Source organism: Panacagrimonas perspica (assembly GCF_004364935.1).
Lineage (GTDB): Bacteria > Pseudomonadota > Gammaproteobacteria > Nevskiales > Nevskiaceae > Panacagrimonas > Panacagrimonas perspica.
Map to the genome: position 1 here is coordinate 115344 of NZ_SOBT01000010.1, position 57157 is coordinate 172500.

A 57157-nucleotide genomic window follows, 5' to 3' on the forward strand; every position below is an offset into this window, starting at 1 on the left:
AGCGCGCTGCGACGACCCGTGCTGCAGTACGAATCGATCCACGGAGTCGGCTGCCTACCTTCACCCCAGGTGACCGGGAAGAAGCTTTCGTCGAGCGTGGGATCGTCGGTGCGTTCATAGCGTCGGTAGATGTAGCCGCCAGGCCGCGACGTGAACTGCGTTTCGATCGGCACGAAGTGCGTTCCGATGGAGCGGCGCATCCGATCCCCCGTTGTATTGGGACCGGAGCCATGCCAGATCTCGCCGGCGTGAAAGACAACCGAGCCGGCGGGAACCTCGATGAACACGGGTTCAGGCGGTTCGATACCTGCAGCGGCGGCCGCAGCCCGCATCTTCGATCGGTAGTCGCCCCCCTCGAAAATGTCCGGCTGCGGCGTTAAGGGCCACAGATGTGATCCGGGGACGTACTCAATGGTGCCGGCGTCGCGGCTGGTATCGTCCAATGTGAGCCAGCAGGTCATGGTCAGCGCCGGATTAAGGAACTCCGAGAAGGAGGAATCCTGGTGAAGCGCGATCGCCTTCGTCTGGGGCGGCTTCCACCAGATCGTGTCCAATCCAAGCTTCGCTCCCGACCAACCTGAAAGTTGGGCGACAGCACGGCCGATGTCGGCCGAGAGCGCGAGGCTGGCGATCGTCAGATCCGCCTTCCATGCGTTGGACATGTGGCGGGTGACATCCGGCAGGCTCATTCCTTCGCGCCAATGCCATTCATCGGGATACACCCCGGTGTCGAATTGCCCGGCGAAGATCTTGGGAAATCGGTCGCGCAGAAGTGCAATCCGATCCTCGCTGAGCACCCGCTCGACGATCAAAAATCCGTCACGGCGGAAGCGCTGTACGTCGACGTCGGTGAGGAGCGAGAGTTTGGGCAGGTCGTAGGGAGTCATACCGATCATTCACTGGACTATTTTCTTTTCAGAGATATTATCGTCGGCATGAAATCTCCTCAAACGAATAATTTACGGTCCAAAGCAGAGGACGCCGATCTGGACCGTACAGACGTCGGCATCCTGGCCATGCTGCAGAACAATGCTCGGCTGTCGGTCAAAGAGATCGCCTCGAGCATCGGGCTCGCGCCGTCGTCGACGCACGACCGCATCCGACGCCTATGGCAAACCGGAGTGCTACGCGGCACTCATGTTGAAGTCGATCCCAAGGCGCTGGGCGTCGGCCTCGAAGCGCTCTTCATGCTCGGACTGGCGAAGCACACGCGTGAAACGGTCGACGAGTTGATGGACGGACTGGTGGAGGTTCCGGAAGTCCGTTCGGCGTTTCTCGTCACCGGTCGCTACGACATGATCGTGCACGTCGTGGTGCGCGGCATTCAGCACCTCAAAGATCTGGCACTGGATCAGTTCACCAACCGTCCTGGGGTGACGCGCATCGAGACGTCGGTCATCTTCGATAGCCGCAGGCGGTATGCGATGCCGGTATTTCGACATATCGATTGATCTTTCTGGGGTGGCCCTCCCATTTGAAGAAATGGCGCGACCGGCCCAGATATGCTGGACGCTCACTCCATCGTTCATCAATACGATCATGACTTCGCCGCTCGGTCAGAAGATGTTGCAAAAGGTTTCCGACCTCAGCAAGAACGCCACGATGCCCGCCCGCGCGATCTTCAAGTCGCAAGTGCGACTGGACGCCGGCACGCAGTGCAGCGCGTTCGTCCGGAAGTTCCCCGCCATGATCGTCGACGAGCCGCCTGAGCTGGGCGGCAACGACGCCGGAGCGAATCCCGTCGAACTGTTGCTGTCGTCGTTGGGGACATGCCAAGCCATCGTCTATTCGCTCTACGCGAACGTGATGGGCATCGAGCTGGAGTCCGTCACGGTCGATGTGAAAGGTCAACTCGATATCCGTGGACTTTTCGGCGTCGATCTTTCGATACCGCCTGGTTTCCAGGACATCTCGTTCGAGACGCGGATCACCAGTAGCGCGGATGCCGCCACCATCCAGGAACTGTCGCGCGTCGTCGAAGCGCGATGCCCGACGCTCGACACCCTCACGCGCAAGGTACCGGTCACCGGTCGGTTGTTCTTGAACGGTGAGGCCGTTTAGCTGTTCAGCGGCTGCGGCCGTGTCCTAAGACGCTCCGCGCTCCTGAAGGACCTGGTTGATGACTCGTGCTGCGCTGATCGCGCCTGGGAAGCCGGCGTAGACCGACAAGTGAGTGACGATCTCGTCGAGTTCAGCTCTTGTGACGCCGTTGTCCAGCGCCCGGCCCAGATACGCTGGAAGAAACTCCAGCTGGTTTAACGCGATCAGCGCCGACAAGGTGACAAGGCTGCGGTCGCGTTTAGACAGGCCGTTGCGCTCCCACAGATCTCCGAAGACAACGGTCTCGGTGAGCTCCGCAAGCTTGGGCGCAACGTCACCAAAGATGGCGCGAAGAGAACTTCGAACGTCGTTGCTGGGCATGTAAGGCTCCTACCAGGGAATGTGTGTAGCGCAGTGAAAGTGGCCCCACTGCGCCTGGAGAGAAAAGCAACCCGCTTCACCCCTCATCCGCCGATCTTCACCACGTAGCGACCCTGCACGCTGCTCGCCATCAGCTCGGCGCAGGCGGCCGGCACTTCGTCGAGCGTGATCGTGCGGCGCACGATGTCGGACAGGTTCTTCGGCCTCCAGTCGCCGGCGAGCTTGTTCCAGACGTCGAGGCGCCACTCGCGCGGCACTTCCACCGAGTTGATGCCCAGCAGCGACACGCCGCGCAGGATGAACGGCATCACCGTGGTCGTCAGCTCATGGCTCTGGGCCAGGCCGATGCTCGCGATGGTTCCCCACTGGCGGATGTTGCGGGTCAGACCGGCCAGCGTCTCGCCACCGAGGTTGTCGAGCGCGCCGCCGAAGCGGGCGGCCTCCAGCGGCTTCTTGCCGAGGTCCAGCGTGGTGCGGTCTTCGATCTGGTCGGCGCCGAGCTTGCGCAGGTAGTCCTCGGCGGCCGCCTTCTTGCCCGTGAGTGCGATGACCTCGAAGCCGCAGCGCTTGAAGATCTGGATCGCGATGGAGCCGACGCCGCCGGTCGGGCCGGTGACGACGATCGGGCCGAGTTCCGGCACCTGGTGATTCTCCAGCATGCGCTTGACTCCCAGGCCCGCGGTGAAGCCGGCGGTGCCCAGCGCCATCGCCTCGTGAAGGCTCAGTCCCTTGGGCAGCGGCACGACGGCGGAGGCCGGCACGCGCGCCATCTCGGCCAGGCCGCCGTCGAGCAGCTCGCCGAGATTGCAGCCGGTGACCAGCACTTCGTCGCCGTTCTTGTAGGCCGGGTCACTGCTGGATTCGACGACGCCCGACAAATCGATGCCGGCGACGCGCGGCATCTGCCGCATGATGCGGCTCTTGCCGGTGACGGCCAGCGCGTCCTTGAAGTTCAGGCAGGAATACGCGACTCGGACGACGACTTCGCCGGGCGTGAGGTCGTCGATCGAGAGGTCCTCGAACTTCGACTGGAAGCTCTTTTCGACCTGGTGGACGCGGATGGCACGGAATGTCGACATTGGTTCAGCCCACTTGTTGAGATGAAGGGTGGAGCGCAGTTTCGATCGGTCTTCGGTCGAGCCGCGTCGTATGACGGTCATGCCAAAACCGGCCAGTGACCCATCTTGTCGACCTTGTCGCGCAGGTAAGCCTCGTTGTGTGAATTGCTGCCCGAGTGCAACGGGATGCGCTCGACGATCTCGATGCCGTCGCGCGTCATAGCATCGATCTTTTTCGGGTTGTTCGTCATGAGTCGGATACGACTCAGGCCCAACGCCCGCAGGAGCTGCCCCGCCACCACGTACTCGCGGGCGTCAGCTGGAAAGCCCAACTGTTGGTTCGCCTCGACCGTGTCGCTGCCTTTGTCCTGCAAGGCGTACGCGCGGATCTTGTTGCCCAGGCCGATGCCGCGACCTTCCTGTCGCAGATAAAGCACCGCGCCTCGTCCGGCGTGGGCGATTGCGCCCAATGCCGCTTGGAGTTGAAAGCCGCAGTCGCAACGCAGCGAGAACAGTGCGTCGCCGGTCAGACACTCCGAATGGATACGGACGAGCGGCGGATCACCGGACAATAGATCGCCAAGGCGGATCACCGCGTGTTCCTTGGCGTCGGACGACTCGAATATCTCAATTCGGAATTCCGCAAAGCGCGTCGGCAGCCGTGCGTCGTCAATGCGCTTCAAGTCGTCATGAACGTGCACGTCGCAGCCCTACTTTTTCGTTGCCCGCAGACAATGCTCGTCGCAAGGACGTTCCTTCGTATCCGGCCGGTCGTCGAGGTAGAAACCCTCGCGATTCGGCATTCTCACGTTGACCACTTGGGCCGCGTCCACCGTGGTACCTGCGGGCACGATGCCGTTGCGAAACAAGACATATCCCACCAGCGCGTAGAGCTCGTCGCTGCTCAAGGTCTGCGGAGATGCGAGCGGCATCGTGCGCCGGATGTAGTCGAACAACGTAGTTGCGTACGGCCAGTAGCTCCCCACCGTCTTCAGCGGCTTCTCGGAGGCAAGCGACCCGACGCCTCCTGCCAGCGCAGGGCCCATTCCGCCTTGCAGATCCAGACCGTGGCATGCCGCGCACTGACGATCGTAGATCGCATGACCTTGCTCAACCGTACCGCGTCCCGGCGGCAGCGCTTTTCCGTCCGGCGCCACGTCGATGTTCCAGGCCGCTATCTGAGCGTCGGTGGGGCGCGTTCCGATTCCGTAGGCACCGGCGTGCGCCGTGACCGTCAGTGTCCAGCACGCAATCGCAACCGCGAGCCTACTCGCGTCCATTGGTCACGTTCCCGTCCGATGCGATCCGCCAGGGCTGGATTGCATTGTTGTGGTAGAACGAGTTCTTGCCGCGCGCGGCCTCGAGTGCTGAAAGGGTCGGCTGCACGTAGCCGGTCTCGTCGATCGCGCGACTCATGATCACGCGCTCTTCGCCGTTCCAAGGGAAAGGAGCGCGAAACGCCGTCAGCGCCTTGGCGTGCACCGTCGACTGCAGCTCCGCCTTGTGCCAAGTGGCGCCGCCGTCCACCGACACGTCCACGCGCTCGACCTTTCCCATCCCGCTCCACGCGATGCCGCGGATCTCGTGCGCGCCGTGGCGCGTCAGCTGATGGCTGCCCGAGGGTTGCGTGATGATCGATTTGCACTCCATCACGAACGAGAATTTTCGCGCCCTTCCGTCCGGCATCAGATCGGTGTACTTCGCCGTTTCCTCGCGCGAGTAGGCGGGCGCGTTGGTGACATGCAAGCGCCGCAGCCACTTGATGTTCATGTTGCCCTCGAAACCTGGCACCACGAGCCGCAGCGGGTAGCCTTGCTCCGGGCGCAGCCGTTCGCCGTTCTGGCTGTAGACGACAAGCGTGTCGTCAAGGCATTTCTCGAGCGGGATGCTGCGCGTCATCGCGGCTGCATCCGCACCTTCGGCGATCACCCACTTCGCGTCCGGGTGGAGCCCGACTTCCTCAAGCAGCGTCCGAAGCGAGACCCCGGTCCACTCGGCGCAACTCACCAAGCCCGCCACCTCCGCTGCCGTCTTTCCCCACGGCGGCAGGAAGGAAGGATTGCCCGCGCACTCGATGAAATGGATCCGCGACACACTCGGAAACTGTCGGATGTCGTCGACCGTCAGCAGGAGCGGCTCCTTCACGAGCCCGTGGATCATCAGGCGATGTTTGCCGGGATCGATCGCCGGCACGCCCGCGTGATGGCGTTCGAAGAAAAGACCGTTCGGCGTAATCCCTCCATCGAGGTCCTGCAGCGGAGACGTGCTGTACGCCGTGATGGGTTGGGTCAGCCCTGGATACAGCCGACGCGTGACCGCCGACTCGTGCGGCGACGGTTGGCCGTAACCCTTGCCAGTGGGAGCCCCGATCTGACGGGTCCATGTAGGCACGGTGGGAAATGCATCGGGATCTGCCGGGGCAAGCGCTCCAGTCTTCGTCGGCTCTCCTGCGGCCTCTCCGACGAGTCCCACCACCAGCGTGCTTCCGGCCGCACCCGCGATCCGCGACAGCATCCGCCGGCGCGAGACGTCCTGAGGTCCGCTTGTCGGTGCGCCCTCGATCGTCTGCTTGGCTCGTTGCACAGGATCTTTCACGGACGTCCACCTTCCGAGGCCGGTAACCCATCTCTCTCAGGGAGTGACGAGCCGCGCAGATCGATCTCGAGACACGGCATCACACGTGCACCGAGACGGTTCTTCGCGCGATTCGGTGGGACGCTCTCGCAGGCACGCTCGTCCGCTCGGTTGCATGAGACGACCACACCAATTGCTCCCGGCATTCGTCGGAGATCAGCCGCATCCGTTCTCCGTCCATCTGGTAGTAGTCGAATCGACTGCAGGATCCGCGGCGATAGAGCAGCGGCATGTCGAACGCCAGTGCCGGCTCCCAGAGATCCTCCCGGGGGAGTTCTCCAAGGTTGAACCAGCGCGCGTCGTCAATCTCCGGCGGGTGCGGTCTCAGGAGCACGCTCTGCGAGACCCGCGCGGCAAAAAAGGCGTGCACCTGGTTGATGTGCGGCACGCTGAGCATGCCGAAGGGGTAGAAGGCCTGGGTATCCAGCTCCAGGCCGGTTTCCTCCTTCAATTCGCGCGCGGCGGCAGCCTCGAGCGATTCGTTGGATTCCACGAAGCCCCCCGGGAACGCCCACTTTCCCTGGTAGGGCTGCTGGCCACGACGGACGAACAGGATGCGGTCTTCGGAAAAGACCGCACACAGCACCAGCAGCGCGGGTCCCTCGTAATGAACCTTGCCGCAACCTCCGCATACCGGTCGCGGAATCTCGGCCGCCGACCCCGGGCTCATCGTCATGGGCTGCCCGCAGTCGGAGCAATGAATGGTCCGTGGCGCGCACCGGTTCATGCGGCCATCACCGCAGCGTCGTGCTCCACCGACGCCCGCCGCGTGAATGACATCACCTGCCCTGCCAGCGCCTGCAGCTGGGTGGTGACGCGACCATCGCTGCATTGACCCGTGTCGTCGAACGTCACCTGCGCGGAGTTGATGGTCACACCCAGCGGCGTAGGCCAACCCCGAAGCGCGTGAACGACCGAGCGCAATGCGGTAAGCGTTGTGCCGGTGGCTTGCCAGCCGTAAGCGCAGACAATGCACCCGACCGGGCGATCCTCCAGGTAGACACGCGCGTCCTTGCTCAGCTCCTCGATGTAGTCGAGGGCGTTCTTGATCATTCCGGACATGGAGCCGTGATAGCCCGGCGACGAGATGATCACGCCGTCGCATCGGCGGTAGAGATCGACCAGTTCCGAGGCGGCGTCGAGCCCGGCCTTGTTGCCGGGGTCGTAGTGAGGAAGGTTGAGTTTCGAACCTGTGAGCATCCTGATCTCCGCACCCGCCCGCTCGGCCGCCGAAAGCGAGATCGACAAGGCGCGTTCGCTCGACGACCCGGTGCGCAGGGTGCCGCCGATGCCGAGAATCAACGGGCGCTTCTGAGTCACGGGGATTTCTCCTGCTGCTGAGCGTTTGCCGCGGCCACGTTCCGTCGGCGAAGCAGCGCTCCTGCTGAAGTGAGACCAACGAGGGGACCGGGCGCCAATGCCAGAAAAAGGTATTCAGTAGGAACTCGGGTGCTGAGATAACCAAGCAGATGGATGCTCACCGCCGTGATCGAAAATCCGATGCAGTTGACGATGGTGAACGCGGTGCCGACATATGCGCGTGGCGCATTGGCGCCGACCAAGCTGGAGAACTGCGGGGAGTCGCCGGCAACCGTCATCCCCCAGAGGCCCAGAAGAGCAAAGAAGACCAGCGGCGGCGCTTCGAAGATGAAGACGGACAGGACGCACAGCAACCCCGAGGTCAGCAATTGCGTGAGCGCCACCCGCGCACTACCGAAGCGCTGGACCAGCTCGCCTCCCAAGATGCAGCCGATCGCGCCGGCCCCAATCATCAGAGAAGAGGCCAGGGCGACATTGAAGCCTGCGAGCCCATTCCTCTCCGCGTAGTGCCGGAAGATGAGCGGCACGAATGCCCACAGGGCGTACAGCTCCCACATGTGCCCGAAGTAACCGAAAGCTGCTGCCCGCAGATCTTTCGAGCGGAAGATTTTCGGCAGGGCCGAAAGGTCGAATGGCGAACGCGCCGGCAAGTAAGGACCGGAAGGCACCCAAAAGTAGATCGCCAAGCCGCCCAGCACCGAGACGATCGAGCAGGTCACGACGACGCTGGCCCATGGCAAGTCCGCGCCCAACCCGCGTATGAAATAGGGAAGCGCGGTGCCCAGGACAAGGGCGCCGACCAGATAACCCAACGCTTTGCCCAACCCACCAGCGCACCAGGACGCTGCGATCTTCATTCCTACGGGGTAGATCCCCGCCAGGAAGAAGCCCGTCAGGAACCGTGCGGCCATCAACGACGCGACGTCATCGCACACCGTCGCAATCGCGAGATTCGACAACGCACCGAGCACGGCGCAGGCGAGAAAGACGGTGGATGCCCGGAAGCGATCGGACAGGGAATACACGGCGAACAGCAGCGTTCCCACGACGAACCCCGCCTGGACGGCGGACAGGATCATGCCGGCCGACGCTGCCGGCAGCTGCCAGAGCATCTGGATGTCCGGCAACACCGCATTGCCGGCGAACCAGAGCGATGTGCACGCGAGCTGCGCCACCACGACGATAGGGATGACCGTCGCGGTCGTCGGGCCCGACAAGCTGATCGAGGTGCGGGGCTGTATCACTCGCGCCCCGCCTCGCAGAGGAACGAACGGGCTAGGTCAGCGCCTGCTCGATGCTCTGGTCCAAATAAGCCGTCACCGCGCTCTGCCGCCTCTTCATCAGCTTCATCTGCGTGATCATCAGCGCGCCGCCGAGCAGGTTGCGCGCACTGTTCATCGCCGAAACTTTGCGAGGCACCGTGCCCTCCTGCTGGCAAATCCTGATCGTCTTCACGAACTGGCCGATCACGAAGGTCTGGAAATCGATGAACAAGTCCCAGAGACCGAACTCGTTGCGGAACCAGGTGGTCCATTCCAGCCAGACCAGCGCGTACGCGCTGTCGGTATCGATCGAGTCCGCGAAGATGAACATGTGATCGCGAACGCGTTGCCTCGGCGGGTGATCCGATCCGTGCGCTCGCAAGGCCATCGCCCGGTAGTATCGATCGACTTCCATGATGACGGCCTTCACCAAGGCTTCCCGATCCTTGAAGTAGAAGAAGGCTGTCGGCGTCGAAACCTTCGCCGCCCGCGCGACATCGGCGTGCACCAGGCGCCCCAGACCCTTTGCCGCCGCGACCTGAAGTGCAGCCAAAACCATCTGCGCGCGGCGCTCTTCCTGCGGCATCCTGGAGCGAGCGCCGACCACGCTTGGAACCGTCGGGGCCAACGTCGCCCGCTTCGCCGCAGCTTTGCCTTTGGCGACGGGGGAACGAGCTCTGACTTCTCGAGGCATTCTTCGCGAAAGCTTGTTGATTTTGCGTCACTTTAGCACCACCCCTACGCATCGGACACCGACAACGGCGGCCGAGATTTTGTCCATCAGAAGTAGGCGTTCGTCGGGAAGTCCTCGCCGTGAATCAAGTGCCTGCCGATGTAGTGCGCCTTGTAGATCGTGGGGTTGTGAAGGGTCAGCGTGCGGATCGCGCGCCAATGCCGATCCAGATTCTTCTTGCGGGACGCCGAAGAAGCGCCGCCGACATCGAAGAGTTGATCCGCCGCCCGCGCCGCGATGCGGTCCACCAGCACCTTGGCTTGCGCGGAACAGAGGGATGCCCGCTGGGAAAGTCGCGGATCCGGGACGCCTTCGCGCACGGAGGCTCGCGCGTCCTCCAGCGCTTCAGCGGCGATCAGGATCGTCGCTTCGGCGGCGAAGGTCGCCGACGCGAGTTCTCCGACCACCTCCTGCAGAAACGGATCGTCCACGGGCCGTGGCGCCAGAGCGTGCGAGAAGGAGCGGTCGCGCGTCTTGAGCACCGTGATGGCGTCACGCACGATGCTGCGCATGACGCCCGCCATCACTGCCTGCAGATACAGCTGCAGGTAGGCGAACTCGAACGTCGGCGGGGAGGGTTTGTCACGGTCGAGTTCCAGCAAGATGTCCCGGGACTCGACTCGCACATTCTTGAAGTTCGTGGTCCCGGAGCCCGTCTTGCGCGCGCCCATGCCGTCCCAGTCGTCGACCATCTCGACGCCCGGCGCATGGGTGGGCACGACCAGCGACACGATGGTGTTGTCGCCGCGCGCAGCAAACACATTGATGTAGTCCGAAAACAGGCTGCCGGTGCAGTAGAACTTCGTCCCATTGAGCCGATAACCGTCCCTATCCGCGACGATGGATGTCTTGAACTGAAGACTTCCGATCGCCGCGCCACCCAGTTCGGTGAGCGCGTTTCCGAACAATTTTCCTGCCGCGATTTCGGCCAACCAACGCGAGCGCGCGGCGATGTCGTTGGAACGCAGACGTTCTTCAGCGAACCAGTAATGGACGCGCAAAATGTGCGCGACGACCGGATCCGCCTCGGCGATGTCGATCACCGTCCCGAAGAGCTGGCGGATCGACATGCCCATTCCGCCTTCTGCCGGCGAAAGTCGCAGGGCACCAAGACGCGCTTCACGAACCAACTTCATCGCATCAAACGGGTTCTCGTCGATGAGATCCCGCTGATTCGCACCACGGGCTATCTCGGCAAGTGCCTCGCTCATACCCTTCGCGTGTGGCATCGCTTCATCCTCCGATGACGACGGTTCTGTCGGAACCCCTTGGCCAAGGTCCAATCACCACGGCCCGGAGCCCATCCTGCTCGAGGCAGCTTCAGTGCTCGCCCGAGACCTGCAGCGTTGCTCTTAGCGCGTACTCACGCCGGGATCGCATGCGCGCCCACCGCGGTGCTGGACTTCGTCGCAAGGACGCCGACCATCCGCACGTCTGGCGGGCTGGCCAGCATCTCCGGGGCGATGGCACGCAAAGCCTTGACGATGCCGCCGTGCAGATGGGCCTGCCGGCCGTTCTCGTGCTCGAAGGTGTCGAAGATTCCGAACTCGAATTCGCCTGCCTGGAAGCCGTACCAGGTCACCGTCCCGGTTTCGCTCATCGCGATGTCGTAGCAGTCGGTGAGCCACTTCCGAAACTCTTCGGCGCGCTCGGGCTTGGCCTTCATGAGTGCGAGCAGCCCGAGCTTGCGTGGCTTGACCTCGAAAGTAACCGCGCTTCCCCCGGTATGTCCGTCCGCCGAATCGCGGTACTGGGAACCGTAGTGATCGTCGGCGAGATGAGCGGATCCGCCGAAACGTTCACGCAGGCTCATCGGCGGCAGCGGCGTCTTCGGGACCAGTCCGCGACGGCGGAGTTCGGGAACCAGGAGGTCCACGAAGTCGGTCATCGTCTCAAAAGCAGTGGCGCGTGCGACGTTGAACCCGTCAACGTCCGCGACCTTCATCCATCGCTCCATCTCGTCGGCGACCTGGGACGGAGTCCCCGATGCCACCGCGCTCATCCCGCCAATGCACAGCCATTCGGCGAGCTTGCGGGGAGTCCACTGCAGTTCGCTGTCGACGCGCGTCAGGATGTCGCTGAACGCTCTCACCCCGTCGCCCTGGAACTGCTCGAGCGGCGCGTCTAGGTCGGCCGTCGAAAGATCCACACCGGTCCATCCGCCAAACAGCGTGAGGGCAGCCTCGACGCTCCCGTGCTTCTTCACCGCCTCGAGCTTTTCCTGCGCCTCCGCCTCGGTCTTTCCCACGAACGTTGTGATCATGAGGAGGATCTTCACGCTGCGCGGGTCGCGGCCGGTCTCGGCGATCTCCATGCGGATCAGGTCGACGATGGGCCGCATGTCTTCCGGATTGGTGCCGATCAGGAAGATGGCCTCCGCGTGACGCGCGGCGAACTTTCGCCCGCGCGCCGATGCGCCCGCCTGAAACAGGAACGGAGTCCGCTGCGGCGAGGGCGAGGCCAGATGCGCACCAGGGACCGAGAAGTACTTTCCCTTGTGTCCGATGTCGCGAATCTTCTTCGGATCGGTGTAGATGCCGCGCTCCACATCGCGAAGGATCGCACCGTCTTCCCACGAATATTCCCAGAGCTTGTAGCAAACCTCCATGAACTCATCCGCCATGTCGTAGCGCTTGTCGTGCGGGATCTGGTCGTTCATGCCCAGGTTCACGGCGGCGCTCTTCTGGTAAGACGTGACGATGTTCCAGGCCATCCGGCCCTTGGTGAGGTGATCCAGAGTCGTCATCTTCCGCGCGAAGGCGTAAGGCAATTCATAGGTTAAAGAACAGGTCGAGCCGAAGCACAGGGTCTTGGTCGCCGCGGCCATCGCGGAGATCGTCATCACCGGATCGCAGACTGGGAACTGCGCCGCATTCTTGATGGCGTAGTCCTTCGAACCGCCGTACACGTCGTACACACCCAGGACGTCGGCGAGGAAGAGACAGTCGAAGCCGCCGCGCTCCAACAACTGTGCGAGTTCGATCCAGTAGTCGAGGTCGGTGTGCCGGTGTGTCTGATCCTTCGGATGCGTCCACATGCCGGGGTTCTGATGGACCACCGTGCTCATGTCGAACGCGCTCAGCAACATCCTGTTCTTGGGTACCGCAGGAGACTTGCTCATGGATTCTTGCTCCGAGACTGTCGCAACAATGGGGATCCGGTGCGGCGCTTTCGCTGCCGCGACCTGTTGATCAGAAGATCGGTCCAACCGGCCGAAATGACTCAGGCGGGTTTGGACGAAAGGATGTCGACCTTGCGAATCTCGGGCGGAGCCGCAAGCAGGTCGGCCTCGACTCCCGCCAGGGCCTTGGCGAACTTCCCCTGCAGGTGTTGCTCGCGTGAGGCGTCGCCGCGGAACGTGTCGTAGATGCCGAACCGATCACCGGTGATCTGGAAGGCGTACCAGGTCTGCGTGCCGCCCTCTTCAGCCACGACGCTCAACCCTTTGTTGAGGAACTCCATCAGCGCCGCCTGCTTGCCAGGCTTGGCTTGCAAGTAGATCAGGAGCCCGGGTTTCTGATTTTTCATCACTGCTTCTCCTCTCGTTGTGTCGAACGTCGCCGAGGTTCTCGAGTGTCCCAACGCGGCGGACACCGATCCCTCGGTCGGCTGGATCTGGTCGAGACGTCGGGACCGCATCGCCGTGCCGGCGTGGGACCTCGACTAGTTTTGATATTTCTATCAATACGGCCGGAGTCTAGGCTCGGGTTTTTTCGATTGCAACGCTGATCGTGCGTGTTGATATAAATGTCAATGCATGCTGCTGATATTTCTGTTAATTGAGTTTTGCCTTTCCGGTTTAGCCCCCTTTGCCAGATTTTTTACTCCGGGGCAGCTGCCACTTCACTGCCATGCACGCTGCCATTCAGCGCCCCTGCCCTTTCGAAGCGATGGTCGTACCAAAGCCCAGCGGGGCGACATCTTCAGATTCAGCCATGCGGTCGCGGTCGCCGACGCCAATCAATTGCCCAACCCTGGCCTCGATGTCGCCCGGCTGACGCCCCGGGTCCGCGTGTCGCACGAGAAATGCGCGACGAGCCCTGCTTCCACATGCCGGCACGGCACGTGCGGGTTCGCGGGGCCCGCTCTGCCCGTCACCACCTAGGTCTACTACGGGGATGCACTGGGTTGTTTACGGGTTACGCCCAACCCTGGAATCTGCGACGGTGTGATCACCTCGAAGGACCCCCCTCGTTGCCATCGCGAGAGAGGGTGTCGTCGGTCCCTTCGTGCCTCTTACGCAGGCGCGATCCAGCGTGGAGAGACTGCGTGAAGGCGAGCGTCAGCGGGGGATGCTCCTGCGGTGCAGTTCGATATTTCTCGCGAGCGCTCACCGAGCAGGTGAGCGTCTGCCACTGCAGAGACTGCCAGGGCACCAGTGGCAGCGCGTTCGCCGTGCGTGCGGGGCTCTACAGTCGTGATCTCGAAGTCCAAGGCGCCGAAGCTATCGCGATGCATGTCAAGCCGGGCGCAAGCGGACGAGCGACCCGCCGATCGTTCTGTTCCCGATGTGGGTCTCAGATCTTCATCTCCTTCGACGCCATCCCGGACCTTATATTCGTCCAGGCGGGCACTCTCGACGACAGCTCCTGGGTCAACCCGAACATCCACCTCTGGTGTGGTGAGAAGCAGCCGTGGGTCGCCGTGCCAGCCGACGCGCTCGCGACGTGAGCCGCTGATGAAAATGCTCTCCTCATCGCCCCTAGGGATGTATTGCGGGTACCGCCTCCGGGAACGTCCGCGCGGCGTGCCAGTCCGGCCCGAGCGAGCCCTTGAGCATCTGCCAATACAACGACGGCAAATAGGATTTCTTCAGCCACCAATAAGCACGCCTGGGGACACGCGGGTCGATTGGGAAGCTGGGCGTCACGACTCCGTCGTACGCAAACTCGGCAAGCATGATGCGGCCCACCGACGTGGTGAGCGGGCACGAGGCGTATCCGTCGTATCGGGCCTGCAACTCGCTGCCCTCGCGAGCACTGAGGAGGTTGGCAGCGACCACCGGCGCCTGCGCGCGAACCGCCGCCGCAGTCTTGCTGTTGGGCGTGTTGGTGCAGTCTCCGAGACCGAAGACGTTGGAGAACTGCGTGTGTCGGAGGGTCTGCTTGTCCACGCTCACCCAGCCGGCGGCGTCCGCCAGCGGACTTCCCTTGAGTACCTCGGGCGCGGACTGCGGCGGAACCACATGGAGGAAATCGAACCCCGAATCCTCACGGGTCGTCTTGCCGTCAATGGTGACGTCGAATGTGGCTCGACGACGCAAGCCATCCACGGCGACCAGGTTGTGGCCGAATTTGGGCGTGATGCCGTACGACGCTACGACTTTGTCGAGTGCCTTGGCGTAGAAAGGCACACCGAAGATGGCGGCGCCGGGCGTGAAGAAGCTCATGTCCGCATTCAGCCCACGCGTCTTGAAACGGTCGGCCGCCATGTACAGGATTTTCTGCGGCGCGCCCGCGCACTTGATCGGCATGGCGGGCTGCGTGAAGAGTGCCCGGCCGCCTTGGAACTCGCGGATGCATTTCCACGTATACGGGGCGGTATCCGCTCGGTAGTTGCTCGAAACACCGTTCTTGCCCAAGGTCGCCTCGAGCCCCTCGATCTTGTGCCAATCGAGCTGGATGCCGAGCGCGACGACGAGCGATCCATAGGACACGCTGCTGCCGTCGTCGAGATCGACGCGATTCTCGGTCGGCGCAAATCCGATCGCACGGCGCTGGATCCACTTCACTCCCCGAGGAATGAACGACTGGGTCGGTCTGCGCGTCTTCTCGACATCGAAGGCGCCAGCGCCGACCAACGTCCACGCCGGCTGGTACCAATGGTCCTTCGAAGGTTCGATCACGGCGATGTCGAGCCCCGGCTGGCGCCGCTTCAACAACGACGCCACGGTCGTGCCCGCCGCGCCACCGCCGACGATCAGAACGTCGTGGAACGTCTTCGACGGACTGCTGTTCGAGGCAGGCGCATCCACTCCATTGGCCATCATCATCGAGTCTCCTTGCTGGGGTCCCGCGGCTACGCGGGTCGGCTTTTCGGTTCACCACTCAGGAAACATGCCGCCCTGCGCGAAAATCAAAACCTCATTGAAAGCGCGGGACAAAATGGATCCGCAGCGATTGTTGACGATTCGACGCGTGGCCGAACAGACTGCCAAGTGGCAGCGTTGGCAGTGTTGGCAGCGCCGCGTGCGACGCAGTGCCTCGCCGGGACGGATGGAGTCGTCCGATGACGGACAACGCTTTGCGCCTGTCAGCCCTGGTGTCCTACTTGGAGCACGACGCGACTCCGACAATCCTGCTCGATCCGGACTACAACATCCTTTCGGCCAACTCGGCGTACCAGGCGCGGTTTGGCGGGAACAAGGCCACGCACATTGGCCAGAAGTGCTACCGGGTGTCGCACCAGTACAGCGTGCCCTGCGATCAGGCGGGCGAACACTGTCCAATGAAACGCGCGTCGGAGACCAAGACCATCGACCGTGTCCTTCACATCCATCACACACCACGAGGGCCCGAGCACGTCGCCGTCGAACTGCGACCCATCCTCGACGATGCGTCGACGATCATCGCCTACGTCGAGCGCCTCTCCGAGGTCAGTGCGGTTTCAGCACAGCCGCGTGATGACGGCCTGGTCGGGCGCTCGGAGTCGTTCAACCTTGCGATTGCGGCGCTGCAGAGGGCCGCGCCGTCGCAGATTCCGGTACTGCTGCAGGGCGAGTCCGGGACAGGGAAGGAACTGTTCGCAACCGCCCTGCACCGCGCAAGCCCGCGAGCGCGCGGCCCCTTCGTGATCGTCGACTGCACGGGGCTCAGCGAGACGCTGTTCGAAAGCGAGATCTTCGGCCACGAGCGCGGATCGTTCACGGGGGCTTCAGCGCGCAAGGTCGGATTGGCGGAAACCGCCCACGGCGGAACCTTGTTCCTCGACGAGATCGGCGACGTGCCGCTACCCATGCAGGTGAAGCTTCTTCGCCTAATTGAATCCGGGACTTTTCGACGCGTCGGCGCCAACGAAACGCAGCACTCCGACTTCCGCCTGGTGGCGGCCACCCACAAGCCACTCGAGAAGATGGTCGAGCAGGGTCTCTTCCGCCAGGATCTCTACTATCGACTCAGCGGCTACCCGATCCATCTCCCCGCGCTTCGCGAGCGACAGGACGACATCGCGCTTCTCGCCGAGAGCCTGCTGAGGAGAATGGGGCCGGGCAGGCCGTCCGGTATTCATCCCGAGGCAATCAAGGCCATGAGGGCCTATCCCTTTCCCGGAAACATCCGCGAGCTGCGGAACATTCTCGAGCGTGCGCGGCTCTTCGTCGGCGACGGCGAGATCACCACTCGTGAACTTCCACTTGCTCTTCTCGAGCATGCGGCTGCCCCGCCGCGGGTCGCGCCGCCACCGGTGCCCGAGAACATGGCAGACGCGCTTTCCACCTTCAGCGGAACACGAAGCGAGCTCGCCAGGAAGCTGGGACTGAGCGAGCGCACGCTCTATCGACGCCTGCGTTCCAGCGACAAGAAGCCATGACAGCCTTGGCAGTCCATTCAACTGCCAACGACTGCCAATGTGGCAGCGCCACAAGGATCCACGGGTTGCGGCGCGTTGCCATCGCACTGCAAGTTTCTGATTCGAAAGCCATGCCGACAGTTTTGCGATTTGGCACGGCAAATGCGGTGAGGGCCGGGCGCCCCTTGTCGCATCGGCAGCCCGATGCGCTCATCAAAATGGAGACGGTCGTATGAAAGACGAGACACGAGAGAAATACCTGAAGGTGGCGTTGATGGTGTTTGGCCTGTTTCTGCTGGTCGGTCTATACCCGCTCATGAACTGGCTGTGGCCGGACGGCTGGGCGTGGGAACCGCGACAGACCGAGTACGAGCAGATGATTCAGGGCATCTACGCGACGATGGGAATCTTTCTGATCATCGCGTCGCGAAAGCCGCGTGAGCACCGGAGCCTCATCCAGTTCACGATCTGGTCGAGCGTTGTACATGCGGGAATCATGGCCGCCCAGGCAACGCATGATCATCATGAGCACGCGAACCTGATCGGTGACGTCCCTGCTCTGTTCGCCATGGCGGCCGTGCTCTGGTTTCTGCTCCCTAAGGGTGGCACCGCAGCGGCGATGCCGGACGGGGTCCGCAGGGCGACCTAGTCGTGATCTTCCGGCAATTGTTCGATTCGGTCTCGTCGACATACACGTACGTCCTGGCCTCCGGGCCGGGGCGTGCGGCCGCCATCATCGATCCGGTACGCGAGAAGATGGAGGACTACCTCGCCCTCTTCTCCGCGCTGGATCTGCAGCTGGCGTATGCACTGGACACGCACACGCACGCAGACCACATCACCGGCCTGGGCGCGCTTCGGGACGTCACGAACTGTACGACGTTGATGAGCGAGTTCACCAAGGCAGAGTGCGTTTCCCGTCGCCTCCGCGACGGCGAGCAGATCGAGTTCGATGGGCTCAGGCTGACGGCGCTCTACACGCCGGGGCATACCAGCGAGTCCTTCAGCTACGTGCTGGGCAGCGACACGCCGCGCGCCGTCTTCACCGGCGACGCGTTGCTGATTCGCGGCACCGGAAGAACCGACTTTCAGGGCGGAGATCCTGGGAAATCCTGGGACTCCATCGCGACGAAACTCTTCGCGCTTCCGGATGAAACCATCCTGTACCCCGGGCACGATTACAAAGGTTGGACCTCCTCCAGCATCGGCGAAGAGAAGAAAGCCAATCCGCGCATCGCAGGGAAGTCCAGGCAGGAATACATCGACATCATGAACGGGCTCAACCTGCCGAGTCCCAAGCTCATGGATGTCGCCATTCCAGCCAACCTGGCTTGCGGCCGTCCGCGATGACGCCATGCTCGTTCTCTTCGCGTTAGGAATCTGTATTGGACTGACGCTTGGGCTGACCGGTGCTGGAGGATCGATCATCGCCGTTCCCATCCTGATGTTCGGGATGGGCTGGACGGTGGCCCAAGCAGGTCCTGTCGCGCTGTTGGCAGTCGCCAGTTCCGCGGCGGTCGGCGCAATGATCGGATTGAGGCAGCGCCAGGTCCGCTATCGGGCCGCAATCTTGGTCGCTTCGTGCGGAGTCGTGGTCAGTCCAGCAGGGCTGATGACCGCCAAACACATACCGCCACACCTTCTGACAGTGGCGTTTGCGGCTCTGCTCGCGTGGGCGTCATTCACTGCCTTGAAGAAAAGCCGGGGATCCAGCCATGTCGGTGTCTCCGAGTCCGTCGGAGGCGACGGCGCATCGTGCCTGCGGGACGCTGCCACGGGGCGCTTCTGCTGGACCCGGAGCTGTGGTCAGGCCTTGGCGATCACCGGTGTGGGAGCAGGATTTTTGTCCGGACTCTTCGGGGTAGGTGGCGGCTTCTTCATCGTCCCGGCATTGCGCCGAATCACCGACTTGTCGATGAACGCGGTGATCGCCACATCGATGTTGATCATCGCGCTGGTCTCCTCCGGAGCGGCGATATCGGCCGCGCTGGCCGGTCGCCTGCCCCTCGACGTGGGCCTGCCTTTCGCGTTTGGCGCCGTATGCGGCATGGCCGGAGGGAGGATGGTTTCGGGGAAGGTGGATGGCGTGCTGCTGGCCCGCGGGTTCTCGGCGCTGTGTGGTGTGATCGCCGTCCTGCTGGTGGCCCGCGAGATCTACGCGTGGCGATGAATACCTATCTTTTTTTCATCAGGCTGATCCTCCTCGGCAAGCGCGGCATGTCGTTCGATCACGCGCAGCCACGACCACGCCCGACTCGAGGCCGTAGGCGTCACGGACCGCGCTTTGTTCGGCGGTGCTCCTGATTTACCCCGGCGGAGTCCGAGGTCCGCCTCTGGATCATCCCGATGCGTCACGGCCGATCGGTGTGCCAGTGTCGTCCTTCTACGCTGACTTCCGAGTTCCCTGCGCACCCTCAGCGTTATTCCATTTGTATATTCACTGACTCCACATGAAATCGATCCGCTTCGCGTTGATACCCATTGCCATGTCGTGTGCCGTCCCTTCTCACGCGACGATCGGGCTGTTCGAGCATGGGAACGGCGTGAAATCCCTCGGGATGGGCGGCGTGGGCTACAGCTTCGCAGAGGAATCGATGGGTCTGGCCGCCAATCCCGCTCACGCGCAGCTTCTTGGTAGCCGCTACGACCTGGGCGTCGACATGTTTATCGCCGAGGCGGTCGCGAGCCACCACGACAATGCGGCGGGACCAGATGCCGAGTTCAAATCCGACGGCCGGGAGTTCTATTACATCCCTCAGGCCGGCTTCGTGAAGCGCCTGTCCGATCGATGGGCCGTCGGAGCCACCATGCTTAGCGCCGGCCTGGGCGCCGACTATGACGGCAGTCCGTATGCGCGCTTCGGTGGCGCGGGCCGAACAAACCTGACCCTGGCGTCCTCCAGCCTGGCCACTGCACTGGCTTACCGGATCGCACCGACCCACACCGCGGGAATCGGGATCAACTTGGGCTACCAGGTGCTCGCCGCGAAGGGCCTGGAATTCCTTGCCAACTCGGATTCGTCGGTCGCACCCTCGCACGTGACGAATCAGGGCAAGGATGGCGCGTTCAACGTCGGACTCTCGGCGGGATGGCATGCGCAATTCAATCCATGGCTGGCGGCAGGGCTTGGGTATCGAAGCAAGAACATGACCGAGCGACACAAGGACTATCGCGGCTTGGTTGCCGAGGGCGGAAGGCTCGAGCTACCCGCGATTTTCGGCGGCGGGATCACACTCACGCCACGCGCCGACTGGACGATCTCCATGGAGGCCCAGCGTTTCGATTACCGCAAGCAGCGGGCATTCCGAAACGGGCTGTCCCGATTCACAGAGGCCAAGCTCGGGTCCGATACCGGCCCGGGGTTCGGATACAACGACCAGGAGGCTTACAAGTTCGGGGTCCGGTGGCAGGCTCATCCTCGGCTTGCGATCCGTGCCGGCTACGTGCACGCCACCCAGGTCATCGATGAATCGGAAACTTTCTTCGCACCTCTCGGGCCGCTGACGCCCACCGACCACTACACCGCCGGTGCCACGTGGAGCGTGGCGGGCTGGGAACTGAGTGGCTACGGTTTTGACGCCGGCAAAAAGACCGTCCGCGGGCGTGGCTCGATCCCGGACGCGCTGGGCGGTGGCGAGGCTGACATCTCGAACAAGATGTTCGGATTCGGGGTCGCGATCGGCAGGCGCCTTTGAGGACGCCCGGCTCTCGAACTGGGACGATTACCAGTTGACACCGGAGACGTGCGGGGCGAGCGTCTACGGTGTTCGCCAGCCTTTCGAGAAATACAGCCATGGATCCTGAGCCATCGCATCAGCTTGCCGCCTGGCTCGCCGGCGGCCAGATCACCGCTTCGGTATGGGTATTGATCAGCCTGGTTCTGCTGATGGTAGTAGCAGGCCTGCTCGTGCTCTCGGTCATCCTCTGGCGGCAACTCCTTTCGACGCAGGGACGGCTCTGGAAGGAGTGGAGTGCACGTGCGGAAGTCGAGCGCGCGCTGTCGGACAAGGAGCAGCGTCTGCAGACGATCTTCGAGTCGCAGCTGGAGTGCGTGAAGCTGCACGATGCGAACGGAACCATCTTGACGATGAATCAGGCGGGTATCGCCCGTCTTGGCGCCCGGTGCGCAGCACAGGTCGTCGGCACATCCGTGTACAGCTTCATTGCGCCGGAGCATCACGAGCGGTACCAGACCCTGTCCGCATCCGTGTTCCAGGGCAATTCCGACTCGATGGAGTTCCGGCTCTGCTGCGCCGCAGGGAACCAGCGACTCTTCGAAACACATGTCGTTCCGATGCGCGATTCGAGCGGCACCATCCTGGCCGCACTGGCCTTGACGCGCGACATCACGGATCGGCGGAATGCCGAAGAGCGGGCGCAGCGTCATCTTTCGGATCTGGCGCGGGTGGCGCGCATCACCTCGATGGGTGAAATGGCGTCCGGCCTCGCTCACGAACTCAACCAGCCCCTCGCTGCCATCGTCAATTACGCTTCGGCTGCGTTGCGGGTGATGCGAACTTCACCAGAGAAGATGGCAAGCGCCATCGATTCGCTCGAAGCCATTACCGAAGAGGGACAGCGCGCAGGCCAGATCATCCGCAACGTGCGCGACCTGGTTAGTCGGACGGAGCCCACGAAGGCGCCAGTCGATGTGAACGAGATCGTCCGGATGATGGTGCTGCTCGCCAAGCCCGAAGCGGCCCGGCACGGAGTTGCGATCCGAATGCAGCTGGGCGCGGGCACCGGCGTCGTTCACGCCAGCAAGATCGAACTCGAGCAGGTCGTCTTCAATCTGCTTCGCAACGCCGTCGAGGCAATGGGGTATCCCGAGTCCATCGGCCAACCGGCGGTGATCATTTCCACGCGACGGACCCCCGTCGGCAGCGTCGAGGTCGAGGTCGAGGATTGCGGCCCCGGCATCGCGGATGACGACATCGACCAGGTGTTCGATCCGTTTTTCACCACGAAAGTCGACGGGATGGGGATGGGGCTTTCGATCAGCCGCTCGATCATCGAGGCCCACGACGGCCGCCTCTACGTGCGGCCGAACGCGGACAAGGGCGTCACCTTCGGATTCACGCTGCCGCAGTCGGAAGTGCGGTTGGCAGCGTGAGACCGGTATGCGTCATCGATGACGATGAAGGAGTAGCAAGATCGCTGCGTGCGCTCTTGTCATCCGTCGGCATCGAGGCGACGAGGTATGCCTCGCCGGAAGCGTTCCTCACGAGTGCCAATCCCGCGGATTTCGGATGCCTGGTGCTGGACGTGCGGATGCCAGGGATGAGTGGCATCGATCTCTACGAACTCCTGCGCTCGCGTGGCTTGAACATTCCCGCCGTCTTTATCACCGGCCATGGGGACGTGCGGACCGCCGTTCGTGCCGTCAAGGCCGGCGCGATCGATTTCATCGAAAAGCCTTTCCGCGACCAGGAACTCCTGGACTGCGTCCAGAAGGCACTGGCCAGGGACGTCGAACGTCGTGCGGGCACGGACGACTCCGCGGTCACCGAAGAACGCGTGAAGACGCTGACGGCGCGGGAAAAGGAAGTGCTGGACTTGGTGGTGGCGGGACAGTCCAGCAAGGTGATCGCCAGGCAGCTGCATATCAGCCCCAAGACCGTGGAATTCCACCGGGCCCGCGTGATGGAGAAGATGCACGCGCGATCCGTTCTCGACCTGGTTCGGCTGCTGCTCACCGCGCGGCCTTCGACGCCGTCCTGAGGCGCTGCACCCCAAGTTGCTGCGCGCGTGACTAGGGGATCTACCGGCCGCTACGGGTGATGCCCCTAGTCGTACCGATGACGCAACCGAGTTGTTCGCATCGACCACGGCCTCGACACTTTTGGCAGTTTCAGGGCGTGCATTTTCGGACCCTGATCTTTCCACTAATTGCTCAGGGGGCCCCAATGGTCATGTCCGCGATTGGCAACAAGATTCAAACGATGACGACAACTCTTCAGAAGAATCCGGGAGTCGCCGCCAAGGTGGTCTACAAAGCCCAGACGCGCCTTCTGGAAGGTACGCGGAGCACACAATGCGGCGTTTCGGTCCGCAAGCACACCGCGCTCCTCGTCGACGAGCCCGCCGAGCTGGCAGGAGCCGACACCGGCCCGAATCCGGTAGAGCTTCTCTTGGCCTCGCTGGGAACCTGCCAGGAGATCACCTACTGCCTGTTCGCCAACGTGATGGGTATCGAACTGGACTCAGTGACGGTAGATTTGAAGGGGCAGATGGACGTGCGCGGACTGTTCGGCATCGACGAATCGATCCCCCCGGGCTTCCAGAAAATCACCTTCGAAACCCGAATCGTCAGCAATGCCGACGCCGAAGACATCCAGAAACTCATCCGGCTCGTCGAATCCCGCTGCCCTGTGATGGACACGATCCATCGCCCTGTGGACGTCTCCGGCAGCGCGTTCCTAAACGGCGAGGCAATAAGCGCGGCGTGATTGAGGGCGGCGCAGAAATCCTGCGCCGTAGAGGCGACCAACGCACGGTGCCTAGTAGAGACCCTAGGTATCACTGAGTCGCGTCCGGGTACCTCGGACCAGCCCGGTTTGAAAGCATCCGTTACATCGGCTTGCCCACGGGCCGGCGATGAGTCGCACCAAAATAACTAAAGGAGATCCCCCATGCAGCGCTATGCAGTCGGACGCGCGATTCCGTCCCCAGCCTGATCTGTCCACTCGCATCGCGAACGCCTGTCAAGGGCTCGCGGTGGCTGATTCACTCGGCCATGCGCCGATTTCTACGACGGACTGCGACTGCTTCTAAGTAGGTAACCGCTGCCGTCGTGAACTAGTCAACACAGACTTTCCAGCCGTCTAACAATTTCCAACCGAGAGTTCGAAATGATCAGCGAGAAAGAAACCGTCACGATGACGAAGCCGTCAAAGTGGAAAGAGCTCAGCTCCCCCATCACGATGCGTGGGGTGACGTTCAAGAACCGGATGATGCGCTCCGGCATGTACGAGGGTATGGCGACCGAACGCGGCATGGTGACGGCCGACCTCGAATCCTGGATTGCGCGCCAAGCCGCCGGTGGTGCCGGCTGCATCTTCCCGGGCTATAGCAACGTTGCTCTGCCCCGCTGCATGCCGTTCCAGACGGGTTCCTACAGCGACAGCCACATCCCCGGGCTGAAGAAGCTGGCCGACATCATTCACTCGTACGGCGCCGTAGCCGGCCTGCAGCTGGCGGCCGCCGGACGCCAGGCCAATCCCAACCTGTTCTTCTCCGATGCGGAGGCCGTGATGGGCCCGTCGGCAATGGGACCGAGCCCGATGTACGCGGCCGCGTGCCGTGAGATGACCGAAGCCGAGATCTGGAAAGCGATCGAGGACACCGCAGCCGCGGCAGTGAGGGCGAAGAAGGCCGGCTTCGATGTCGTCCTGCCCAACGCCGCCCACGGCTACCTGCTCGCGCAGTTCCTGTCACCACACACCAACAAGCGAACTGACGCGTGGGGTGGTTCGCCGGAAAAGCGTTTTAAGTTCTTCGACGAAGTTTTCCGTGCCGTCAGGAAAGCGGTAGGCCCGGACATGCTGGTCTGGACCAAGATCTCCGTTGATGAGCCATGGGACGACGGGATCAATCTGGACGAAGCACGAATTTTCATTCCCGAAGTGGCAAAGCTGGTGGATGCGATCGAGATCAGCGGTGGAACGATCGTCGACAACGTCTTCATGATGACCCGGGGCGAGATCCCGATCGGAACCCTGAAGAAAGGCATCGGTAGTTCGGTGGGCGGTATTTCCGCCGGCCTCATCGACGCGCTTTATGGCATGCGGGATTCCGTCAAATTCGAGGAAGCGTACTGGTACAAGCATGCGGTCGCCCTGAAGCCTCTCTGTGGCGACACGCCTCTGATCCTCACGGGCGGGCACAAATATCCCGCGACCATGAATCAGATCGTCAAGGAGGGCACGGCCGACATGCTTTCCCTGGCAAGAGTACTGGCTGCGGAGCCCAACTTCCCTAACGAAGTTCTCGAGGGAAGAGAAGACCCTGGCAAGTGCTCGAACTGCAACAAGTGCTTGGTCGAAGTGGTACTGGGCAACAAGCTGAGGTGTTTCCTGCCGGATCCGGGATACAGCTTCAACTGACCTCGCGCTGTTCCACACCCCAGAACGAATGTCGCCTCGAATCTGCAATAGCAGACGGGGCGACAGGATGACGACTCGAAGCGCCCATTGCCGTAGCCAGTTTTGCACGCACCCATGAACCGCCGACGGAAACTCGCCGGCAGATCAGAACCGAGGAGTTTGAAATGAAAACATTGAAGCAATGTTTCACCGCAGCTGCGACAGCCGCGATGCTCGTCACTGGCCTCGGCCAACCGGCAGTCGCCGACGAGACCTGCAACTCGCCGTACATGTCTCGCCTGATCAAGGGCCAGGAGCAATTCCTGCACGTCTGGACCCTTGGAGTAAAAGGCATGGGCGACGGGTCGGACAAGCTCGTCACCGTCGATTCCGATCCCAAGAGCAAGACCTATGGAAAGGTCATCCACTCCTTGTCTGTCGGCGGGCGCGGCGAGGCGCATCACGTTGGATTTTCCGATGACCGGAAGTTCATCTGGGCGGGTCGTCTCGACGACAGCAAGATCTTCATCATCGACGTGGGCACGGATCCGGCGAAGCCGAAGGTCGTCAAGACCATCACGGATTTCGCAGCAAAGACGGGGTATGTTGGTCCACATACTTACTACGCCATGCCGGGAAGGATGCTGATCCAGGCCCTGTCCAACACGAAGGATCACAGCGGCGTCAGCGGTCTGGCGATGTATAGCAACGCAGGCGAGCTGATCGAGACGTACCCGATGCCCAAGGATCAGGCCGATATCGGCGGAGGCGATGGCTACGCCTACGACATCGCAATCAACGCGCGCAAGAACGTGTTGTTGACCTCCAGCTTCACCGGCTGGACCAACTACATGATGGACTTCAGCAAGGTGCTGGCCGACCCGGCTGCAATGAAGAACTTCGGGAACACCATGGTGATCTGGGACCTGAAGGCGATGAAGCCGAAGAAGGTGCTGGACGTGCCCGGCGCGCCGCTCGAGATTCGGTGGAATCTAGCCGAAGGCCAGGACTGGGCAATCACGTCGACGGCGTTGACGTCGAAGCTGTGGCTGGTCAAAGAAGATGCGAAGGGCGAGTGGCAGGCCAAGGACGTCGGAAATATCGGCGACCCGTCCAAGGTTCCTTTCCCGGTCGACATCTCGATCAATGCGGATGGCAAGGGTCTGTGGGTCAACACCTTCTCTGACGGCACCGCTCGCTTCTATGACATGACCAACCCTGAGAAGCCGAAGCAGGTCTACGAGAAGGTCATCGGCAAGCAGCTCAACATGGTCTCGCAGAGCTGGGACGGCAAGCGCGTGTACTTCACGTCCTCGATCTTCAGCCTATGGGACAAGAAGGGCGCCGACGACGAGCAGTTCCTGAAGGCCTACGACTGGGACGGCAAGGAACTCACGAAGAAGTTCGAACTGGACTTCTACGCACTCAAGCTTGGCCGCGCTCATCACATGAAGTTCAGTGCCAAGAGCGACGTCGCGTCCTCCGACGCGTCGCTGCTGACTTCGCGCCGATAATGAGCTGGAAGGGCGCACTGCCTGTAGCCGCATTGCTTGCGGCGGTATGTAGTGCGCCCTGCGTCACTTTTGCGCAGGTCGTCCCCAGCCCCCCAGTGCAGGATTTCGTGCCACCGGCGGTAGGGACTTACCGCCTGCCGCCGATTCAAAAAGCGACGGACGGGTGGGTGCTCGACGGCAATTATTTTCCGAGGCGCCTGTCGAGCTACACGCACGACGCGGTGACCCTGCTCACCTTCATCTACACGTACTGCTCAGATCCGATCGGGTGTCCTCTGGCGTACGCCACGCTCGACGGAGTCAAACAGGGCGTGCTCCGCGACGCTGCACTGAAGGGCCGCGTCCGGCTGGTGAGCCTGTCGTTCGACCCTACGAATGACACGCCTGACGCGATGCGCATCTACGGCGGGCAGAACGCACGTGACGAGACCGTACCGTGGAAGTTTCTCACCACGTACTCGATGTGGACGCTGAAGCCGATCCTGGACGGATATGGGCAGGATGTGGACGTGCTCTACGATGGGGAAGGCAAAGCAACGCGAGCGCGTGCCCACATGCTGAAGATGTTCCTGATCGATCCGCGGGGCGTCGTGCGAGAAGTCTATAGCGCGGCGTTTCTGCACCCGGACGTCATCCTCAACGACCTCAGGACCATCGCGGCGGAAACGAGACCCTAGCGTGGGTCTCCTCGGACGACTTCCGACGCAACCCTGGCGAGCGCTCGCTGCCGCTCTGGCTTTCGCGTTTGCCGCATGTCTTCCGGCTCATGGGGAAGCGGCAGAAGACGCCGCCGCGGAGTGGCTTGGCTTGCCCGCGCTGCCCTATCCCGCCGCGTCGGAATCGCTTCGTGAACTCGGTCGGCGCCTGTTCTTCGAGCGCCGGCTCTCGTTCAACAATGCGATGTCCTGTGCGATCTGCCACGTGCCGGAAGAGGGTTTTGGCACGCACACGTCGCGTACAGCCGTCGGACTGGAGGGACACCTGCTGCCGCGCAATGCGCCGACCTTGCTTAACATCGCGTGGCGACCCCGCTTGTTCCATGACGGCCGTGAAAGCTCACTCGCGGACCAAGCCTGGCTGCCCCTGCTGAATCCGCTCGAAATGGGCAACCCGTCCATCTCGCATGTCCTGGAGATGCTGGGCGCTGACCCGGAGTATCAGAAAGCGTTTCAGGCGATCTTCGGCAGCAAGCAGCCCACGATGTCGCAAGTCGGTGAGGCTCTTCAGGCTTTCGAGCGATCGCTGGTGGCGGCAGGGTCCCGATTCGATCTGTGGAAATACCGCGGGCAAGCGTCGGCACTGACTCCCGTCGAGCGAACCGGCTTCGATCTCTTCCAGGGAAAGGCACTGTGCTCGTCGTGTCACGTCGTCGGCAAAGACGACGCTGTCTTCACTGACGATCGATACCACGTCACCGGTGCGTTTCTCCGAGAAGCGTCGCCTGCCGCCGCGGGATCCAGCTCTGACGAGATGGCGACGTCGCCCGTCGAAATCGAATTAGCGGCATTCGTACAGGCGGTGCGTTCCGATCTGGGTCGATATGAAATCACGATGGACCCTGCGGATCGCTACGCCTTTCGTACTGCCAGTCTGCGTAACGTCGAGCTGACGGCGCCTTACATGCACGATGGCTCGCTGCTCACGTTGGAAGCGGTCGTTGAATACTACGATCGGGGCGGAGACGCCGTGCCGAACAAGAGTCCACTGATCCGACCGCTTCACCTGACGGCCGAAGAGCGGGCGGCTTTAGTGGCTTTCCTGAAGACTTTGTCGTCGCCTGCAGCTGCTGCACTTCCCACCAGGCTCCGCGCGATTCCTTAGCATCAGCGCTGACGATCCTGCGGTGCAAAAGAAAATGCACGCTCGCAGTCCGCATCCGCGTTTCACGTATGCGTTCCATGAGCAATGAGATGCGTGGGGCCCCATTTCTGCCAGGAGGAGTTCGGCCATGAGAAGGCTGTCGATGCTGCGGTCGATCCAGGCCTTCGAAGCAGCGGCCCGGCATGGGAACTTCGGCAAGGCCGCTGAAGAGCTGGGCGTAACGCCAGCGGCCGTCGGTCAACACGTGAGAGCGCTGGAATCCTGGACCGGCACGAAGCTCTTCAAGCGACAAGGTTCGGGATCGAATCGTCTGACGCTCACGGAGCGCGGTGCGGTGGCGCTGGTTGATTTCAAAGCCGGGCTCGACCGGGTGGCGATGGGGCTGGAAGGGCTTCGGACCAACGACCCATCGAGGCCGCTCGTCGTCACCGCGTCCCATTCATTTGTAAGTTGCTGGTTACTCCCGCGACTCCCATCTTTCTCGGCTCGACACCCGGAAATCGAACTGAGGCTCGAGGTGAACGACGGGCTCGTCGACATCGAAGGGGGTGACGCCGACGTCGGTCTGCGGTTCGGGGGCGGGACCTGGGACGGCCTCGTTGCCCAAAAGCTGATGGAAGAGGAAGTGTTCCCGGTTTGCAGCCCGGCGTGGGCAAAGAGATTCGAAGAGGTGCAACTCGAGGAGGTCTTTTCCTCCTCGGTTCTGATCCAGGATAAGTCGATCCCGCACCTGAAGATCTTTCCAACTTGGGAAGAATGGCTGGCCAAGATCGGCGCTCGTCCGGGACCCTCGGAGAAGCGCCTGGAGATCAACTCATCCGCGACCGTCATCCAGGCGGCCGTGGGTAGCCAAGGCATCGCTTTGGCGCGACGTGCTTTCGTCGAAAGCGAATTGAGCACCGGCCGGCTGGTGCGCCTTGCCGGCAACGTGACGTGGGCGTTGGGTTGGAGCTATTACGTGGTCCACCGGCCTGAGGACGCCCTTCGCGAAGCCGTGCGAGCTTTCGTCTCCTGGGCGGAAGAGGCCGCCCGCCGTGGAATCTAGTTGCCTTTGCCGATGAGGGCGGCGAAGAAAAACTATTCACCGCCCCAGGATAAATGCGTCGACCGCGCGATGGCTCGGGGAAATACTCCGAATGCACCCCGGACGCTTCCATGCCGCGGGGCTCCGAGCCGACAAATAGTCGATCGACTATTCAATCCCCGGAAACGTCAATCCACGTCATAGCAGGAGCACATCATGCCGCTCGTAGTCATCAAGGGAATCGAAGGCGTTTTCAGCGCCGCACAGAAGCAGGAAGTGATCAAGAAGATCACGGACACGATGGTCTCGGTCGAAGGTGAGCGCATGCGCGCCATCACCTGGGTGCTGTTCGAGGAAGTGAAGAGTGGCGACTGGGGCATCGGCGGCAAGTGCTTCACGGCCGAAGACGTCAAGAAGGTCCAGGCGGGCGGCTGAGGACATCGGCGCGCTCCGGCGCGCCAAGTTCTGTCAGAACCCAGCCCAGCGCATCGCGGGATGCGGACATCCCGCGATGCGAAGCCAGGGAGCAGGATCGATCGGCCCGCACGCCCCGCATCACCCGAACATCGAGGTTCTCGCTTTCGTTTCATTCGGCGGCTTCATCGACAGTTGGAAGACCCGCCAGTCCACGTCACAGCTACCCAACTTTCCGACTGCCGATACGGCAGCCGACTGGAGAAGAAAATGGATGGAGATAGAGGTTTGACAGCACTCCTGCCCTCTGTGAAGGCGTTCATCGCCACACCGCGGAAGGTCCTGATCGACGGAGCCTGGGTCGCGGCGAAGAGCGGCAAAACCTTCGAGGTTTTCAACCCGGCGACGGGCAGTGTGATCGGTCATGCCGCGGCCTGCGAGAAGGCGGACGTCGATGACGCGGTGAAGGCCGCGCGCAAGGCGTTCGACCAAGGTCCTTGGACGAAGATGACGCCTTCCGAACGTGGCCGGATCATCTGGAAGGTAGGCGACTTGATCCTCAAATACGCCGAAGAGTTCGCGCAGCTCGAAGCCATCGACAACGGCAAGCCGATCGCGGTAGCGCGCGCGGCCGACGTCATGCTCGCCGCCGACATCTTCCATTACATGGCCGGCTGGGCCACCAAGATCGAGGGCAACAGCCTCTCTCTGTCAGTGCCGTACACCCCCGGCGTGGAATACCAGGCGTTCACGCGCAAGGAGCCGATCGGCGTCGTCGCGCAGATCATCCCCTGGAACTTCCCGCTGCTGATGGCCGCCTGGAAGCTCGCGCCGGTGCTGGCCTCGGGCTGCGTGGTCGTCATGAAGCTGGCCGAAGAAACACCAATGTCCGGCTTGCGTCTGGCCGAGATCATGCAGGAGGCCGGCGTACCCAACGGCGTGGTGAACATGCTCACCGGCTTCGGTGAGCCCTGTGGTGCGCCCCTTGCGGCACATCCGCAGGTCGACAAGGTGGCCTTTACCGGCTCCACGGAAGTTGGCAAGCTGATCGTGAAGGCCGCCTCCAATGATCTGAAGAAGGTCACGCTCGAACTCGGCGGCAAGTCGCCCAACATCATCCTCGACGACGCGGACCTGGATGTCGCCATCGCTGGCGCAGCGATGGGCATCTTCTTCAACCACGGCCAGGCCTGCTGTGCGGGGTCGCGCCTGTTCGTACAGGAGAAGATCTTCGACAAGGTCGTGGCTGGCATTGCCGACATCGGCAAGAAGATCAAGCTCGGACCGGGCCTGGATCCGACGACCGAAATGGGGCCGATGGTGTCTCAGGCGCAGTACGAGCGCGTGTCGGGATTCCTGACATCGGGCAATGAACAGGGTGCCAAGGCACTCTGCGGCGGCAAGCCGGTATCCGGCAGCGGTTACTTCATCGAGCCGACGGTGCTGGTCAACACGAACGAGCGGATGAAGGTGGTGCAGGAAGAAATCTTCGGGCCAGTCCTTACGGCGATGCCGTTCAAGAACGTAGACGAGGATCTGATCCGTCGTGCCAACGACAGCTTGTTCGGACTCGCGGCCGGTATCTACAGCACCAATATCAACAAGGCGCACAAGATCGCAAACCGTTTGAAGGCAGGCACGATCTGGATCAACTGCTACAACGTCTTCGATGCCTCCATGCCTTTCGGTGGCTACAAGCAGTCGGGCTGGGGTCGCGAGATGGGCCACGAAGTGTTGAAGAACTACCTCGAGACGAAGTCGGTCTGCGTCGCGCTCGGCAGCGCGATCTAGTCGGCCACCGCGTCGCAGCTGCGCCGGGTCGTGCTCGGCGCAGCTTCTCCCGCGGCCTTGACTCCCATTGATCGGTCACGGCAGCTGCAACGTCAGTGCTCGCTCGTAACGGCCATGGGACGGGGGCACCTCCGGCGAGGGGCAGTTCTGGATGCGTCTCGATTCACAACATCAAAAGCCTTAGCTGCACCAGCTTGAGGAAATGCCCATGACGAACGATCCTTTCAGCCAGTTCAAGGCCGGACAGCGCGAAGCCTGGGCCCTGTTCTCTCCCATGGCGACCTTCACGACGCCACCGGCAGCGACCCTCGTGGAGTTCGCCGCGGTGCGAGAGAGTGACAAAGTGCTCGACGTTGCTTGTGGTACGGGCGTAGTGGCGGTCACGGCCGCGCTGCGCGGTGCCAACACGCGCGGACTGGACCTCTCGCCCGTCCTGCTAGAAGACGCTGCTGCGAACGCTGCCACGGTCGGATTGAGCATCGAGTTCCTGGAAGGAGATGCCGAAGCCTTGCCTTACGACGACGGCACCTTCGACGTGGTGTTGAGCCAGTTCGGGCACATGTTTGCACCGCGCCCCGAGTTGGCGACGGCAGAAATGCTCCGCGTGCTTAGGCCGGGTGGAACCATCGCGTTCTCGACTTGGCCACCCGACCTGATGATTGGAAGCATTTTTTCCCTTCTCGGGCGCTATCTGCCCGGACCGACCAACGCCGCGCCGCCGTCGCAATGGGGCGATCCCAATATCGTGCGTCAACGGCTGGGAGATGCGGTTAAGGACGTGCAATTCCAGTACGACGACATGGTGATGCCTGCGCTCAGTCCGAAGCATTACCTTGCCCATATGGAGCGGACAGCCGGCCCGGTCATAAAACTTGTGCAGACGCTCAAGGACGAGCCTGGGCGCCTCACGCAGTTCCGCGCCGAGATGGAGTTGCTGATCGCTCGTTTCTTTTCGCACAACCGCGTTCGGCAGACCTTCCTGATGACGCGCGCAACAAAGTGCTAGGCCTGATCGCCTTTTAATGATCACGCGCGCCGGCGACGAGTGTGCCGACGCTATCGCCCCATGCACGATCTCATGCATGAGCAACATCTTTACCCCATAGCCGGAGCAGCTCGCTATGGACACCCGCGAAGTCGGGCTCGACGTACAAAGGAATGAGCGCCAACCACTGGAGACAAAAATGAGCGTCGCATCGTATTACTCGCAGGAAGCACACGGACCGTTTTTCACCAAGCCGCTGGGCAACTTCGAACTTGAGTCCGGAGTGACGCTGCGGAACGCCACCATCGCCTACTCGACATTTGGCACGCTCTCCCCGGCAAAGGACAACGCGATACTTTTTCCGTCCTGGTACTCGGGGACGTCTAAGATCATCGAGCAGGCGTACATCGGCCAGGGGCGCGCGCTGGATCCGGACAAGTACTTCATCGTCGTGGCCAACCAGCTCGGCAATGGATTGTCGTCGTCGCCGCACAACATGCCGTCCCCGCTCAATGGCGCAAGTTTTCCCGAAGTCATGATCGGGGACGACGTCCGCGCGCAGCACCAACTACTGACGGAGCACCTCGGAATCGAGGAGCTTCAACTCGTGCTCGGTGGATCAATGGGTGCGCAACAGACCTACGAATGGGCGGTGCGCTTTCCCAAGATGGTCAAGCGCGCCGCGCCTATCGCAGGTACCGCCAAAGGCACCGCGCACAACCAGCTCCTGGTACAGACCTTTCGCGAAGCCATCACAAGCGACCCGCGCTGGGACGAGGGCTGCTACTCCGACGCCGCCGCGGTACAGCGGGGCCTGCGTCGTCATGCGCGCGTGTTCGCCGCCTCGGGATTCTCGCCCAGGCTGTTTAGCGAGGAAGGCTGGCGCGCGATCGGCTTTTCGTCGACGGAGGATTTCCTGACGAACTTCGTGGAAGGTTACTTCCTGCCGATGGACCCCAATAACCTGCTGCTGATGCTCAACAAGTGGGCCAAGGGCGACGTCACGCGCGGCGCCGGCGGCACCTTACAGTCGGTGCTCTCGAAGATCACCGCGCGTGTGACCACGATCGCCATCCAGGAGGACGGCTTCTTCCCGCTGGCCGACATTCAGGCCGAGCAGAAAATGACCCCGAACAGCGAGCTGGTCACGATCTCCTCGCCCTGGGGGCATCTGGCGCTCTTCGGCATCGATCCGGAGTACAACTCGAAGATCGATGCCACGCTCAAACGGCTGCTCTTGGCCTGATCCAGCCAGAGGGTTGAGTCTTGCAGCGGCAGGCTCGAATTTGCACACGAAATATCCGGGCCCGCTGTGCCGTGGAAGTCGCTGCCGAATCTTATTGATCGGGCCGATTTGGCTGATCGCGGCACACAGGCGGCGGCCGTAGCCACCGGCGACGATGCTGTGCCGACGCCGCCGCACTGCCTGCCGCGGTCGGTGCGCCACCGTCGCTGGCGGTCGCAGCCTGGGCTCATCACGTTGCTCGCGAGATGCTGAAGAGCCCTCGCCGATTGAATCCTGAGGTCGCCGTAACTGCTGCGGATTGAATGGGGCTTGTGGGCGCCTGCGGCAGACAGACCATTTGGATCCACGACGTGGTGGGTGCCGTCATCTATCGGGCGATAGCAGCTTCATTACCGCGAATCGCGGCCAGCTTGGCGGCGAAACTGGCAGTGGTGATCGGACCCAGGTGGGTTTCGCGCAGGCGACCCTCGGCGTCGAAAAACAAGGTGGCCGGAAGTCCGGGCGTCTGGAACGACGCGGCGACGGTGCCCTCCGTGTCCAGCAGCACCTGCTCGATCCGCACGCCCGCGCGCTGCAGGTAGGCGATGACGGCTGAGGCCGGTTCGCGCTGGTTAACGAATACAAACTGCGTATCCGCATACTCATCCTGAGCTGCCTCCAGCACCGGCATCTCCCGCCGACACGGCGGGCACCACGATGCCCAGAGATTGACCACCAACGGCCGTCCCTGGAAGTCGCTGAGCCGCGTGGGGCGACCATCCAGCGTCAGCAACGCAATTCCCGGAATAGACACACTGTGCTGCTGAAACAGGCGCAATCCGTTGCTCAGCGCCGCCCATGCAAAAAGCCCCGCAAACATGGCCGCCCCGAGCGGACGACGGATGCCCGGATCGTGGCGTGTGAGCCACAGTCCGAATGCAACGGACCCTGCAACCCCGGGCAACGCGAGAAACCCGCCGTCGTGGATCATCAGGATCGACAGCGGTTCCGCCATGTACTCCGGCCACCAGCGCAACACGAAAGCGAGACGGGCTGTCAGCAGGCCTGCGAGCAGCAGATCGACGAGTTGTGAAGCCTGCCGTCGCCACCCGCCGCCGGGTCGTAACCGTTCGAGTGTGTAGGCAACGCCTAGCGAACATGACAGGGCCAGCAGCAGGATCACCACCGGCATCGGCAGTGGTCCAAGGCTCAGCATCAGCGCAGCGCGTTGGAGGCCTTGAGACCACCGACGATGTAGCGCGCGTTCGTGCAGCCCAGCGCGCGCAGACTGTCGGCCGACAGTGCGCCGCGATTATTGACGTTGCAGTAACAGAGGATGGGCGTATCGAGATCCGGTACGAGGCTCTCAATATTCATCTCCAGCTTGCCGCGGCTCAGGTTCGCGGATCCGGCGATATGACCGCCCTCGTGCTCCTCGCGATCCCGGATGTCGAGCAGAACCGTGCCGGACTCCATCAACGCATCCACCTGTTCAGGTCCGACCCCTTCGACGCGCCCGCGGGCCGCGTCGGCGAGCGCCTGGAACTTCTGCGTGTACGACATCGGCGAACTCCGGAAATCGATGCGGCGTGCAGTGTGACACGTCATCGCTCTCGTGCTTCACCATAACCGAGCCAATTCAGCTCGAACATGATTTCCCGAATTAGCGAGTCTTGTGGCGCACTTACGGCGGGTCACTCTCATGTCGACGAGGTAGCTTTCACCGGCTCGACGGAAACCGACCATCTGATCGTGAAAGCCGCATTCGAATGACCTCCTGCCGGTGCTCGCGATAAGCCGGATCAGGAGCTAAATTCATTTAGACGGATGCCTCCGTTTCTCGTCAACTTTATACCTGCGAATCGAGCGCAGACGTAGTATTTTCAAGGTTCCCGCGCATCATCGAATGCGCGCCCGTTGGACTTCCAAGGAGAATTTGAGTGGGTACTGTCAAGACCTTGCTGCACGTTGAAGCCTCGCCCCGGAAAGATCGCTCTGCCTCCCTTGAGGTGGCCCGCTCTTTCGTCGATGCACTCAAAGCCAATTCACCAGGTCTTGCGGTCGACACGATGGACTTGTGGAAAACGACGTTGCCCGAATTCGATGGAGCCGCGCTGCAGGGCAAGTACGCCGGCCTTGAAGGAAGAGCACGCAATTCGGAAGAAGAGAAGGCCTGGAGCACGATCACGACGCTTGCCGATCGACTCAAGCGGGCTGACGTCCTGTTGTTCTCGGTGCCGATGTGGAACTGGACCATTCCCTACAAGCTCAAGCATCTGATTGATCTCATCACGCAGAAGGACGTGCTGTTCTCGTTCGACGAGAAAGGAATGAATGGCCTGCTGCACAACAAGCGCGCCGTTTGCGTCTACGCACGCGGCATCGACTTCACTCCGGGCACTGGCTTCCCTTCCTCATTCGATCACCAGAAGCCCTACATGGAGACCTGGCTGAACTCGATCGGCGTCACCGCGATCGACACGCTGATGGTCCAGAAGACCTTGTTTGGACCGGAATTGGACAAGCAGGAACGCGACGCTGCTTCCGAAGCCGCGCGTGCGTTGGCGGCAGGCATTTAGCCCTGTAGAACGCTTGCGGTATTCGGTCCCCCGGAGCCGCCCTGCGGTTCCGACGTAGAGCTCGGGACCGTCTCAGGACACGAAGCCGCCTGGCCCATTCTCATTGGGCCAGGCGCTGAGTGCGAAAATTGCCTGCTTCTCGAAAGCGAGAAGCTGTGGAACCTTGGCAGGCAGCGAAGTCAGCAGCGAGCGACGTAAACCCGTTCCGGGACGTGCGTGTTGAATCGTTCTGCCCAAGGCAGGACGAGCTCACCGGAGGGTCTCGGAAAGACGCCTTTGATTTCCGCGAACGTGGACGATCCAACTTCGAGGAGTTCGATCTGGGAGATGTCGTTCCAGGCAATGCGTCTGACGGACATTCCGATCTGGACGAACACGGATTCGGCACTCACCTGCACGAAGAAATATGCGCTGGTGCCGGCGAGCAGGCCTCGCCCGCCGAAGTAGTGTGCGTCGTCGAGACGCTTCGGATCGTGCTCCGTCCCCAGTTCCTTCAGTCGACGTTTGTTGATGACTATCCGAAGCACGCCGATGAGCCACGCACATGCGAGGACCGCGAGAACTCCGCAGAAGATGGCGACCGCGATGCTGCTGGAGCGTCGGTAGCCAGCCCAACCGCACAGTGCGGCGAGCACCAACAGGCCCGAGTTGTACAAGCTGGGATGGAAGGTGACCGGTTGGCGTTCCATTCGTCGAAGACAATCGGTTGAAGCGCGGTTCCGGGTCGGTCGTGACAGTGCTCCGTGCCCCCGGAATCCCAGAAAAAAAAACCCGCTTCCGATCAGCAGGAAGCGGGGCGTGACCGTGGTGGCGCCAGGGTCAAAAAGCAGCAGAACCACGAAAGCTGCCGAGGAGGCGAAACAGCTCTGCTGCTAGAGGAGACGTTTCTCCGATTTCGTCTGCGGCTTCACGCCCAGGAGCCAACAGCCGATCGAAGCGTGTTGACATCAGTTTCCGGAATTTCCATCGTCCGGAACAATCCGTAGGTGTACGTGGGGGAACTAGGAACCGCCCCAGGCAGATCGCTCGATGGCCGCAAACGAGCGCGTGCTACCGGGCGGCGACACCGGCGCCGGAATCGTGCACGGCCGTCAGGTCGGAGTCACCCACGTGCGGAGGATCCTCGAAGGTGTGGTACGGAGCCGGCGAGGCCACCGTCCACTCGAGGCCGTGCGCGCCTTCCCAGACGCGGTCGGTCGCTTTCTGACCCTTGCGGGCCATGCAGGCAATCATGTTGAAGATGAAGATGAACTGCGCGATGAAGAACACGAACGCGCCGATCGTGGAGACCATGTTGAAGTCCACGAACTGCACCGCGTAATCCGGCACGCGGCGCTGCATGCCCGCCAGTCCCGAGAAGTGCTGCGGGAAGAAGGTCACGTTGATGAAGATGGCCGAGAGCCAGAAGTGCACCTTGCCCCAGAACTCGTTGTACATCACGCCCGTCCACTTCGGGATCCAGTAGTACACGGCGGCGATGATCGAGAACACGGCGCCCGGCACCAGCACGTAGTGGAAGTGCGCGACCACGAAGTAGGTGTCGTGGTACTGGAAGTCCACCGGCGCGATGGCGAGCATCAGGCCCGAGAAGCCGCCGATCGAGAACAGGAACACGAAGGCGATCGCGAACAGCATCGGCGTCTCGAACGTCATCGAGCCGCGCCACATCGTGGCGATCCAGTTGAACACCTTCACGCCCGTGGGCACCGCGATCAGCATCGTGCTGAACATGAAGAAGAGCTCGCCGGCCAGCGGCATGCCCACCGTGAACATGTGGTGCGCCCACACGATGAACGACAGGAACGCGATCGACGCGGTGGCGTAGACCATCGAGTCGTAGCCGAACAGCGTCTTGCGCGCGAACGTCGGGATGATCGTGGAGACCACGCCGAACGCCGGCAGAATCAGGATGTAGACCTCGGGGTGACCGAAGAACCAGAAGATGTGCTGGAACATCACCGGGTCGCCGCCGCCCGAAGCGGTGAAGAAGCTGGTGGCGAAGTACTTGTCGGTGAGCAGCATCGTCACGGCGCCCGCGAGCACCGGCATCGTCGCGATCAGCAGGTAGGCAGTGATCAGCCAGGTCCAGCAGAACAGCGGCATCTTGAGCAGGGTCATGCCCGGCGCGCGCAGGTTCAGGATCGTCACGACGACGTTGATGGCGCCCGTGATCGAGCTGATACCCATCAAGTGGATGGCGAAGATCAGGAACGGGAAGCCTTCACCGGTCTGCAGCACCAGCGGCGGGTACATCGTCCAGCCACCGGCAGGACCACCGCCCGGCATGAACAGCGTCGAGAGCAGCAGCGTGAAGGCGAAGGGCAGGATCCAGAAGCCCCAATTGTTCACGCGCGGCAGCGCCATGTCCGAGGCGCCCACCATCATCGGGACCATCCAGTTGGCGAGGCCGGTGAAGCCGGGCATGACGCCACCGAAGATCATGACCAGCGCGTGCAGCGTGGTCATCTGGTTGAAGAATTCGGGATCGACGAACTGCAGGCCGGGGTGCCAGAGCTCGGCGCGGATCACCAGCGACATCAGGCCGCCGATGAAGAACATCGAGAACGAGAAGATCAGGTACAGCGTGCCCAGATCCTTGTGATTCGTCGTCTTGATCCACCGCATGATCCCCTTCTCGGGGCCATGGTGATGGTCGTCATGACCGTGGGCGTGATCGTCGTGAGCGTGGTCGTGGCTGGCCATCGCTACAGTAGTCCTGCGTTGTCGGTGACGCCGATCAGGCGCGGGCTTTGGGCACCGCGCGCGACGACTTCCTTCTGATCCTTGAGCCATCGACTGACGACTTCCCAGATTGGCTCGCCTTCAACATTGGCAGCAACCGGGGCCCAACCGGCGACCTTGTAGGTCTTGGTCGCGTCCAGCCGTTTTCCATTCAACCGGAGGTCCTGGATCCGATTGCCCACCTTCTCGAACGGTGCGATCGCGTAGGACAGGCCTCCGACCCGCACCATGTCTCCGCCCTGCTGCAGGTAGGGATCGGGGTTGAACAGGTTGTCCGCGACATCCTCGAGAACGGCCTTGACCCGCTCCCCCGTCATGTCGGTCAGGGTCGTCTGCGGATAGCTGATGGCCGTCTGGTTCATCACGTCTTCCAGGGTGATGGCCATCCCGGCGGTCAGGCTCGTGCCCCATCGGAACCCCGGCGAAAACGCAATCTCTGCGTTCTTCTCGGTGAGGAGCGCATCGAGAACGACCTGATCGAACGTTCCGTTGAAGTTACCCCGACGGTAGAGCGTCTCGCCGGCCACCGCGAGCCGCTGCCCAAGCTTCTCGGCGAAAGGAGCTCGAACCCGCGCGATGAGTGCCGCCATCTCGGGGTCGGGCGTGATGGCATCGGCGAACACGGGCAGCAGTCGATACTTCCAGCCAGTCGGCCGACCGTTCGCAACGGAGAAATCGAGAACGCCAAGAAACTTGCCGTTGCTTCCCGCGTTGGTGACCAGGGTCACGCCGCCCGCGTTCTTGACCTCGATCGGCCGGGCGACCGCGTCGTGCGTGTGGCCGCCCAGGATCGCATCGATACCGGAGACACGGCTGGCGAGCTTGAGGTCGACGTCCATCCCGTTATGCGATAGCAACACGACCACGACGGCGCCCTGCTTGCGCGCTTCGGTCACCACCTTCTGCAGGTTTTCTTCCTGTATCCCGAACGCCCAGTTCGGGGTGAAGTGGGCAGGGTTTGCGATCGGCGTATAAGGGAACGCTTGCCCGATGACAGCAGTCGGGACGCCGTTGATCTGCCGAATAACGTAGGGAGGGAAAACGGGATCGCCGAAATCCTGCGTCCGCACGTTGTGCGCGACGAAGTCGAGCGCGTTATTGAAGTCGGAGGAGATGATCTTCTCCACCCGGTCGCTCCCCAGCGTGAACTCCCAGTGACCCGTCATGACATCGACGCCCATCAGACGACAGGCATCGACCATGTCCTGGCCCTGGGTCCACATGGCGGTGGCGGAACCCTGCCAAGTATCGCCACCGTCGAGGAGCAAGGCGCCCGGCCGCGTCGCCTTCATTCGTTTGACGAGTGACGAGAGGTGCGCAAACCCACCGACGCGTCCGAACCTCGCCGATGCTTCCTCGAAGTCGAGGCAGCTCAGGGCGTAGGCTTCCGGAGAACCTTTCTTGATGCCGTAGCTGCGCAGTAGCGCGTCCCCGACGAGATGCGGCGGCCGATTCCTCGCCTCACCCACTCCCAGGTTGACCGAAGGTTCCCGGAACAAGATCGGGTTGAGCTGCGCATGGCAGTCCGTGAAGTGGAGCAGGTGCACTTGGCCAAACCGGGGAACGTCGTACAGACCGTCCCACGAAGCATCGGTCCCGGCGCGGCTGTTCGTGATCGGGAGACCGGAGACGACCGCCGCCGCCATGACCTGCAAGAACTCACGTCTCGAAAAAGTGCCGCTCATTGATCTTCCATTCATGCCGGCATCGCAGCCCGTTACTTGTTGACCGGTGACGCCGGGTCGAACAGGAATGCCATGACGTCGCGGATCTGCTCTTCCGTCAGGATCTTCGCGTCGCCGAAACGCGGCATGTGGCTGCAGGCGCTATAGGCGTGCGAATTCCAGATCCGTGTCCACGTGTACTTGAGCATCGCTTCCGACTGACCGCGGATCTTCCCGTAGCCGGCCAGCGAGGGACCCAGGGTTCCGAACGAAATCTCTTCTGGAGCCAGCTGGTGGCACGCGTAGCAGTTCCCGCCATTCGGCGTGGCGGGATCGTCCGAGGACTGCATGCCGGTTCCGGTCTGGGCGATCTTCTGTCCTTTCTCCCATTGCCCGAGCAGCTTTCCGTCTGCTGGAAGGACGACACCGTCCATCGCGGCCTTCTGAATTTTTGTGGCCACGTCGGCGGCTACTTCCATTCCTACAGGGCCACTGCAGGCCTGCTGCATCTCCGATTGCTGGAGTCGATCCAGCCCCGCTTGGCCCTTCGCCCGGTACGAAGCCGTCAGTGACTCGTTGTCACCGGCCATCGTGGTAGGGGAAAGCGTTGCTAACACGAGCACGAGCAACGAGAGGGTGGCCACAAGGCAGCGCGCGCTCATCGCTTGATCCCCGGTGCGTCCATGATGCCGCCGTTGGCAGTCGCGCCGAGGTAGGTGAGCAGGCTCACGGCGGCAGGTGACCCGAAGATGAGTTCAGGCAAGCGCTGCTGCCGCGCGCAATCCACCATCCGCCACTGCATCGTCCGCAGGGCGCCTTGCGAGACGCGATACGCCGGCCAGGATCGATACGCGTTGGCCGCACCTTCCTGGGTGGTGAGATTGGGGAGCACTGTGAGTCGAATTCGTTTGCTCGACTGCGAATGGCAACCGGCACACGAAAAGTCGTACGGACCCGCGCGGTAATTGAATAGCCGCTTGCCTTCGGCGAACGCTGCTTGTTCCTTGGCATGCTTCTGCGGCACCGAGATCACCTTGCCGCGGGATTGGCCGGCGATCCATGCAGTGAGCGCCTCCAGATCGGTGGCCGTCTGGCCCTGAACCGAAAACGGGCGCGCAGTGACCGCACTTTCCGACAGCCCTTGAATGTCGTTCATGCACCAAGCGAGCCGCGTCTCCAGATCCATGACTCGCCCCGCATCCTTGAAGTAGCGTGGCAACGAGGCGTACGCACCTGCCACGACTCCGGCCCCGAGCCCGAGGTCGCAAGCGGACAGCGGCTTGTTCTTCGGCCCTCTCGCGGCGCTCCATAACTCTTCGCCCTGCATCTCGACCAGCTCGGCAGGATTGCCCTCTCCCAGCATTTCCCGGTACTGGGAAAACATCTCGTCGTCGCCGGCGGCGAATGCGACGGATGCGCAGCAGGAGACGCAGAACAGGGCCGCACGAAACCAGCTTCGGGACGATACTGCGGAAGCGCTCACGACAGGGCGACCTGGTCGGTTCGCGAGTCACCCTGGTTGTCCTTCCAGGTGACGCTCACGGAGTCACCTGGGGTTCCACCCACGAACTGGAACTGGATGAACGGATTCTGGGAGACCGCAGGACCCCAGACCGCGGAGAGGACCACCTTGTCGTTGTGCTTGGCAACCACCTCGTTGATGTAATGGCCGGGAATGGTCTTTCCCTCCGGATCCTTGCGGAACCCGGTCTCCATCGGATGAGCAATGAGGACTTTGACTTCGGTGCGGCCGTCCTTGATGGCCGCGCGGATCTTCATCGGACTACCCATGACTTTCTCCTGTCTCAACCACCGCAGCCGCCGAGTGTCACCTTGGTCTCGCGAGTCGCGCTGAAGAGCTTCCCATCCGCCTTCACGACTGCGATCACGTTGGACGTCTGGGCGACCTTGACCCGCGCGCTGATCATGGCGTCGGTCTGATCTGGAATGGCGAACGCAGCCGCGAACGGGTTCGGGTTCTTCTCGATGATTAGGTAGATGTCCGTTGTGGACGGAAGCGAACTCTTCACTGTGATCGGAACCACCGAGCCGTTTTCGGCGATGTCGGGTGTCGTCAGCACGATCTGATCACTCGGTGTCGGTTTATCGCCCAAGGCCTTCAGCACGTCGTCGACCGTGCGCTCCTTGAACATGCCTTCGAGCGCCTGGGCCCAGGCGCGGATCGGAGCCAGAGAGAGGAGGAGCAGGCCGCCCATCAGCCGGGCCCCCGACCAGAGGACCTGCCTCCTCGAAAGCACCTCGCGCCGCGAGTGTCCGCCGTTATTCATATCGCTCACCGTCATTGCGCTGCTCCTCCTGCAATCCATTCCGTGATGGCTTTCATGGTTTCGTCGGGCAACTGGGCGAACGGAGGCATGGGAACCACTCCCCATACACCGCTGCTGCCGCCACGAATCTTCGACGCGAGATAGGCCGTGGCATCCTTGCGATCTGCGTACTTCGCTGCCACGTCCTTGAACGACGGGCCCAGGAGTTTCGCGTCGATAGCGTGGCACCCGAGGCAGCCGTTGCTCGACAACATCGGCGTGACGTCTGGACCGGTGCGCTTCGTGCCTAGACCCGTTGCCACGGGAGCAGTGGCGGGGCTCGCCGTCTCGGCTCCCATCGCCAGCTCGACGCCACGTACAGCGCCAAACGAACGATTCTGCTTCGCGAGGTCGCCATGCGAACCCCGCGCATGGTCAGGCAGCGCCGACGTGATCACCACGTCGCCGTGCAAGCAGTCCTGCATGCAAGGCTTGGCACGCGTATCGGCCTTGCCGCCCACCTTCCAGAGTCCGTGCTCCTGCGTCATCCCGTTGCGGTTCGGCAGCCGGGCCTGCACGTTCGCCATGGTCTTGTCTGACAGCACGAAGTCGGCGGGGACGATATCCGCGAGATGGAGCAGATACGCGAGCGCGGCGTAGACCTCGTTTGGCGAAAGCGACTTCGGCCGGTCCCAGGGCATCGCGCGGTTGATGTAGTCCCACAACGTCGAGATGGAGGACACCTTGGTGAACGTCGTGCGATAGCTGCCGCCTGCCTTCAGTGAGGCCACCCGGCCGGTGCGGATGTCGTCCGCCGTGGTGTTGCCGATCAGCGGCGTGAAGACGTGGTTCGCATCGCCGAAGTCGCCGTGGCAGCTGGCGCAACGAGCGCTCCACAGCGCTTCGCCTTCCGATACCGAGCCTTGCCCGGCTGGAAGCCCGACAAAATCGGGACGCACGTCGATGTCCCAGGCGCGGATCTCTGCGTCCGTGGCCGATCGACCGACGCCGGCATAGTCGGCTCGCACCACGCTGCTGGTGGTTGCCAGCAATCCGAGCAGACACAAGAGCGCAATGTGTTTCATAGCTGGACGTTCGAGACCTCGCCGGACCGGTCGACCCGCCAGGTCTGGATGGCATTGTTGTGATAGATCGAACGCGTCCCACGGACCTCGCGCAGCATTCGATAGCTGGGTTGCACGAACCCGGTGTCGTCCATGGCGCGGCTTTGGAGCAGGCAGGGCGAGCCGTCCCACGTCCAGTCGCAGTTGAATCGCGTCAGCGCCTTCGGAAGCTGCGGGCTCTCGAGCCTCGCTGCCTTCCAGTTCCGGCCGCCGTCAAACGAAACATCGACCCGCTTAATCGTGCCCCGGCCTGACCAGGCCAGGCCGGTCACGTTGCAGAAGCCCTGCCCCACCAGTTTCTGGCCGCCCGACGGCGTCGTGATCACCGACTTTGCTTCCTGGATCGACGTGTACTGCCGCAGCCGTCCGTCCGGCATCAGGTCGACGTAGTGGGCCACCTCGTCCTTGGCTCCGTAAGGCTGATCGCCCACTTCGATTCGTCGCAGCCATTTCACCCACGACACGCCCTGCACACCGGGAACGACCAGACGAAGCGGATAGCCGTTCTCGGGACGAAGCATTTCACCGTTCATCCCGTAGGCGACGAAGGCGTCGTCCAATGCGCGTTCCATGGGAATCGTGCGCGTCATGCTCGACCCGTCCGCGCCTTCCGCCAGCACGAACTTCGCCCTGGATCGATCGATCTTGGCGTCGTCCAGCAAAACCGACAGCGGAACGCCGGTGAACTCCGAGCAGGAGATCATGCCGTGGGTGTACTGGACGGTCGGCACCGCCACGTTTGCCCACTCCATGGCGGAGTTGGCACCGCATTCGATGAAGTGGATGCGCGAGACCGAGGGCAGACGCATCAGGTCGTCCATGGTGTACACGCGGGGGCGGCCGACGAGTCCGTTGATCATCAGGCGGTGACGCGATGGATCGACATCCACCCATCCCTGGTGATGTCGCTCGAAATGCAGGCCCGAGGGAGTGATGATTCCGAACAGCCCCTGAAGCGGAGCGAATGAGACGGACGCCTGCGCGACACTGGTCAGTCCCGGTGACTGCCTCCGCGCCAGTGACGTCTCGTAGATCGACGGATCGCCATATGGCTTGAAGACGACCGGCTTGCCGAGCAAAGTCGACCAAGGCGGCAGATTCAGGATCTCTGCGTCGCCGTCCGATGGATTGCCCGTCGCGCCCATCGCGGAGCCGGCCATCGCGCCGAGCGCAGCAGAGAAGGCACCGCGGATGAGACGCCGCCGATCCGGATCGATCCCGCCTTTCTGGATCGACACAATCAGCTCAGGGCCAAGAAACCCTTCCGGAGCCTTCTGGACGATCGTGCGTGCGCTGGAGTCCATATGCGTTCGCTCGGCTTCGGAGGGACTGACGGTCTCGAGTGCGACAAAAGATCCGGCTCGTACGGTCCGTCTCGGGCGGTCGTAGGTCGGTTAGTTGTTTTGCGGGGGACGACGGCGTCTTACGCGCCGTAATCGCCCGGCAGAACACTGGCAGATCGTCTATTCACGTCCTATCCGTGTGGCACCGGGTCGGGACTAGCAAGTTCCCGAGGTCGTCCGGCCCCAGCGGCTGATTCGCGTCCGCCTCCAGCCTGCGCAGGACACGGGCGGAAATAGCGTCGCGCCTTAGGCGCGCGAGGTTGGTGTACGTTTGATGACCGGGATCATCAGCGACACATTCCGAGGTGAGACGTGAACGCGAGAACGGATTCATGAACCTGCTGCGAGATGTGCGGCCTCGACATTCGAGGCGAAGCGTCTTGTCGTTCCTGGGGCGCGCTTTCGCGCTTTCGACTCCCTCTGCAGCCGCAATCGCGGCGGTGCCGCTGCCCGCAGTTCGCGTCGTCTACCATCTAGACGACGTATCAAACGCGATTGCCACGGTTCGAATGCTGCAGAACCACGTGAAGGCGGACAGCAGCGTGCAGATCGTCGTTGTGGCCCTGGGCGGGGGCGTGGATTTTCTGCTCGCAGGAGGAAAGGACAGCCGCGGAAATCCTTACGAGCCGATGGTCGACGACCTGTCCGCCGCGGGCGTGGCATTCCGCGCTTGCGGGAACACGCTCACTTTCAGGGATATTCCCGCGTCGGCCGTGCACCCCGAGGCTACGATCATAGAGTCGGGCGCGGCGGAGATATCGCGCCTTCAGTTTCGTGAGGGGTACGCGTACTACAAGCCCTGAGGGCATCGGCACTACTACCGAGGCCTCAGGCGCTCCAGCGTCATCCAGAACAGTTCGTCCGAGGAATACCCTTCGAACCGATGCTGCTCTACGCGATCCTCCACGATGACAAACGTGGGGGCGCGAACAATGGGCTGGCTGAAGCTGACGCCTGCTTCGAGATAGGTGCCGAGCGGAACCCTGCGCAACGGAAGCCGCCGACTCTCGTCCGTTCGCATATAGATGGCGCCGACCTGTCTTTCGAACAATTTGCAGGGGCCACAGGCGGGATCCTCGACGATCAACAGCTCTGCGTTGGAGGCGCCGGAGGTCTGAATCGTGAGCATGATCGAGAGCGCCGCGACCAGCGCGCGATTGAGCAGACCGAAGGGGAGCGAAGCCGAAATCAACGTGGGGATTGCCGCGTGAAATGTAGGGCGTCTCGGCTTTCGAGCACGCGCGTTGCGAAGTGCTCCGACTCGAGCCGGCCTCTACCCGACGAAAATGCGCTGATTGGCGAGTGTGCAATCGCAGTGTCATGGAATCGCTGCTGAACGATGCCCATTGGTGGCGCTCCCTGGATGTCATACGGCGACCGCCGCCGTACGTGATCCACTGAGAGCTTTGGGGCTACCCAAACCATTCGCAACGAGCACGTGTGCGTGGCTCACCTAGGATTCGTACTAGGTTCACCTGGGAATTGACCGCAGATGCGTTTGGGGGCGTTGCAGGAGAAGCTGCAGTGATGCTGGATCGCGGTGAGGCCGCTACAGTCAGTCGCGACTGAACGACCGCAGCATCGTCCGTCTCCGCCCAGCGCACACCATCCAGTGCACTGCCGAAGACTTCGTGCAGCGAAGATCATCGTGTCGACCCGATTCGGGCTCGATGAACACATTCAAATCAGATCGGATCAACGAGGAGAAATACTGTGAGTGAACATTCGGGTAGTTGTTTCTGCGGCGCCGTGCAGTTCACCGTCAGCGGCGAGCCGGCTGCGATGGGCTACTGCCACTGCGAATCCTGCCGACACTGGTCCGCCGGACCCGTAAACGCGTTCAGCCTGTGGAAGCCGGAGGCGCTGAAGGTCACCAAGGGCGCGGACAACATCGGCACCTACAACAAGACGCCGGTCAGCTTCCGTAAGTGGTGCAAGACCTGCGGCGGCCATGTCTTCAGCGATCACCCGCCGATGGGACTGGTGGACGTGTACGCCGCCGTCTTGCCGAGCCTGAAATTCCAGCCGGCCGTCCACGTCAATTACGCCGAGAAGGTTCTCAGCGTGAAGGACGGACTGCCGAAGATGAAGGATTTCCCCGCCGAGATGGGCGGTTCGGGCGTGACCTTGCCCGACTGAGCATCGCGCAGGTCGGACGGGGAAGGCGACCGATCGTACTCGCCGCCTTCTCCGTCTGATCGACACGCGTCGCGGTAGACGGCGCAATCCACGCGCCGACGGCGCGGCGCGGAACTCGAGTCGCAATTACGATCACAACGACGGCCATGCCCAGTCTCGAGACCCATTACTCGGCAGCCGCCATCGAACAGCGACTCCTGGCCGGTATCCGTGCGGCTGGACTAGACCCCGAGCAACGCTTGTCTCCCGAAGAACTCGGGGCGCTCGACCAGTTTCACACCGGGGGACTGCAGGCTTCGCTCGAACTGCTCGAAGCAGCTCGCATCCGCTCGACCGATCGTGTTCTGGATCTTGGCGCCGGGCTGGCCGGGTCGGCCCGGCTGCTCGCTTCCACCGTTGGCTGTCTTGTCGACTGCATCGAGCTGTCGTCCGATTACTGCGCGGGTGCCGCGCTGCTGAACCGGCTGACGGGCCTCGAAGACCGAATCACGGTGCGCCTGGGGAGCGCCCTCGATCTGCCGTATCCCGATGGCGCCTTCGACATCGTCTGGATGCAGAACGTGGGCATGAACATCGCCGACAAGCACACGCTTTACCGGGAGATCGCCCGCGTTCTCAAACCGGGTGGCCTCTATGCCTTCCAGGAAATGGCTACCGGCGTTTCTGACACGATGTACTTCCCATTGCCGTGGGCCACGGTTCCAGCGGACCAGCATCTCGCGTCAGTCGATGAACTGCTGTCACTTCTCGATCAATGCGGGTTCGCCACCGAGCTGTTCGAAGACATCAGCGACCTGCACATGAGCAGGTCCACAGGAAGCACCGTACCCGCCCCGCCGGGGCAGCTCGGCCTGGGCGTTTTCGTCGACGACCTTCCCCGAAAATCCGCTAATGCCAGGCGCAGCCTCGCGGAGGGCCAGGTGCGGTTCGTGAGAGGAGTGTTTCGGTTAATGGACGACGTCGTCACAGATCCGAGCTGACCATTCTGGTACCCCGTGCTTCTTGGCGACAGATGCTACTGGAGCGCTATCCGCTCCTCGGAGAATTCGGACCATTTGCTTATCGGTAAATCGGACCTTCTTCATCGACTTCTCGCTTGTTAGCGGGAGCCAGAATCTTAAGCATCAAATGGTCCGAGAATCGGCAGGCAGGTCACCCGACGCGGCACTCTCTGCAGTGGTCGTGGGCTGCACAGCCTCGACAGTCACGCAGAAGCTGGTCTCAGACCTGTTATCGGACCGGATGAAGACTGGTAAGCCGCCCGTACGACTCCTGCGAGCCGCTCGCCACCCCACCCGCTACGAGTTGGTGCTGCGTCGCGCGTAGGCTGGCGGAAGCCAACTCACTCACTATCGCCTGTTCCTTCTGAAGGCCGGACACGCATCATCTCGCCGAATAATTCCTTTGCCCCCCATTCGCTCATACTGGTCCGCCCCATAAAACGACGCAGAAAGGCGGTCCGAGTCAATCGGACGCCTTCTATTTCCATCCTTTTCAGAACTCGCAACGCGCTTCTTCGTTGCGACAAAATCTTTCGCCATCTTCGTTTAGTCTTTAGGCGGCGGATCCGCCCTGCGAGCTTCTTCACTTTTTTATTGCAGTAGTGATAAAGGCTCGATTGCGTGGCCTTAAGCCGGATTGCAAGTTCAGCAATCGAGTCGACCGATGGCTTCGAGAGAGACAACTGCTCGTCTACTGCTGTGGCGATTCGCTCTCTGAGACCTTGATCTACTGATCGCGGCCCAAATCTGGGCACTGCCCATACTCCGCGTGCGATATCTAGTGGCATCTGTGCTGCAGCCAAGAACGGGTCTCTCAGGGTGTCGAGCGGGCTAACCCCCAGCAAAGCACACACCCTCATCCAGGTCGCCACCCTCGGGCGCCTACGCCCCTTCCACCAATCGCCCAGCGTATCGGGAGAAATGCGCAGTTGCGTTGCAAGGCTCTCGAGTGTGAGCTTCTGCCCTGCTAGAACTTCCCGAACGAACACTCTCACTTCGTGGCCGTGAACCGATCGCTGCAGATCAGCGCTTGCCTCAATCAGCTTCGAGGCTTCGGCAGCCAGCCAAATCTGATGAGACGTCGTGGGGTCCGACGGCAGAACCGGCAGATTTTGGATATCTCCAAGCCAGCATCCGCACTTGCTGCACAGATCAAGCACTCCAGACGTAGGAACAAGCGCTTGCGGCGACCTGCACTTAGGGCATCGAGAAGAGAGCTTTGTCTTATCCACAACACAAACGTTCAAATCAGCAACCTGCCAGGCGAGCAGGTCGTGGGATCTGATGTCCGCGCGACGCATTCTTAGGAAGCACGCCGCGCAGAAATGTCGATCTCTTTTAACCACCAAACCACCTTGTGTGGAGAAGACCTTGATAGCCCATCCGAAGTTCGATGCACCAAGGTCGTCTCGCTTGGTCACAAGGGAAAGCAACGCTTCTAGCCGGGACTGCATCAATCCGTAGCCATTCAGGCATCCGACGTCACGTGCTCTGAGGTTGGAAAGAGGCACCGAGTATGTGCTCTCAAGAAGATTGAGAATTCGCAAGGGCGACTTACCGTGGTCCTTTGCGAACGCACAGAGAATGCTTGTAGTGCATTCCGCCTCTGGCGTGCCGAGCGCGAAGGGTCTAATCGGATATGTCGATACGGCTAATGACGGTAACGAGCCGTTCATTCGATTCCCACCGGATCGCTTGCCGGGCCTCTCTCTCCGGGCCGCCGACCGTTGGGCTTCCCTCCCCCATCCGGCTTACTTTCTTCCTTTTTTTCTTGATCATCCTGCCGAGCCTCATCGTTCGTCCTGAGTTCAGCCGCCTCGAGGTCCTCACGCAGACGCTTAAGCTGCTGCTGGCTCGGAAGGTGTTTCTTGACGTCGCTCCATGCGATCTTGTCTTTTCCCATTTTCCTTACGTCTTGCAGGGCGGCGACCAGCGCTTTTTTTATATATCCGGGGACAAAGAGCGTTCGCATCTCGATCTGTTGCAACACCTTCTTGTCAGCTAGAAACTTCTCCTCAGCTGCATCTCCGAGAAGCTCTTGAAACCCTTTGAGCATTGCAACAGCACTAGCCTTTCCCTGAGAGGTCGACGAATCGATTGCCTTAACATCGATCAGAACTGCTGCTTGATCGATACTAGAATTGGTTACCTCCGGATTTTCATTGCTTCCCAGCATGTCTCTGATGACCGGGCTTCCGCTCAGAACGACAACTTGGGGCCCGCCATTGCGCGCATTAACGATTTTGTTCAGTAATGCGAATGCGTGGTGGTACTCCTTCGGACGTAACGTCCGCAACATGAAGTGAGCGTCTGTCACGATCAGCACGCGCGTCTCACGCTTCCGAAGCGCCGACGAGAAATCGTCTCGATAGTCGTCTAGAGACCGGAAGTTCGCGTTGCCATTGAATTCGGTCCGACCACTCGCTGACTCTGTTGCACGCTTTCGCTGCCCAAGTGCAGGCTCACCTAAGCTCTTGAGACCTTCCACGAAGAACGTTCTCCATCCGAATCGACCTTCCGTCGGCGGTTTAGCGTCCACTTCGCAGACCATGTACGGGTTGTATCGCTCGGCGCCCTTTTGTAGTTCTGACTTGGCGAATCGAGCGATCCTATTCACGCCCAAGCCCCCGACCCCCGTGAGCAAGATTACCGTCCCAGAGATAGCGAGCTCGCACCTAGCTCGAAGCTGAGCGGCGGTTTCGATGAAGTCGGGATAGTCAACGGTTCGCTCTTCCAACCGGCGGAGGGCCAGGTCGATGTTCTCAGTCGAGCTCATTGCTCATCCACCCGGCGCGCGGGACTCGCAGGAATGCTCTCGACATCGAACGAACTCCATGATGAGAGAGGCGTCGGAGGAGATGGCGTAGAAGGTCCCGGAGTTGGACAGTTCGCCAAGGACGTATGAAAATCTGCGAGAGGGTCTTTAGAAATCTCAGCAATCTTTTCGAAGATCAGCGCGTGTTCTCGCGCTCTGTCTTTGTTGGATTTTGCATACATCGTATGTGCCGCTCTGAGTTCAAGACTTACGGCTGCGAGCTCGATTCCTCGAAGGCTGGAGAATCGTTTGTGCGCCCTGTGCTTCAACTCCGTCCACGATCTTCCAAGCCTCGCGATAACGTAGCTGACGTCGAATGGATCGTACTTAACCGCATGTTTAGCGCCGTAAAATGCGGGATCCACTGCGCCGAGCGGAACATAGGGTTCGCCTAAGCACCTGAAACCCGTCTGCCTATCGAATTCAAGTCGATTGGTAGGGCAGTACGGCAACAGGATGTAGCGTGCCTGGTCCAGATCTGGATGGAGCCGGAAGCTCCGATCACCATGGATACGCTCCGACGTTGCTCGAGCTTCGGCCGGAGTCTGACCCGCCAACGCCGATCTTCTGATCCGGGTGTTGGCGAAGTCGTACAGGAACGCCTCGATGACCATCAGCAGCGACGCGATCGTCCTGTCAGCGAAATTTGCAGGATCCCACCCTTTTGGCCATTCCTTCGGGTCCTGGAACTTGACGTAGTTTCCGGCCAGATAGACGAACAAGCCTCGCATCAGCCAGCTAAAGCTTCCCTCGACGACTTGACCATCTCGAGGGTTCGAGTAGCGACGCGCCACTTTGTCCGACGTCATTCGAGCGAGCGATTGCTCGGTATTCACACTGTCGTGCGAACTCTCCCCATCCATCTTCATCCGATCAGTCAGCTTTCCGTGCCGCCGGTAGCAGTCCCAAAACAGGCTGTCGATCGTCCTATTCGACGGCTTGTCAAACGACACTGTCGACGCAAGAGTTTCGTGAGTACCTTCATCCCGCATTAGCGAGAGGATTGGGCTCAGTCCAGGCAAAGGCACCCCGGTAAAGGAGGTTATGCATCTGATCGGGATCGGTGTGTGGTCAATAATCCCGATGCTAAAAGCTCTTGTCGCGATCCTGCTGACCGTCCCGATCGTAAATGCTACGGCTGGAGATTTTTGATACGCGGCGCCGCTACCTTCGTTTTTCTCGATCGCATCCAGCTGCGCTTTCCGCTCGTTCCATCGCTTGCCATACGTCACATGGCTTGGAGACATCGTGTTTTCCGCCTCGCAGGCGGCGATGAACTTCCCGTAGGTCCAAGGCGTTTTGGATGGTCGGTTCTCTGCTCTTGCATCAATGTGCTCGCAGAGTATCGCCTCGGTTTTTTCCGGCAGATGGCTGCCATGAAACCCTCGCAGCCCGAAGTCGGGGCACAAACCCACCAAGCCTGCTCCGTATTTGGAGACAGCTTCGCGATACAGCCTTAAGTAGGCCCTCTCGAGGTCCGGGAGTGACGAAGCCAGTTTTTCGTCCGCGAGTGCTTCACGGATCAGCCCATAACGACGATACATCTCGAGTTCGCTCGCCTTGGACATCGCCGAGAAATCAAACTGCTCTTTTCCAGTTCGATCCTCGGTGAGCGCTGGGGCTTCGACCGGGGCCGCGCGCGCCGCTTCCCAAAGATCTCTGCTCGCGAAGATGCGGGCCACCCCGTAGGGCTGCAGTTGCTCAGTGAGGAGGTCGACGTAAACGTGCTCATTCACTATGCAGCCGATGACGTCATCTGCGGTCCAGTTCTCCGCCTGTAGCACGACGTCGCAGTAGCGCGTTACGCCCACGCGCTGAACATGAATGATGAACCGACGCGCGCCGTCGGCCATCTTCCATCGAGTTCGAAATCCTTTGCCGAAAAAGAGAAGGTTGGACGTGAGGACGGCCGATACGTCTCTCGTCGTTGCGAGGAGGACACCTATTCCCAGCGGCTCACAGCTCGCCAATAGCGGACGATCCAAATACCGACCTGACTCGCCGTCCGGCGCGAAGTGCGGATTCCCCTGAGTGGCCTCGTCGCTTGCTTCTTCATCGGTCGCCATTTCGATGAATGCGGCGCTGCCATCGAGGAATTGGACAAACGCGTCAGGGGTTACCTTTGTGACGATCCGGCGCCCTTCACTGTTCAGGTAGTCGACGCTGATCCGAACTGGCTGTGCCTTCCATGTGAGCAACTCACGGTTGAACTCGCATTCCAGGTGAAGGGCACCCTCGTTGGAGTCGCTTTCCGCCTCCTGAGTCCGTCCGGTTTGTTCAGATGCAGTACGCACGACCCCATTGAATTTGCTGCGCCTTGCGCGCCGCGCCGGAGGACTAGCCAACAGTCGCTCAATGAACTGCCTCCCCTCCTCGGTAGGGGAGCGCGCGATGGCCTTTGCCCTGCCAAGCAATGACAGAGGTCTCGCATGCGTGATGGGCGCTACCGCTGGCTGAATCCCGGTCGGTTCTGAGTTCGGTTCTGATGCCATCCGTTGGGTCACTATCAAAAGGCAATAGGAGGCCCGGCCTTGACGGCGTCACTTTTTCGCTTTACGGTGCGACTCACGACTGAAGCACCAGCTGAAAGCACGATCCGTGGTCAGGCAACTGACTGCGGTTTTTGCGTTTTGGGTCTCGCTACTTGATCACGGGATTTCCTCTAGTCGTCGAGCGTTCGAAGGAGCCGATTAACTTCGCAACTTAGAACACGCCGAGTGGAAAATCAAAAACCACAGTAAAAACATGTGGTTATTGTACAAAAGTACAATTCAGCCCTGATGGCTGCCGTTAAGAAAACAGCCTTAAAAATTGCTGTGCGCGCCCAATTCCGTACTTGCTTTCGGAGCCTACAGGCCGGCCAAGCACTCCCGACAGCGGGACTCGAGCGGCGCGGTGCTGGCGCTACTGACGCGTCGAATTAACGTCCGGCCCCGCGCCGTATTCCGAGGGCGGGTCGTAACCAATTCGACCCTCGTAATCAATTGCACCTAACAGCGGCGACTAATTGGTTACTCGCGCACCGATGCCCGAACGGCGAATGTGATGGTGGGCCCTCCGGGACTTGAACCCGGAACCAACGAATTATGAGTTCGCTGCTCTAACCGGTTGAGCTAAGAGCCCAGCGTCTGCGCGCAATGCTGGCCTGCCGAATCGAAAAATCGCGCGAAGAAAGAAGCGGCGCGAGTCTAGCAAGTTCACTTCCCTGCCCCGAGATGCAGCGAACACGATGATCGGCCATGGCGACATGGCGCTTGGGCAGGCAGGTCATACACGCAAACTGCTGTGACACCGAGTCTCGCGCGTCGCGCGCGGCTTGGCCTTCTTGCAGGGCAGGCCTAACATCACAGGGACCCGACGCTCGGGAAGGGACGCGCGGCGAAGTCCTATAACGTCGCACAAAAAACCGGTCCGTCATCCGGAGGAGTTTTGGACATGCTGAAGACACTGGCTCGATTGAGCCTCGTCGCCGCGGGCTTGGGGATGATGGTTCCGGCGCAGGCCGTCAATTTCGAGTATGGGGGCGCGGAGTTCCAGTGGAACACCAAGCTCACCGCCGGCGCAGCGTGGCGAATGGAAGGCCGCGATGTCGGCAAGATCGGCAAGCTCAACGTGCCGGGCCAGCAGAATCTCTGCAGCAACCGTGGCGGTGACGTCGCCAACTACGGTCCTTACGACGACGACTGCCTCTCGCTGTTCGGCGATCCGGGCCCGAACAAGCGCCTCGTCAACGCCAGGGGTGGCTACTTCGCCGCGCTGATGGACGACGGCAATCTCAACTACGACAACGGCGACCTGGTGTCGTCGATCTTCAAGATCAACACGCAGCTCGGCGGCACCTGGGGCGACTGGACGCTGAAGCTCAACTACGTGGGCTTCTACGACGAGACCAACTACAACCTCGACGTCAAACACACCAACACGCAGTACCAGCCGTCAAGCGAACGCCGCAGCGACAGCATCCAGGGCCGGTCGGGCCTCAAAGGCGAGTTCCGCGAAGCCTTCCTGCTGCGCAACTTCGACATCGGTGATCGCTCTTTCTCGATCGCGGTCGGCAACCAGCGCCTGCGCTGGGGCGAAGCCAACCTGCACCTGTTCAACACGCTCGATGCGATCAACCCGCTCGACGCCATCCTCGCGCTGCAGCCCGGCTTCAATCTGAATGAGCTCGCGGTACCCACTGGCATGGTGCTGCTCACAGCGGACATCGTCACCAACGTCAGCGCCGAGCTCATGTACCAGTACGACTGGGACACGACGCGCGTACAGCCCAGCGGTACGTTCTTCTCCAGCGCCGATCCCGCCGGCATCGACACCTACCGCCCGGTGCTGAGCCTCGGACAGTTCCCGGAAGATCCCAACAACCAGTACATACCGGCGCTTCCGTTCCGCCTGTTGTCGTCGAGCACGCGTAACGCTCCGGTGGAAGAGAACGGTCGTCCCGCCAAGGACGGCGGACAGTTCGGCCTTCGCGTGAACTGGTACGCCGAGAATCTGAACGACGGCACCGAGTTCGGCGTGTACTTCCTGAACTATCACAGCCGCGTGCCTTACTTCTCGATCATCGAGGCGCAGGCCACCTGCCTGCGAAGAAACGGCATTGGCGATGCGGTAACCTCGCTGGCCGGCTGTCTTGCGCCGCAGAGCGCGGGGGTCTTCAACCCCTACCTGCTGGGCAACTCGAATCCCGCCGGCGAACCGCTGCCGATCAACTCATCGACCCTGCTCCTCGATTATCCCGAGGACATCCGCATGTTCGGCGTCAGCTTCAACACCACGGCGCTCGGCTGGTCGGTGTCGGGCGAGTATTCGTACCGTCCCAATCTGCCGGCGCAGGTGCTGATCTCCGACGTGTTCTTCGCCGGCTACCAGCAGGCCTTCGCGCAGCGTGACGTGACCCTGGGGTCCAGCGGCCTGCCGCCGCAGGTGGACGCCCTGCTCGGCCAGCTCGGAATCCACATCCCGGCGACCGGCGCGATCCTTCCCGGCGCCGAGACGTTCATTCCGTCGTTCCTGACGCAGTACCGCGGCCGCACCATCGCCAACAACGATGAGTACCAGCCGGGCGAGTACGTGAAGGGCTACGAGCGCCTGAAAGTAGGCCAGTTCGTCATCAACGCGCTGAAGCTGTTCCCCAGCACGCTGGGCGCGGACGACGTGACGTTCCTCGCGGAATTCGGCTTCACGCACATCATCGACATGCCGGAGAAGGGCGACATCTACTTCCAGGGCAATCTGGAACACACGCATCCCAGCCCGGGCGCCGATTGCACCGGTTTTGCCGCCGGCACGAACTGCAACGCCCTGGACGTCGTGGCGCGCATCAACCCGACGCGGATGAAGGATGGCTTCGCGGACGACTTCGCCGCCGGCCTGCGTTTCCTGCTGCAGTTCAACTACAGCAACTTCATGAACTCGGGCGTCAACGTGAAGCCCACACTGCTGTGGTTCGAGGACATCTACGGCACGACGATCTTCCCGGTGCAGAACTACGTCGAAGGCAACCGCTGGGTCATCCCGGGCCTCCAGTTCGAGATCGGGCAGTCGCTCAACGGCACGCTGCTGTACCAGTACTTCGACGGCAAGGACAACGTGCTGCAGGATCGCGACAACCTGTCGGTGAGCCTGACGTACAGCTTCTGATCGCCGTTCGTCTCAAAGAAAAAAGCGCCTTCGGGCGCTTTTTTCTTT

At 61.7% G+C, this 57157-nt stretch carries 54 protein-coding genes and 1 tRNA gene (1 of these 55 running past the window's edge); 25 read left to right on the forward strand and 30 right to left on the reverse strand.

Going from position 1 to position 57157, the window contains the following annotated elements:
* Positions 1 to 887, reverse strand: partial view of a phytanoyl-CoA dioxygenase family protein gene (locus DFR24_RS17260; protein ID WP_133882678.1) — the 5' portion only. The gene continues 4 nt to the left of window position 1, outside the view; 887 of the gene's 891 nt are visible here — the first part of the coding sequence; the start codon lies at positions 885 to 887; its stop codon lies beyond the left edge, outside the window.
* 48 nt (positions 888 to 935) lie between these two features.
* On the opposite strand from DFR24_RS17260, the gene DFR24_RS17265 reads away from it, so the two are divergent.
* Positions 936 to 1451, forward strand: a complete 516-nt coding sequence (locus DFR24_RS17265) for an Lrp/AsnC family transcriptional regulator (RefSeq protein ID WP_133882679.1) — start codon at positions 936 to 938, stop codon at positions 1449 to 1451.
* A gap of 88 nt (positions 1452 to 1539) precedes the next feature.
* A complete protein-coding gene (locus tag DFR24_RS17270; RefSeq protein WP_133882680.1) occupies positions 1540 to 2061 on the forward strand; it encodes an OsmC family protein in 522 nt (173 codons plus the stop codon).
* Positions 2062 to 2085: 24 nt separating this feature from the next.
* Here DFR24_RS17270 and DFR24_RS17275 read toward each other — a convergent pair whose 3' ends face one another.
* The 12 genes from DFR24_RS17275 to DFR24_RS17330 all read right to left on the reverse strand — a co-directional run bounded on the left by DFR24_RS17275 (position 2086) and on the right by DFR24_RS17330 (position 12956).
* Positions 2086 to 2421, reverse strand: a complete 336-nt coding sequence (locus tag DFR24_RS17275; RefSeq protein WP_133882681.1) for a carboxymuconolactone decarboxylase family protein — start codon at positions 2419 to 2421, stop codon at positions 2086 to 2088.
* An 83-nt stretch (positions 2422 to 2504) separates the two neighbouring features.
* Positions 2505 to 3500 (reverse strand): YhdH/YhfP family quinone oxidoreductase, encoded by a 996-nt coding sequence (locus tag DFR24_RS17280; protein ID WP_133882682.1) that lies wholly within the window; start codon positions 3498 to 3500, stop codon positions 2505 to 2507.
* 77 nt (positions 3501 to 3577) lie between these two features.
* The gene (ribA, locus tag DFR24_RS17285) at positions 3578 to 4162 is read right to left on the reverse strand and encodes a GTP cyclohydrolase II (RefSeq protein ID WP_210772542.1); all 585 of its coding nucleotides are present in this window, start codon (positions 4160 to 4162) and stop codon (positions 3578 to 3580) included.
* 27 nt (positions 4163 to 4189) lie between these two features.
* On the reverse strand, positions 4190 to 4759 hold the full coding sequence (locus tag DFR24_RS17290; protein ID WP_133882683.1) for a c-type cytochrome: 570 nt from the start codon (positions 4757 to 4759) through the stop codon (positions 4190 to 4192).
* The gene (soxC, locus tag DFR24_RS17295) at positions 4746 to 5993 is read right to left on the reverse strand and encodes a sulfite dehydrogenase (RefSeq protein WP_133883101.1); all 1248 of its coding nucleotides are present in this window, start codon (positions 5991 to 5993) and stop codon (positions 4746 to 4748) included. Before soxC (DFR24_RS17295) ends, DFR24_RS17290 begins: the two co-directional genes overlap by 14 nt.
* Before the next feature lie 160 nt (positions 5994 to 6153).
* Positions 6154 to 6840 (reverse strand): NUDIX hydrolase, encoded by a 687-nt coding sequence (locus tag DFR24_RS17300; RefSeq protein WP_162851287.1) that lies wholly within the window; start codon positions 6838 to 6840, stop codon positions 6154 to 6156.
* Positions 6837 to 7433 carry an NADPH-dependent FMN reductase gene (locus DFR24_RS17305; RefSeq protein WP_133882685.1) on the reverse strand — a complete coding sequence of 199 codons (597 nt, stop codon included), beginning with the start codon at positions 7431 to 7433 and terminating at the stop codon, positions 6837 to 6839. The genes DFR24_RS17300 and DFR24_RS17305 overlap by 4 nt, the downstream gene beginning before the upstream one ends.
* Positions 7430 to 8677: an MFS transporter gene (locus DFR24_RS17310; protein ID WP_210772544.1), complete on the reverse strand. Its 1248-nt coding sequence runs from the start codon at positions 8675 to 8677 to the stop codon at positions 7430 to 7432. The genes DFR24_RS17305 and DFR24_RS17310 overlap by 4 nt, the downstream gene beginning before the upstream one ends.
* A 31-nt stretch (positions 8678 to 8708) precedes the next feature.
* Positions 8709 to 9248: a TetR/AcrR family transcriptional regulator gene (locus DFR24_RS17315; RefSeq protein WP_162851288.1), complete on the reverse strand. Its 540-nt coding sequence runs from the start codon at positions 9246 to 9248 to the stop codon at positions 8709 to 8711.
* Positions 9249 to 9475: 227 nt separating this feature from the next.
* The gene (locus tag DFR24_RS17320; protein ID WP_133883103.1) at positions 9476 to 10657 is read right to left on the reverse strand and encodes an acyl-CoA dehydrogenase family protein; all 1182 of its coding nucleotides are present in this window, start codon (positions 10655 to 10657) and stop codon (positions 9476 to 9478) included.
* 134 nt (positions 10658 to 10791) lie between these two features.
* Positions 10792 to 12549, reverse strand: coding sequence for an LLM class flavin-dependent oxidoreductase (locus DFR24_RS17325; protein WP_133882687.1), 1758 nt, complete (start codon positions 12547 to 12549; stop codon positions 10792 to 10794).
* A gap of 101 nt (positions 12550 to 12650) precedes the next feature.
* Positions 12651 to 12956, reverse strand: a complete 306-nt coding sequence (locus DFR24_RS17330; protein WP_133882688.1) for a putative quinol monooxygenase — start codon at positions 12954 to 12956, stop codon at positions 12651 to 12653.
* A 741-nt stretch (positions 12957 to 13697) separates the two neighbouring features.
* On the opposite strand from DFR24_RS17330, the gene DFR24_RS24485 reads away from it, so the two are divergent.
* Entirely contained in the window at positions 13698 to 14099 is a 402-nt protein-coding gene (locus DFR24_RS24485; RefSeq protein WP_162851289.1) for a GFA family protein, read from the forward strand.
* Between the two features lie 31 nt (positions 14100 to 14130).
* On the opposite strand, the gene DFR24_RS17340 is transcribed toward DFR24_RS24485, so the two are convergent.
* Positions 14131 to 15414: an NAD(P)/FAD-dependent oxidoreductase gene (locus DFR24_RS17340; protein WP_133883104.1), complete on the reverse strand. Its 1284-nt coding sequence runs from the start codon at positions 15412 to 15414 to the stop codon at positions 14131 to 14133.
* 242 nt (positions 15415 to 15656) lie between these two features.
* Between DFR24_RS17340 and DFR24_RS17345 the strand changes: the two genes are divergently transcribed.
* The 17 genes from DFR24_RS17345 (at position 15657) to DFR24_RS17425 (ending at position 33813) form a co-directional block, all read left to right on the forward strand.
* A complete protein-coding gene (locus DFR24_RS17345; RefSeq protein ID WP_133882690.1) occupies positions 15657 to 16955 on the forward strand; it encodes a sigma-54 interaction domain-containing protein in 1299 nt (432 codons plus the stop codon).
* 211 nt (positions 16956 to 17166) lie between these two features.
* Positions 17167 to 17583, forward strand: a complete 417-nt coding sequence (locus DFR24_RS17350) for a DUF6632 domain-containing protein (RefSeq protein WP_133882691.1) — start codon at positions 17167 to 17169, stop codon at positions 17581 to 17583.
* A gap of 2 nt (positions 17584 to 17585) precedes the next feature.
* On the forward strand, positions 17586 to 18284 hold the full coding sequence (locus DFR24_RS17355) for an MBL fold metallo-hydrolase (RefSeq protein WP_133882692.1): 699 nt from the start codon (positions 17586 to 17588) through the stop codon (positions 18282 to 18284).
* 4 nt (positions 18285 to 18288) lie between these two features.
* A complete protein-coding gene (locus tag DFR24_RS17360; protein WP_133882693.1) occupies positions 18289 to 19104 on the forward strand; it encodes a sulfite exporter TauE/SafE family protein in 816 nt (271 codons plus the stop codon).
* Between the two features lie 280 nt (positions 19105 to 19384).
* Positions 19385 to 20629: an OmpP1/FadL family transporter gene (locus DFR24_RS17365; RefSeq protein WP_133882694.1), complete on the forward strand. Its 1245-nt coding sequence runs from the start codon at positions 19385 to 19387 to the stop codon at positions 20627 to 20629.
* Positions 20630 to 20697: 68 nt separating this feature from the next.
* Entirely contained in the window at positions 20698 to 22047 is a 1350-nt protein-coding gene (locus DFR24_RS17370) for a PAS domain-containing sensor histidine kinase (protein WP_133882695.1), read from the forward strand.
* Positions 22044 to 22655 (forward strand): response regulator transcription factor, encoded by a 612-nt coding sequence (locus DFR24_RS17375; RefSeq protein WP_133882696.1) that lies wholly within the window; start codon positions 22044 to 22046, stop codon positions 22653 to 22655. Before DFR24_RS17370 ends, DFR24_RS17375 begins: the two co-directional genes overlap by 4 nt.
* 221 nt (positions 22656 to 22876) lie before the next feature.
* Positions 22877 to 23383 carry an OsmC family protein gene (locus tag DFR24_RS17380; RefSeq protein WP_211346627.1) on the forward strand — a complete coding sequence of 169 codons (507 nt, stop codon included), beginning with the start codon at positions 22877 to 22879 and terminating at the stop codon, positions 23381 to 23383.
* Between the two features lie 402 nt (positions 23384 to 23785).
* Positions 23786 to 25039, forward strand: coding sequence for an NADH:flavin oxidoreductase (locus tag DFR24_RS17385; protein WP_210772546.1), 1254 nt, complete (start codon positions 23786 to 23788; stop codon positions 25037 to 25039).
* Positions 25040 to 25203: 164 nt separating this feature from the next.
* Positions 25204 to 26532 (forward strand): methanethiol oxidase, encoded by a 1329-nt coding sequence (locus DFR24_RS17390; RefSeq protein ID WP_210772547.1) that lies wholly within the window; start codon positions 25204 to 25206, stop codon positions 26530 to 26532.
* On the forward strand, positions 26532 to 27209 hold the full coding sequence (locus DFR24_RS17395) for an SCO family protein (RefSeq protein WP_133882698.1): 678 nt from the start codon (positions 26532 to 26534) through the stop codon (positions 27207 to 27209). The genes DFR24_RS17390 and DFR24_RS17395 overlap by 1 nt, the downstream gene beginning before the upstream one ends.
* 130 nt (positions 27210 to 27339) lie before the next feature.
* Positions 27340 to 28353, forward strand: a complete 1014-nt coding sequence (locus DFR24_RS17400) for a cytochrome-c peroxidase (RefSeq protein ID WP_162851290.1) — start codon at positions 27340 to 27342, stop codon at positions 28351 to 28353.
* Positions 28354 to 28480: 127 nt separating this feature from the next.
* Positions 28481 to 29398 carry a LysR substrate-binding domain-containing protein gene (locus DFR24_RS17405; protein ID WP_133882700.1) on the forward strand — a complete coding sequence of 306 codons (918 nt, stop codon included), beginning with the start codon at positions 28481 to 28483 and terminating at the stop codon, positions 29396 to 29398.
* Positions 29399 to 29593: 195 nt separating this feature from the next.
* Entirely contained in the window at positions 29594 to 29812 is a 219-nt protein-coding gene (locus tag DFR24_RS17410) for a tautomerase family protein (RefSeq protein ID WP_133882701.1), read from the forward strand.
* Positions 29813 to 30061: 249 nt separating this feature from the next.
* The gene (locus DFR24_RS17415; RefSeq protein WP_133882702.1) at positions 30062 to 31582 is read left to right on the forward strand and encodes an aldehyde dehydrogenase family protein; all 1521 of its coding nucleotides are present in this window, start codon (positions 30062 to 30064) and stop codon (positions 31580 to 31582) included.
* A 208-nt stretch (positions 31583 to 31790) separates the two neighbouring features.
* Positions 31791 to 32588, forward strand: coding sequence for a class I SAM-dependent methyltransferase (locus tag DFR24_RS17420; protein ID WP_133882703.1), 798 nt, complete (start codon positions 31791 to 31793; stop codon positions 32586 to 32588).
* A gap of 178 nt (positions 32589 to 32766) precedes the next feature.
* Positions 32767 to 33813 (forward strand): alpha/beta fold hydrolase, encoded by a 1047-nt coding sequence (locus tag DFR24_RS17425; protein ID WP_133883107.1) that lies wholly within the window; start codon positions 32767 to 32769, stop codon positions 33811 to 33813.
* Positions 33814 to 34180: 367 nt separating this feature from the next.
* Here DFR24_RS17425 and DFR24_RS17430 read toward each other — a convergent pair whose 3' ends face one another.
* A complete protein-coding gene (locus DFR24_RS17430) occupies positions 34181 to 35008 on the reverse strand; it encodes a TlpA family protein disulfide reductase (RefSeq protein ID WP_133882704.1) in 828 nt (275 codons plus the stop codon).
* Positions 35008 to 35355, reverse strand: a complete 348-nt coding sequence (locus DFR24_RS17435) for a rhodanese-like domain-containing protein (protein ID WP_133882705.1) — start codon at positions 35353 to 35355, stop codon at positions 35008 to 35010. Before DFR24_RS17435 ends, DFR24_RS17430 begins: the two co-directional genes overlap by 1 nt.
* Positions 35356 to 35732: 377 nt before the next feature.
* Between DFR24_RS17435 and DFR24_RS17440 the strand changes: the two genes are divergently transcribed.
* Positions 35733 to 36371, forward strand: a complete 639-nt coding sequence (locus tag DFR24_RS17440; RefSeq protein WP_133882706.1) for an FMN-dependent NADH-azoreductase — start codon at positions 35733 to 35735, stop codon at positions 36369 to 36371.
* 179 nt (positions 36372 to 36550) lie between these two features.
* Here the strand turns inward: DFR24_RS17440 and DFR24_RS17445 are convergent, their stop codons facing one another.
* The 9 genes from DFR24_RS17445 to soxC (DFR24_RS17485) all read right to left on the reverse strand — a co-directional run bounded on the left by DFR24_RS17445 (position 36551) and on the right by soxC (DFR24_RS17485) (position 45472).
* Positions 36551 to 37060 (reverse strand): hypothetical protein, encoded by a 510-nt coding sequence (locus DFR24_RS17445; protein ID WP_133882707.1) that lies wholly within the window; start codon positions 37058 to 37060, stop codon positions 36551 to 36553.
* Positions 37061 to 37421: 361 nt separating this feature from the next.
* Complete coding sequence (gene ctaD / locus DFR24_RS17450) at positions 37422 to 39074, reverse strand: cytochrome c oxidase subunit I (protein ID WP_133882708.1); 1653 nt, start codon at positions 39072 to 39074, stop codon at positions 37422 to 37424.
* Positions 39075 to 39076: 2 nt separating this feature from the next.
* Positions 39077 to 40798 (reverse strand): thiosulfohydrolase SoxB, encoded by a 1722-nt coding sequence (soxB, locus tag DFR24_RS17455; protein WP_133882709.1) that lies wholly within the window; start codon positions 40796 to 40798, stop codon positions 39077 to 39079.
* A 32-nt stretch (positions 40799 to 40830) separates the two neighbouring features.
* A complete protein-coding gene (gene soxX / locus DFR24_RS17460; RefSeq protein WP_133882710.1) occupies positions 40831 to 41439 on the reverse strand; it encodes a sulfur oxidation c-type cytochrome SoxX in 609 nt (202 codons plus the stop codon).
* Positions 41436 to 42260: a sulfur oxidation c-type cytochrome SoxA gene (gene soxA / locus DFR24_RS17465; protein WP_210772549.1), complete on the reverse strand. Its 825-nt coding sequence runs from the start codon at positions 42258 to 42260 to the stop codon at positions 41436 to 41438. Before soxA ends, soxX begins: the two co-directional genes overlap by 4 nt.
* Positions 42257 to 42568: a thiosulfate oxidation carrier complex protein SoxZ gene (soxZ, locus tag DFR24_RS17470; protein ID WP_133882711.1), complete on the reverse strand. Its 312-nt coding sequence runs from the start codon at positions 42566 to 42568 to the stop codon at positions 42257 to 42259. The genes soxA and soxZ overlap by 4 nt, the downstream gene beginning before the upstream one ends.
* A gap of 14 nt (positions 42569 to 42582) precedes the next feature.
* A complete protein-coding gene (soxY, locus tag DFR24_RS17475; RefSeq protein WP_210772550.1) occupies positions 42583 to 43080 on the reverse strand; it encodes a thiosulfate oxidation carrier protein SoxY in 498 nt (165 codons plus the stop codon).
* A complete protein-coding gene (locus DFR24_RS17480) occupies positions 43077 to 44129 on the reverse strand; it encodes a c-type cytochrome (protein ID WP_133882712.1) in 1053 nt (350 codons plus the stop codon). The genes soxY and DFR24_RS17480 overlap by 4 nt, the downstream gene beginning before the upstream one ends.
* Positions 44126 to 45472 carry a sulfite dehydrogenase gene (gene soxC / locus DFR24_RS17485; protein WP_133882713.1) on the reverse strand — a complete coding sequence of 449 codons (1347 nt, stop codon included), beginning with the start codon at positions 45470 to 45472 and terminating at the stop codon, positions 44126 to 44128. The genes DFR24_RS17480 and soxC (DFR24_RS17485) overlap by 4 nt, the downstream gene beginning before the upstream one ends.
* Before the next feature lie 371 nt (positions 45473 to 45843).
* Between soxC (DFR24_RS17485) and DFR24_RS17490 the strand changes: the two genes are divergently transcribed.
* Positions 45844 to 46314 carry a DsrE family protein gene (locus DFR24_RS17490; RefSeq protein WP_133882714.1) on the forward strand — a complete coding sequence of 157 codons (471 nt, stop codon included), beginning with the start codon at positions 45844 to 45846 and terminating at the stop codon, positions 46312 to 46314.
* A gap of 14 nt (positions 46315 to 46328) precedes the next feature.
* Here the strand turns inward: DFR24_RS17490 and DFR24_RS17495 are convergent, their stop codons facing one another.
* Complete coding sequence (locus DFR24_RS17495; RefSeq protein WP_133882715.1) at positions 46329 to 46703, reverse strand: thioredoxin family protein; 375 nt, start codon at positions 46701 to 46703, stop codon at positions 46329 to 46331.
* Between the two features lie 521 nt (positions 46704 to 47224).
* Between DFR24_RS17495 and DFR24_RS17500 the strand changes: the two genes are divergently transcribed.
* Positions 47225 to 47650, forward strand: a complete 426-nt coding sequence (locus DFR24_RS17500) for a GFA family protein (protein ID WP_210772551.1) — start codon at positions 47225 to 47227, stop codon at positions 47648 to 47650.
* Between the two features lie 146 nt (positions 47651 to 47796).
* Entirely contained in the window at positions 47797 to 48630 is an 834-nt protein-coding gene (locus DFR24_RS17505; protein ID WP_133882716.1) for a class I SAM-dependent methyltransferase, read from the forward strand.
* A 362-nt stretch (positions 48631 to 48992) separates the two neighbouring features.
* On the opposite strand, the gene DFR24_RS17510 is transcribed toward DFR24_RS17505, so the two are convergent.
* The 4 genes from DFR24_RS17510 to DFR24_RS17525 all read right to left on the reverse strand — a co-directional run bounded on the left by DFR24_RS17510 (position 48993) and on the right by DFR24_RS17525 (position 54589).
* Positions 48993 to 50162 carry a helix-turn-helix domain-containing protein gene (locus DFR24_RS17510; RefSeq protein WP_162851293.1) on the reverse strand — a complete coding sequence of 390 codons (1170 nt, stop codon included), beginning with the start codon at positions 50160 to 50162 and terminating at the stop codon, positions 48993 to 48995.
* 161 nt (positions 50163 to 50323) lie between these two features.
* Positions 50324 to 51427 (reverse strand): hypothetical protein, encoded by a 1104-nt coding sequence (locus DFR24_RS17515; RefSeq protein ID WP_133882718.1) that lies wholly within the window; start codon positions 51425 to 51427, stop codon positions 50324 to 50326.
* The gene (locus tag DFR24_RS17520; protein WP_133882719.1) at positions 51424 to 53760 is read right to left on the reverse strand and encodes a hypothetical protein; all 2337 of its coding nucleotides are present in this window, start codon (positions 53758 to 53760) and stop codon (positions 51424 to 51426) included. Before DFR24_RS17520 ends, DFR24_RS17515 begins: the two co-directional genes overlap by 4 nt.
* Before the next feature lie 752 nt (positions 53761 to 54512).
* A tRNA-Ile gene (locus DFR24_RS17525) sits at positions 54513 to 54589 on the reverse strand.
* Positions 54590 to 54901: 312 nt separating this feature from the next.
* Between DFR24_RS17525 and DFR24_RS17530 the strand changes: the two genes are divergently transcribed.
* Positions 54902 to 57109 (forward strand): DUF1302 domain-containing protein, encoded by a 2208-nt coding sequence (locus DFR24_RS17530; RefSeq protein ID WP_133882720.1) that lies wholly within the window; start codon positions 54902 to 54904, stop codon positions 57107 to 57109.
* The last annotated feature ends 48 nt before the right edge of the window (positions 57110 to 57157 follow it).

Excerpts from the sequence above, each read along its gene's own strand:
- DFR24_RS17405 (WP_133882700.1), top strand. The coding sequence starts at position 28,481 with ATGAGAAGGCTGTCGATGCTGCGGTCGATCCAGGCCTTCGAAGCAGCG.
- DFR24_RS17340 (WP_133883104.1), bottom strand. The coding sequence starts at position 15,414 with ATGGCCAATGGAGTGGATGCGCCTGCCTCGAACAGCAGTCCGTCGAAG.
- ctaD (WP_133882708.1), bottom strand. The coding sequence starts at position 39,074 with ATGGCCAGCCACGACCACGCTCACGACGATCACGCCCACGGTCATGAC.
- DFR24_RS17505 (WP_133882716.1), top strand. The coding sequence starts at position 47,797 with ATGCCCAGTCTCGAGACCCATTACTCGGCAGCCGCCATCGAACAGCGA.
- DFR24_RS17330 (WP_133882688.1), bottom strand. The coding sequence starts at position 12,956 with ATGAAAAATCAGAAACCCGGGCTCCTGATCTACTTGCAAGCCAAGCCT.
- soxX (WP_133882710.1), bottom strand. The coding sequence starts at position 41,439 with ATGAGCGCGCGCTGCCTTGTGGCCACCCTCTCGTTGCTCGTGCTCGTG.
- DFR24_RS17325 (WP_133882687.1), bottom strand. The coding sequence starts at position 12,549 with ATGAGCAAGTCTCCTGCGGTACCCAAGAACAGGATGTTGCTGAGCGCG.
- DFR24_RS17435 (WP_133882705.1), bottom strand. The coding sequence starts at position 35,355 with ATGTCGTACACGCAGAAGTTCCAGGCGCTCGCCGACGCGGCCCGCGGG.
- DFR24_RS17275 (WP_133882681.1), bottom strand. The coding sequence starts at position 2,421 with ATGCCCAGCAACGACGTTCGAAGTTCTCTTCGCGCCATCTTTGGTGAC.
- DFR24_RS17320 (WP_133883103.1), bottom strand. The coding sequence starts at position 10,657 with ATGCCACACGCGAAGGGTATGAGCGAGGCACTTGCCGAGATAGCCCGT.
- DFR24_RS17480 (WP_133882712.1), bottom strand. The coding sequence starts at position 44,129 with ATGAAACACATTGCGCTCTTGTGTCTGCTCGGATTGCTGGCAACCACC.
- DFR24_RS17515 (WP_133882718.1), bottom strand. The coding sequence starts at position 51,427 with ATGAGCTCGACTGAGAACATCGACCTGGCCCTCCGCCGGTTGGAAGAG.
- DFR24_RS17365 (WP_133882694.1), top strand. The coding sequence starts at position 19,385 with ATGAAATCGATCCGCTTCGCGTTGATACCCATTGCCATGTCGTGTGCC.
- soxB (WP_133882709.1), bottom strand. The coding sequence starts at position 40,798 with ATGAGCGGCACTTTTTCGAGACGTGAGTTCTTGCAGGTCATGGCGGCG.
- DFR24_RS17380 (WP_211346627.1), top strand. The coding sequence starts at position 22,877 with ATGACGACAACTCTTCAGAAGAATCCGGGAGTCGCCGCCAAGGTGGTC.
- DFR24_RS17415 (WP_133882702.1), top strand. The coding sequence starts at position 30,062 with ATGGATGGAGATAGAGGTTTGACAGCACTCCTGCCCTCTGTGAAGGCG.
- DFR24_RS17395 (WP_133882698.1), top strand. The coding sequence starts at position 26,532 with ATGAGCTGGAAGGGCGCACTGCCTGTAGCCGCATTGCTTGCGGCGGTA.
- DFR24_RS17265 (WP_133882679.1), top strand. The coding sequence starts at position 936 with ATGAAATCTCCTCAAACGAATAATTTACGGTCCAAAGCAGAGGACGCC.
- DFR24_RS17270 (WP_133882680.1), top strand. The coding sequence starts at position 1,540 with ATGACTTCGCCGCTCGGTCAGAAGATGTTGCAAAAGGTTTCCGACCTC.
- DFR24_RS17530 (WP_133882720.1), top strand. The coding sequence starts at position 54,902 with ATGCTGAAGACACTGGCTCGATTGAGCCTCGTCGCCGCGGGCTTGGGG.
- DFR24_RS17425 (WP_133883107.1), top strand. The coding sequence starts at position 32,767 with ATGAGCGTCGCATCGTATTACTCGCAGGAAGCACACGGACCGTTTTTC.
- DFR24_RS17300 (WP_162851287.1), bottom strand. The coding sequence starts at position 6,840 with ATGAACCGGTGCGCGCCACGGACCATTCATTGCTCCGACTGCGGGCAG.
- DFR24_RS17345 (WP_133882690.1), top strand. The coding sequence starts at position 15,657 with ATGACGGACAACGCTTTGCGCCTGTCAGCCCTGGTGTCCTACTTGGAG.
- DFR24_RS17490 (WP_133882714.1), top strand. The coding sequence starts at position 45,844 with ATGAACCTGCTGCGAGATGTGCGGCCTCGACATTCGAGGCGAAGCGTC.
- DFR24_RS17420 (WP_133882703.1), top strand. The coding sequence starts at position 31,791 with ATGACGAACGATCCTTTCAGCCAGTTCAAGGCCGGACAGCGCGAAGCC.
- DFR24_RS17360 (WP_133882693.1), top strand. The coding sequence starts at position 18,289 with ATGCTCGTTCTCTTCGCGTTAGGAATCTGTATTGGACTGACGCTTGGG.
- soxZ (WP_133882711.1), bottom strand. The coding sequence starts at position 42,568 with ATGGGTAGTCCGATGAAGATCCGCGCGGCCATCAAGGACGGCCGCACC.
- DFR24_RS17430 (WP_133882704.1), bottom strand. The coding sequence starts at position 35,008 with ATGCTGAGCCTTGGACCACTGCCGATGCCGGTGGTGATCCTGCTGCTG.
- DFR24_RS17410 (WP_133882701.1), top strand. The coding sequence starts at position 29,594 with ATGCCGCTCGTAGTCATCAAGGGAATCGAAGGCGTTTTCAGCGCCGCA.
- soxY (WP_210772550.1), bottom strand. The coding sequence starts at position 43,080 with ATGACGGTGAGCGATATGAATAACGGCGGACACTCGCGGCGCGAGGTG.
- DFR24_RS17290 (WP_133882683.1), bottom strand. The coding sequence starts at position 4,759 with ATGGACGCGAGTAGGCTCGCGGTTGCGATTGCGTGCTGGACACTGACG.
- DFR24_RS17390 (WP_210772547.1), top strand. The coding sequence starts at position 25,204 with ATGAAAACATTGAAGCAATGTTTCACCGCAGCTGCGACAGCCGCGATG.
- soxC (WP_133883101.1), bottom strand. The coding sequence starts at position 5,993 with ATGCTGTCGCGGATCGCGGGTGCGGCCGGAAGCACGCTGGTGGTGGGA.
- DFR24_RS17385 (WP_210772546.1), top strand. The coding sequence starts at position 23,786 with ATGATCAGCGAGAAAGAAACCGTCACGATGACGAAGCCGTCAAAGTGG.
- DFR24_RS17445 (WP_133882707.1), bottom strand. The coding sequence starts at position 37,060 with ATGGAACGCCAACCGGTCACCTTCCATCCCAGCTTGTACAACTCGGGC.
- DFR24_RS17280 (WP_133882682.1), bottom strand. The coding sequence starts at position 3,500 with ATGTCGACATTCCGTGCCATCCGCGTCCACCAGGTCGAAAAGAGCTTC.
- soxC (WP_133882713.1), bottom strand. The coding sequence starts at position 45,472 with ATGGACTCCAGCGCACGCACGATCGTCCAGAAGGCTCCGGAAGGGTTT.
- DFR24_RS17350 (WP_133882691.1), top strand. The coding sequence starts at position 17,167 with ATGAAAGACGAGACACGAGAGAAATACCTGAAGGTGGCGTTGATGGTG.